Raw genomic sequence first — 57351 nt, forward strand, 5'->3', positions numbered from 1 at the left:
AAGAGATGAGGGCCTCCGTGGCATCGACTTGAGTGTGGTAACCCAATCGATACCGGAGGTCCTCACCTTTTTAGCTCACGCCACGCTCACAACCTCCGTGGGAAGAACAGCTAGGGGGCGCCCAGCCCAAGTCCGTCGTCACGTGAATGAGGAGATTTTCGGGACACGCCGGAGTTGGCGCCGGGGTGGGCGGCGCATCGCGAGAATCCCCTCAGTTAGTGACGTCGATCGCGACGGATGCCGCGGGCGAACCTCCGGAGATCGGATCGCCGGGTCTCGACCGGCTCGACCAGCGAGCCTCGACCAGCGAGCCTCGACCAGCGAGCCTCGACCAGCGAGCCTCGACCAGCGAGCCTCGACCAGCGCGGCTCGAACACCGGGGCGCCTCGACCAGCGCGGCTCGAGCACCAGCGCTGCTCGACCATCGCGGCTCGACCAGCGCCCGCCACTACAGGCGGTTCAGGAAGTCCATCTCAACCTGGGCGATGACGGCGGCGATCAGGTAGCAGACGATCGTGATCACGGCTATCCAGGAGTAGGCGACGGATGCGGCGCGTCGCACCCGCGGCCCCGCGGGAAGGTTGCCGACCGTGAGGTTGTGCAGCGTCACTGCCAGGAACATCGGGATCGTGATCGTCCAGGTCACCATGCACCACGGGCAGAGCACGTCGAGCACAAAGAAGCTCTGCGCCATCAGCCAGATCACAAAGGCGAGGGCGCCGGTGACGCCGACGTTCAGCCCGATCCAGAACCAGCGGGCGAAGCGTGCTCCGGCTAGGATCGCGGCACCCGTCGTGATGACGACCGGCCAGGCCATCAGGCCGATCACCGGGTTGGGGAACCCGAGAATGGCGCCCTGCCACGACCCCAGGTTGGTGCTGCAGCCCACCAGCACGCTGAAGTTGCAGGACAGCTGCGCCTGCGGGTCCTCGAGAATGGCGAACTTATCGATGGTCAGCAGAAAGGCCGCGGTGAGGGCGATCAAACCACCGACGATGAAGAAGATGGCGAGCCCGACGGGGCGCTTGACGGGCGGGGTGAAGGACACCCCCGGATTATGTCATGTGCCTCGCGCGTGTTCCTGAGAATGCATGCGATAATCGAAACAGTTGCTTGAGCCGCGCTTAAGTTGACGCCAAAGAAGTCTTAATGGGCCGTAAATGCCCAGATTCATTGGTCCCACGACCAAAGGTATTAGCAGCCAGAGCCAAGAGCCGGTTGCGAACGATGAGGATTCCCGAGGGTTTCGCGCAAGCGTGATCCTCGCACGAGAGAGTAGCCGGATGGGTGGCGCGGTCGCCCAAACCGGTCAAGGAGCGCACCAGTGATGGTGGAAGACAACGAAAACATCAAGAAACGCAAGGGATTGTTCGGCGCCCGCCGCACCTCCCGCAGGGCTGCCACCCCGGTGACTGTTCCGGAGAACGTGCCTGTCGCCTCGGCGACGAGCGAGCCCGTTGCAGCACCGCTGACAACCCCCGTCCACACCGACGATGCCGTGACCGAGCAGGCAGCCGCCGCTCTGTTCGGTGGAACCCCCGACTCAGAACAGGACGCTGCCGTGGAACCGACGCCGCCGCCCACCCCGACCGCCGAAGTGGTTCGCCGCCCGTCCACCTCGTTGGTGTTCCAGGCTCCGGTCATCGTGCCGCTGCCGGCGCGTGCCGGAGTGCGGCGCGACACCGTGCGCCAGGACACTCGTCAGGACACCCGTCAGGACACCCGTCAGGACCAGCGCCAGGACCAACGCCAGGACAACCGGCCCGACCAGCGCCAGGACCACGCCGACGAGGGCGACGAGTCGTCGACCGTTCGCCGTCGCGCCCGCCGCCGCACCGGCGACGAAAGCCGATCCGGATCCGACGACCCGGCGAACACAGTCGTTCGCGTTCGTCCGCCCCGCGAACCCGAACTCATCACCGAACCCCAGCGCATCAAGGGATCGACCCGCCTCGAGGCCAAGAAGCAGCGCCGCCGTGACGGCCGCGATGCCGGTCGTCGCCGCCCGGTGATCACCGAGGCCGAGTTCCTCGCCCGGCGCGAATCCGTCGACCGGGTCATGGTCGTGCGGGCCAAGCACAACAAGATCCAGATCGGTGTGCTGGAAGACGGCGTGCTGGTCGAGCACTACGTCGCCAAGAACCAGGATGCCTCGCTGATCGGCAACGTCTACCTCGGCAAGGTGCAGAACGTACTGCCGAGCATGGAAGCCGCCTTCGTCGACATCGGACGCGGCCGCAACGCTGTGCTCTACTCCGGTGAAGTCGACTGGGAGGCCGCCGCCGGGAACTCCGGCAACAGCAGCCAGACCCGTCGCATCGAGCTCGCACTCAAGCCGGGCGACAAGGTGCTCGTGCAGGTCACCAAGGACCCGATCGGCCACAAGGGCGCGCGCCTCACCAGTCAGGTGTCCCTGCCGGGGCGCTACCTCGTGTACGTGCCGAACGGCTCGATGAACGGGATCAGCCGCAAGCTGCCCGACACCGAGCGGGCCCGCCTGAAGAAGATCCTCAAGGAGGTTCTGCCCGAGAACGTGGGCGTCATCGTGCGCACCGCGGCCGAGGGGGCCACCGATGAGCAGCTGACACTCGACGTCAACCGGCTCACCGCGCAGTGGGCATCCATCGCCAAGCAGGTCGACACGGTGCAGGCTCCAGCCCTGCTGCACAGCGAACCGGACCTCCTGATCAAGATCGTGCGGGATGTCTTCAACGAGGACTTCCAGAAGATGGTCATCTCGGGCGAGGAATCCCGTGAGGTCATCGAGGCCTACCTGCGTCAGGTCGCACCGGACCTGGTGGAGCGCGTGGAGCGCTACCAGGGCGAGGTCGACGCCTTCGACGAGTACCGCATCTCAGAGCAGATCGAAAAGGCCCTCGACCGCAAGGTCTGGCTGCCGTCCGGCGGTTCCCTCGTGATCGACCGCACCGAGGCCATGACCGTCGTCGACGTCAACACCGGCAAGTTCGTCGGCTCGGGTGGAAACCTCGAAGAGACCGTCACGAAGAACAACCTCGAGGCGGCCGAAGAAATCGTGCGCCAGCTCCGCCTGCGCGACATCGGCGGCATCATCGTCGTCGACTTCATCGACATGGTCCTCGAAACCAATCGTGACCTCGTGCTGCGCCGCATGCTCGAATGCCTGAGCCGGGACCGCACCAAGCACCAGGTCGCCGAGGTCACCTCGCTCGGACTCGTGCAGATGACCCGTAAGAAGCTGGGCCTGGGCCTGCTGGAATCGTTCAGCGAAAACTGTGAAGCCTGTGCCGGTCGCGGCATCGTCATCCACCACGACCCGGTGCTCAAGCACCGCCAGACGGCTCAGCCGGCCATGGAGCGTCGCCCGCGCAACAAGACAGGCAACAATTCCGGCGGGGACAACGGGCACCGCGGCGGCAACTCCGGCAACTCCGGCAGCTCCGGCAGCTCCGGCACAGCGAGTGCGCCGCAGGTCGACGCCGGCAGGTCCACCCACGGCGCCAACGGCACCCACGGCATCACCGAGGACGCCAAGCACGCTCTCGCGCTGATCGCCGCGCGCACCATCCCGCGCGCCCTCACCGGCTCGATCCCGATCATCACCCTGCCCGAGGCGCAGCCGGATTCGGCTGCCGTGGCGACGACGGCCGCCCCGGCGGCATCCGTTGAGGCGTCGTCCGCCCCGACCAACCCGATCGAGGCGGCCGTGAACGATGCGGCAGCGGCCGAGACGTCGTCCCCGCCGGCACGCCGCAGCCGTAGGGCCTCCTCCACGCCCCGCCAGCGGGTCGCAGAGCCCGTTGTCACGGAGACGCCGCAGGCCCCGGTGGTGCCGGTGCAGCAGACTCCGGTCGAGGTGCCGGCCACGTCCAAGGTGGTCCGGCCCGACGACGACGAGTCCGTCGCCATCCTGGACATCCCGGTCAAGAAGTCCTCGCGGAGCCGCCGCACGGTCAGCAAGCAGGTCACCGACCAGCTGCTGGACTCGGTGCTGGACGCCCTGCCCGAGCCCAAGCAGCCCGGACAGGGTCGTTCGCGCAGCCGTCGGGTGACGACGGCAGGCGGATCCACCGGATCGGCCCAGCCGATCGTGACGGCGTCGCCGGATTCCCAGCAGTAACGAGAGTCCCCGCAGGGACGAATCGAGTCGACCGGGCGACCGGCAGTGCATGGCCCACGGGTCAGGGCGCCGCCGGTCGCCCCATCTCGTCAGGCCCTCCGGGAAGCCCCGAGGTGCGGCCTCCGCGAGCAGTCCGGGACGCCCCCGGGGCCGCTCAGGACTCCGGGGGAAGGCGGTGAATCGGGCGGTCCCGCCCGCTCACGCGCAGGCCGCTGGCACGCAGCCGCAGCACCAGTTCCCGATTGCCCACCGGATGCGCCCCCGCGGCCACCAGCGCGTCGTGGCGGTGAGCCGGCACGTCGTAGTGGTCCAGGTCGAAGCCACGGCGGGGGATGCCGTTCCGGGCGGCGAACGCGTGCAATTCGGCCAGGGACGAATCACTGACAAGATGGGACCAGACGGTGCCATGCGCGGGCCACATGGGCGAGTCGATCAGCACGGTCATCACCCGAGTCTATGATCCGGCCTCGGTTTGACCGTTGCGGCAGGATCGGCTAACGTTGGCTCTTGGTGTGCGATGGGCCTTTGCCCCCGCGATCACCGAAGTTTTCTGAAAGCGACCGGCCGACTTGGCCTGTTCAAAGCAGTAACTTTCCATCACGGGGCCTCACGGCTCCCCAGAGATAGGTACGTAACGTGGTTTACGCAGTTGTGCGCGCCGGTGGGCGGCAGGAAAAGGTAGAGGTCGGAACCATTGTCACGATGGACCGAATCAAAGCCAACAAGGACGGCAACGTCGAGCTGGCCGCTGTGCTTCTCGTCGACGGCGACACGATCACCTCTGACTCGCAGTCACTGGCAAAGATCACGGTTACCGCCGAGGTCTTGAACGACCTCCGTGGTCCGAAGATCGTCATCCAGAAGTTCAAGAACAAGACCGGGTACAAGAAGCGTCAGGGGCACCGTCAGGAGCTCACTCGCGTTCAGGTTACCGGCATCGCCTAGGCCCTGAGGAGCAGAACAGATGGCACATAAAAAAGGCGCGAGTTCCACTCGCAACGGTCGCGACTCCAACGCCCAGCGCCTCGGCGTGAAGCGCTTCGGCGGTCAGGTTGTCAGCGCGGGCGAGATCATCGTCCGTCAGCGTGGCACCCACTTCCACCCCGGCGTGAACGTCGGCCGTGGTGGCGACGACACGCTCTTCGCTCTCGAGCCCGGCTCGGTTGAGTTCGGCGCCAAGGGCGGCCGCAAGGTCGTCAACATCGTGGTGGCTGCCGCTTAGGCATTCCACTTCGGTAAGCGTGAGGGCGGGCTTCGGCTCGCCCTTTGCGTGTTTTACGGCACACCCGGCACCGAGAGATCAACGGAGCCACTGATTGCGGCACCACTGAGTTTTTCGCCACCTGAAAGGGGCACCCCCATGGCCACGTTTGTCGACCACGTCACTCTCCACCTGCGAGCAGGCAACGGAGGGAACGGCTGTGTCTCCGTCAAGCGTGAGAAGTTCAAGCCTCTCGCCGGCCCCGACGGCGGAAACGGCGGAAGCGGCGGCGACATCGTGCTCGTCGCCGACCCCAACGTGACGACCCTCCTCGGCTACCACCGGTCCCCGCACCGCAGCTCCGCGAACGGTGGCCCCGGCATGGGTGACCACCGCGCCGGCTTCGGCAGCGAGTTGATGGAGCTGTCAGTGCCGCTGGGCACCGTGGTGAAAGACGCTGAGGGCAACGAACTCGCCGACATGACCGAACCGGGCTTCCGCATCGTCGTCGCGCCCGGCGGACAGGGCGGACTCGGCAACGCAGCTCTGGCCTCCCTCAAGCGCAAAGCCCCCGGCTTCGCGCTCCTCGGCACCTACGGCTGGGAAGGCGACATCCAGCTCGAACTCAAGACCGTGGCGGATGTCGCGCTCGTGGGTTACCCCTCGGCCGGCAAGTCCAGTCTGATCGCGGCCATCTCGGCGGCTCGCCCCAAGATCGCGGACTACCCGTTCACGACCCTGCACCCCAACCTCGGCGTCGTGGACGCAGGCGAGGTGCGCTACACCGTCGCCGATGTGCCCGGCCTGATCGAGGGCGCCAGCGAGGGCAAGGGCCTCGGCCTTGAGTTCCTTCGACACGTGGAGCGCTGCACGGCGCTGCTGCACATCCTCGACTGCGCCACGCTCGACCCCGACCGCGACCCGCTCAGCGACCTCGACGTCATCCTCGGCGAACTGGCCGCCTACCCGGTACCCGACGGCCAGAAGCCGCTCCTCGAGCGCCCCCAGCTGATCGCCCTGAACAAGATCGACGTTCCCGAGGGCCGCGAGCTCGCGGAGTTCGTGAAGCCTGACCTCGAGGCGCGCGGCTACCGCGTGTTCGAGATCTCGACCGTCAGCCACGAGGGTCTCAAGCAGCTCAACTACGCGCTGGCCGAGACCGTCGAGGCCGGCCGGGTCGAGGCTGCCGCGGCGCAGGCCGTCAAACCGCGCATCGTGATCCGCCCGAAGCCCGTCGACGACAGCGGCTTCGTCGTCAAGGTCGAGGGTGGCTCGTTCGGCAACATCTACCGCATTATCGGCTCCAAGCCCGAGCGCTGGGTGCAGCAGACTGACTTCAAGAACGACGAGGCCGTCGGCTTCCTGGCGGATCGCCTCGCCAAGCTCGGAATCGAGAACGAGCTGTTCAAGGCCGGAGCCATCGCCGGCTCGACGGTCATCATCGGGCCGGGCAACGGCGTGGTCTTCGACTGGGAGCCGACCCTCACCTCGACGGCCGAACTGATCACGGCCCCGCGTGGAACCGACACCCGTCTCGACGACTCCAAGCGTCGCACCAGCAACGAACGCCGCGAGGAGTACTTCGGCCGGATGGACGCCAAGGCAGCCGCCCGCGCCGAGCTGATCCGGGAGCGCGAGGCCGGCATGTGGTCGACCGGCGAGGAAGAGTACAACGGCGACACCCTGACCGGCGACGGCTCAGTCCCGGTGTCGCCCCGCAAGGAGAACGGGGCCGAATGAGCAACCGCGCGCGCGCCCAGGTCGCCTCCGCGCGGCGCATCGTCGTGAAGGTCGGTTCCTCGTCGATCAGCGGCGACAACTCCGAGCAGATCGCGCCACTGATCGAGGCCCTGGCCGAGGCGCACGGCCGCGGCGTCGAGGTTGTTCTGGTCTCCAGCGGCGCGGTAGCGAGCGGCATGGACTACCTCAATCTCGACGAGCGGCCGGCCGACCTGGCAACCCAGCAGGCGGCCGCCTCCGTAGGCCAGAACGTGCTCACGGCCCGCTACCAGGAGACGCTGGACCGGTTCGGCATCGCCGCCGGACAGGTGTTGCTGACGGAGGGGGACCTCCTCAACGAGCCGCATCGCAGCAACACCCGGCGCGCGGTGAACCGGCTGCTCGAACTGCGCATCATGCCTGTCGTCAACGAGAACGACACGGTCGCCACCTACGGGCTGCGCTTCGGCGACAACGACCGGCTGGCCGCCATGCTCTCGGTGCTCATTCGCGCCGACCTCCTGCTCCTGCTCAGCGACGTGGACGCGCTCTACACCAAGCCCCCGCACATGCCCGGCGCCGAACCGATCGACTTCATCGGGTTCGACCAGGGACTGGGCGGTATGGAATTCGGGACGAACAAGGGTGCCGGCAACGTGGGAACCGGCGGGGCGAACACCAAGGTGAAGGCGGCCCGACTGGCCGCTTCCGCCGGAACGGCCGTTCTTGTCACCGAGACGAGCCTGGCCGCCGACGCCCTCCGCGGCGGCTCGTGCGGCACCTGGTTCGAACCGATGCCCACCGCGCCCGGCCGAGCGCTTCTGTGAACGCACTCGGCCGGCACGAGGTCGCGTCGGCCGCGCGCATCGTCGTGAAGGTCGGTTCGTCGTCGATCAGCGGCGCGAACGTCGCACAGATCACTCCGCTCGTCGATGCTTTGGCCGACGCGCACGGGCGCGGCGCGGAGATCGTCCTCGTCTCCTCGGGGGCCATCGCCACGGGCATGCCCTACCTGCAGCTCGACGAGCGGCCGACCGACCTGGCCACCCAGCAGGCTGCGGCATCCGTGGGCCAGAACCTCCTCATCTTCCGCTACCAGGACAGCCTCGACCGGTACGACATCGTCGCCGGCCAGGTGCTCCTCACTGCCGGCGATCTGGAGAACCCCTCGCACCGTGGCAATGCCCACCGGGCGATGGACCGCCTGCTCGGCCTGCGTATCCTGCCGATCGTCAACGAGAACGACACGGTGGCGACCCATGAGATCCGCTTCGGCGACAATGACCGGCTGGCCGCTCTGGTCGCCACGCTCATCGCTGCCGACCTGCTGGTGCTGCTCAGCGATGTCGACGCCCTCTACACCCGCGCGCCGCACCTGCCCGGTGCGGAGCGCATCGACACTGTTCCGTTCGGAGACCCGATGCTCGGTGTCGAACTCAGCGGCAGCCGCTCGGGCGTGGGCACCGGGGGCGCCGACACCAAGGTGTCGGCCGCACGAATCGCAGCCGAGGCCGGCACCGCAGTGCTGCTCACCTCCACCGGTCTGGTGGCCGAGGCGCTTCGCGGCGACCCGGTCGGAACCTGGTTCGCACCCGCGCTGCCGTAAACTACCGGCATGCCGCAGACCGAGTCACCCCAGATCACCCCGATCCTCGAAGCCGCCCGTGCCGCCGCCCGCACCCTGGCCACGACGCCGACCGGGCTGAAGAACAAGGCATTGCACGGAATCGCCGCCGCCCTGCGGGGGAGCGCGTACGAGATTCTGGCCGCCAACGCCCAGGATCTCGCCGCCGGCACAGAGAACGGCCTCTCCGCGGGCCTGCTCGACCGGCTCACCCTCGACGCCGCGCGCATCGACGCCCTCGCCGACGCCGTGCTCGAGATCAGCCTGCTCACCGATCCCGCCGGTGAGGTGGTGCGTGGGTCCAGTCTGCCGAACGGCGTGCGGATCAGCCAGGTGCGCGTGCCTTTCGGCGTCGTCGGCGTCATTTACGAGGCGCGCCCGAACGTCACCGTCGACATCGCAGCCATCGCTCTGAAGAGCGGCAACGCCGTCGTCCTGCGGGGCGGATCCGCTGCCGAGAACACCAACCGGGTGCTGGTCGGACTGCTCCAGGCCGCACTCTCGCAGGTGGGCCTGCCGGCAGCGTGCGTGCAGACCATCGATCCGTTCGGCCGCGCCGGCGCCACCGAGCTGATGCAGGCCCGTGGCCACGTCGACGTGCTGATCCCGCGCGGGAGTGCCGGCCTGATTCAGGCCGTCGTCACCCAGTCGACCGTGCCCGTGATCGAGACCGGGGCCGGTGTCGTGCACATCTTCCTCGACGAGTCGGCGAACCTGGAATGGGCCGTCGACATCGTGCACAACTCAAAGGTGCAGCGTCCCAGTGTCTGCAACGCCCTCGAGACCCTGCTCGTGCATGAGGCCGCGGCCGCCCGGCTCCTGCCGGCCGTGCTGGCGAAGCTGACAGAGTCCGGGGTCACCCTGCACGGAGACGAGCGCGTGCGGAAGATCTACCCCGCGGCTGTGCCGGCCACGGAGGAGGACTGGTCCACCGAGTACATGGGCCTGGAATTGGCCGTCGCGGTCGTCGACTCCCTCGATGACGCCATCGCGCACATCCGCCACTACTCGACCGGGCACACCGAGTCGATCATCACCAACGACATCGTCAATGCCGACCGGTTCCTCGGAGAAGTGGATTCCGCGGCGGTCATGGTCAACGCCTCGACTCGGTTCACCGACGGCGGAGAGTTCGGTTTCGGAGCCGAAGTGGGCATCTCCACCCAGAAATTGCACGCGCGCGGGCCGATGGGTCTGCCCGAACTCACCAGCACCAAGTGGATCGTGCGCGGCTCCGGCCAGGTGCGCGCATAGGCCCCCGCTAGACTGTTGGCCGCGGCGCATCCTCTTGCCTTGTGTGTCCCTGAATGGAGAACCCCATGTCGTTCCTGACCGTTGTGCTGGCTGAGACCGGGCACGTCGCTTTGCCGATGCCCATCTTCCTCTACGGTGTGATCGGGCTCGTGGTCTTCGCCGCGCTCGGCTTCGTCGTCTGGTCCTACCGGGATGTCGCCAACCGGCATCAGGCCAAGGCGAAGGCCTACGCCGACGCCCACGGCGGCGCGCGCAGCGACCACTAGACGTAAAGCTTCGAGTATCGATACCCCCGGGGCACGCCCACCGCGCATCGGCGTGATGGGCGGCACGTTCGACCCCATCCACCACGGGCACCTCGTGGCCGCCAGCGAGGTGGCGCAGAGCTTCGACCTCGACGAGGTCGTCTTCGTGCCCACCGGGCAGCCGTGGCAGAAGGCGGATGTGACCGAAAGCGAGCACCGGTACCTCATGACGGTCATCGCCACCGCATCCAATCCCCGGTTTACCGTGAGCCGGGTCGACATTGACCGCACCGGGCCCACGTACACGATCGACACCCTGCGTGACCTGCACGCCGAACGCCCCGAAGCGGAGCTTTTCTTCATTACGGGCGCCGATGCCATGGGACAGATCCTGGGCTGGAAAGACGTCCAGGAACTCTGGGACCTGGCCCATTTCGTGGCTGTGAGTCGTCCGGGACACGAGCTCACTATTTCGGGATTGCCCAACCAGGACGTAAGCTTACTGGAGGTTCCGGCTCTGGCCATCTCGTCCACGGACTGCCGGGAACGTGTGAATCGGGGATTCCCGGTCTGGTATCTGGTCCCCGATGGGGTTGTCCAGTACATCTCAAAGCACCATCTGTATCGGAGTGTGGCATGACGTTGGGTAATGACCCGCAGCCACTGACGCGTCGGCAAGCGCGCGAGTTGGCAAGTCGGAACGAGCAGTTCACCGTTGAATCGGCTCTTCCCTCGGCGCCGGCTCCCCTCGAACCCGCGCCCCTCGAACCCGCGCCCCTCGAATCCGCCCAGTCGACGGATGTCCCCTCGGCCCGGCCGTCCGCGTTCGCACCCCGCGTGGTTGACGTCCCGCCGCGCACTGTCCAGACGCAGGACCACAGCACCCTCACCCGACGTGAGTTGCGCGCACTCCAGGCCGCTCGGGTCGATGATTCCGGCGCACACCAGCTGAAACACGACGTCCATACCGAGAGCGTCGTCAGCCCGGCCCCGGCCACGATCTCCACCGTGTCCGCTCCCGAGGCGACGTCGTACCCGTTCGCCATTGATGCGTTGCACGTTCCGGTCGCCCCTGCCAAGGTGGCGCCGCCCGTCGAGTTCCTGGTTGAGGCTTCCCCACGCACCAAGGTCAAGTCCCGTCCCGGCGTGCTGCACCCGCCCGTCGGGCACTGGTCGCTGGCCCGCGACGAGGTCGACGACCACGTTCCCGGTGTGACGCAGCTTGAGCCGTTCGATCAGATCGTGGCGCGCGGCATCAGCGCCGGCGGCATCCCCACCACGACCAACGCCCTGATCTTGCCATCGATCCCGCACCAGGGATCCACGTCGGGTCCGCTCTCGAGTACCGGCGAGATCATGGTCACCGGGTCGATCGACCTGCCCCGCAGCCTCGGTTCCACCGGATCTCTCCCGAACGTCTTCGACTCGTCCGACATGGACCAGATGCTCGACCAGCTCGACGAGGGTGGACACCACAGCGACGTCGCCCCCGTCAGTGCGAGCCGAGCCGTCAGCACGCACGCGTCGACCCGCGGCGTCATGGCTCCGCCGAAAAAGCCGGGCCTGACCGTTCCGGCCGTCCTGACTGTCACTGCCGGCGTCCTTGCCTTCGGCGTGTTGGCCCTGATCGTGGCCGGCTACGTCCTCAATATTTTCTAATGCCATCCGTTTCGCTCTTACTAACTCAGGGATTCATTCGATGACCGCTTCTGCCCATGCTCTCGAGCTCCTCCAGGTGGCCGCCGCCGCCGCAGACTCGAAAGCGGGGGAGGACCTTGTCGCAATCGACGTGTCCAATCCCCTTCCTCTCACCGATATCTTCCTGATCGTCACAGGGCGTTCCGAGCGCAACGTGGTGGCCATCGCCGGTGAGATCGAAGACAAGATGACTGAGGCCGGGCATAAGCCGCTTCGTCGCGAAGGACGTGCCGAGGGTCGCTGGGTCCTCGTCGACTTCGGCGACCTCGTCGTGCACATCTTCCACGAGGAAGAGCGCGTGTACTACTCGCTCGAGCGGCTCTGGAAAGACTGCCCGATCATCCCCATCGAGCTGCCAGCTCACAACGCTGCCGAATAGCGGTGGTACGCAGCAGGCGAATCGTGTAGTAGCCTAGAGAAGTTGTTTCGGGGAAGTTCCGAAACACAATCTGGGTCCGTGGCGCAGCTGGTAGCGCACCTGCATGGCATGCAGGGGGTCAGGGGTTCGAATCCCCTCGGATCCACCAATCAGTGTGAAACAGTGTCACAGAGAACAGGCCCCGACTTCGGTCGGGGCCTGTTCTGTGTGACGCAGGTCTGCTTTTTCCGGTCTCCGGTGATTACGAACGCTGCTCTTCGCTCTCGACCAGGGCGAAGCGGGGAACGTCCGCGCCGTCGATGGTGATGGACTCCAGAAACATGGCCAGTGGGCGCACCCACAGCCCTCGTTCCCCGTACAGGGCGGTGTAGACCACCAAGTCTTCATCGGTCTCGGAGTGCCGGGCCACTCCCAGAACCTCGTAGGGGTTGCCTTTGTAATGTCTGTATCTGCCGATCGCAATGTCATTCATGGTGCGCCGACTCTAGGCTCCTTCGACCGGCATTCCTAAACCGCCGTCTCCCCGGCGGGGCGGGTCTCTCGATCTGCCTCCACCGCTGGTGGGGCGAACTCAGCCGCCGGCTGAACCACGAGTCCCAGCCGACGGAACAGGAGTACGAGACCGAACTGACCGGGTCCTAGCGTCCGCTGGCGGCGCTGCGAGACCGGGACTGCCCGATACTGGAGGGGTGCCAGAGACTTCGACCCCCGTAGAGCGCCCGCCCCGACCCCGGCCGTGCCCCTGCCTGAGCGGCAACCCGTATTCCGAGTGCTGCGGCCGGTTCCACCGCGGGGAGGCGCTGGCGCCCACCGCTGAGGCTCTGATGCGCTCCCGGTACGCGGCCTTCGCGGTGGGGGAGCCGGACTACCTGCTCGCGACGTGGCATCCGCGCACCCGTCCGGAGGCGCTGGAACTCGACGCCGACGCGCGCTGGCTCCGCCTCGAGATCGTGCGCACCGCGCAGGGCGGTCCGTTCGACACCGAGGGGGTGGTGGAGTTCATCGCGTACAACAGGTCCGGCGGCGCCACCTCGCAACAGCACGAGGTCAGCCGGTTCGTCCGCCTGGACCGGTGCTGGCTCTACCTCGACGCGGTATAGCCTCGTCGACGTGCCGACGCAGGCTAGCCGAGACGCTCCAGGTGGGCCTTCAGCCGGGCCGCAAACTCGGGGCGGGCACCCTCGGACCGCACGGTCTGCAGCACGTGCTCCCGCACGCCCAGGGCGGTCAGCGTGGCGCCGAGCCCCGCCACGTCGCCCGGGGACATGACCATCGGGTCGACGGTTGTGCGTACCTGCAGGTCCACCTGTGCGTCGAGCGCCACCCGCAGGCAGGCGAATGCCTTCTCGGCCGCCGATGGCACCCCGGTCACCGCCCCGTACAGCTTCTCCGGTGCCTTGATGTCCAAGCCCACCCAGTCGCAGAGCGGCAGCACCTCGCGGAACCGGGTCGGGTACGGTCCCGCGGTGTGCAGGCCCACACCGAAGCCGAGGGTTCTGACCTCCCGCATGGCGCTGGCCAGACCGGCCTGACGGGTGGGCTCCCCACCCGAGAAGACCACTCCGTCCAGTAGGCCGTGCCGCTTGGCCAGCAGCTCGCGCACCTCCTGCCAACGGATGCTTCCCGGCGCGCGCGGGTCCAGCAGGTCCGGGTTGTGGCAGTACGTGCACGCCAGGGGGCAGCCCTGGAGGAACACGGTCGCCACGAGCTTGCCGGGCCAGTCGCAGGTGGACAGGGCCACGAGTCCCGCGATCTGCAGGTCGTCCGCGCTCGCCGGGGTGCTCACCGGGACATCGCCGCTTCGACGAAGTGCGTGCGCTCGGCGTGCTCGCCCTTCTTGCCGATGTTGAACGAGCTGACCGGACGGAAGTAGCCCATCACCCGGGTCCAGACCTCGCAGACGCCGCCGCAGACCGTGCAACTCGGGTGCTCGCCGGCCAGGTAGCCGTGGTCGGGGCAGATCGAGAACGTCGGCGTGACCGTGATGTAGGGCAGCCGGTGCGTCGACAGGGAGCGCTTGACGAGCTCGCGGCAGGCCGCGGCCGTGGAGAGCTTCTCCGACATGTACAGGTGCAGCACGGTGCCGCCGGTGTACTTGATCTGCAACTCGTCCTGGCGGTCGAGGGCCTCGAACGGGTCGTCGGTGAAGCCCACCGGCAGCTGGGACGAGTTGGTGTAGTACGGGTTCGCGTCGGTGCCGGCCTGCAGGATGTCCGGGAATCGCTTCCGGTCTTCCTTCGCGAACCGGTAGGTGGTTCCCTCGGCCGGGGTGGCCTCCAGGTTGTACATGTTGCCGGTGGCCTCCTGGAACTCGACCATGCGCGTGCGCACGTGGTCGAGTAGCCGCACGGCGATGGCGTGGCCCTCGTCGGAGGTGATGTCGTGCAGGTCCTCGGTCAGGTTGCGCACCATTTCGTTGATGCCGTTGACCCCGATGGTGGAGAAGTGGTTGCGGAGACCGGCGCCGAGGTAACGCTTCGTGTACGGGAACAGACCATCGACGATCAGCTGGTCGATCACGGTGCGCTTCTGCTCCAGGGAGTCCTTCGCCAGGTCGAGCAGGCGGTCGAGATCGGCGAGCAGCCCGGCCTCGTTGCCGCGGTGGGTGTAGCCGAGGCGGGCGCAGTTGACGGTCACGACGCCGAGCGAGCCGGTCTGCTCGGCGGACCCGAACAGGCCGTTGCCGCGCTTCTGCAGCTCGCGCAGGTCGAGCTGCAGGCGGCAGCACATCGAGCGGATCTGGTTGGGCTTGAGTTCCGAGTTGATGAAGTTCTGAAAGTAGGGTGTGCCGTACTTGGCGGTCATCTCGAAGAGACGGTCGGCGTTCTCCGACTCCCAGTCAAAGTCCTCGGTGATGTTGTAGGTCGGGATGGGAAAGGTGAACACCCGGCCGCTGGCGTCGCCCGCGGTCATCACGTCGATGTACGCCCGGTTGATCACGGCCATCTCCTCTGCCAGGTCGCCGTAGGCGAAGTCCTGCTCCACCCCACCGATCACGGGCACCTGCTCGCGCAGGTCCTCTGGGCAGACCCAGTCGAAGGTGAGGTTGGTGAACGGCGTCTGGGTGCCCCAGCGGGAGGGCACGTTGAGGTTGTAGATGAGTTCCTGGATGCCCTGGCGCACCTCGGCATAGCTCAGCTTGTCGAGGCGCACGAACGGCGCCATGTAGGTGTCGAAGGAGCTGAATGCCTGCGCGCCGGCCCACTCGTTCTGCATGGTGCCGAGGAAGTTGACGATCTGGCCGATCGCCGAGGAGAAGTGCTTCGGGGGAGTGGACTCGACCTTGTCCGGAACACCGTTCAGACCCTCTTCGAGGAGCACCCGCAGCGACCAGCCGGCGCAATAGCCGGCCAGCATGTCGAGGTCGTGGATGTGTAGTTCGCCCTCACGGTGCGCCTTGCCGATCTCGGCGCTGTAGACGTTCGCGAGCCAGTAATTCGCGACGACCTTCCCTGCCGTGTTCAGAATCAGCCCGCCGAGGGAGTAGCCCTGGTTCGCGTTCGCGTTGACGCGCCAGTCGGAGCGGTCGAGGTACTCATTAATGGACGTGCTCACATCCACGGTGGTGCGCGTGACGTCGCGGTCCCGGGCGTGCTGGTCGCGGTAGGCGATGTAGGCCCGGGCCGTCGCCGCATACTTCTTCGCGAGCAGGGTCTGCTCCACGAGATCCTGCACCTGTTCCACGGTCGGGTATTCCCGGCCGAGCTCGGCTAGCGCCGCGATCACCGTGTCGGTTACCAGGCCTGCGTCGTCGCCGGTCATCTCACCCGCGGCGGCGGCGCCGGAGACGGCGGCCCGGATCCGCTCTGCGTCGAAGGGAGCAGTGGCGCCGGTGCGCTTGATGATGCCGAGCGGTGCGTGGTGTTGCGGTGTCATGCGTGTTCGTCCTTGGTGGCTTCCGCGGCAGACTCAAGGATTCGAGTCTGTCCGTTCGAGCCCACCCTACGCCTCGACTCCACCACATCTTGTGGTCGACATGCCGACCATGCCTAGATGTAGTGGTAATTAGCTAAGCGAACGGCAGGAACAGGGCGGCCAGGAGCGCGATGTAGACGACCACGAAGACCGCCGGGGTCACGAAGCGCACGACGTTGATCCAGGGCGCGGAGGCGACGACGCCGCGGCCGAGGGCGCTGCTGGCGGGCAGCGCGCGCAGATCCGCGACGATGAAGAGGCCCTCGTTCGCCGACGCGATCTGAGCGAGCGCACCGAGAATGCCCGAGGCTAGCAGGATGCCCGCGGCCGCGATGCGCACACTCAGCGCTGACTCCGCCAGACCGACGGACAGGAAGGCCACGAGGGCCGTGAGCAGGAAAGTCGGTGCGAGCTGGGACACGATGATGTGCCAGCGGGCCTTGGTCCAGAGCGCAATCAATTCGTGTTCGGTCATGGGGGATCTCCTGTCGCCGGGGCGACCGGTGATGGCGCCTGACCCCATTCTGCCCCCCTCGCGACGGCGCGCCCGCGGCGCCCCCCCACCTCCGTCGTCGCGCACCGTGTAACAGCCGGCGTAGGTTCTACAGTGCGCCCGCGTCCACCACCTGCGCCGCGAACCTTCGCACGGGCCCGGAATATTCAGGGGCGGGCCGCGGTTTCGTCTTTGAATGCATTTGCATAGACTTTGTGGCGAATGTACGGACCTTCGCGAGGAGCACGCACCAGATGACAGAAAAGTTCGAACTCGGGCTGGACACCTTCGGCGATGTCACCTTCGACGCCTCTGGGGCCCGGTTGTCCCAGGCGGCGACGCTGCGCAACGTGGTGGCCGAGGGGGTGCTGGCCGATCAGGTGGGCCTCGACTTCTTCGGGATCGGTGAGCACCACCGGGAAGATTTCGCCGTCTCCGCCCCCGAGGTGGTGCTCGCCGCGATCGCCGGGCAGACCACCGGCATCCGTCTTGGGTCCGCCGTCACCGTCCTCAGCTCGGACGACCCGGTGCGCGTCTTCCAGCGCTTCTCCACCCTCGATGCGGTCTCGAACGGACGCGCAGAGGTTATCCTGGGCCGCGGCTCCTTCACTGAGTCGTTCCCGCTGTTCGGCCTGGAGTTGGACCAGTACGAGCTGCTGTTCGAGGAAAAGCTCAACCTATTCACCGAGCTGCTCACGGAGGAGCCCGTCACCTGGTCGGGCGAGACCCGGGGTGGTCTGCGAAACCAGAGGGTGTTCCCGCCGACGGACTCCGGAGCCCTCACCACCTGGATCGGCGTGGGCGGAAGCCCGCAGTCCGTCGTGCGTGCGGCGCACTACGGCCTGCCGCTGATGCTGGCCATCATCGGCGGCTCGCCCCTGGCCTTCGTGCCTCTGGTCGAGCTCTACCACCGTGCCCTGGCTCAGTTCGAGAAGCCGACCCGGCCGATCGGCGAACACTCGCCGGGCTATGTCGCCGCGACGGATGTCCAGGCGCGCGAGGAAATGTGGCCGCACTACGCCGCCATGCAGAACCGGATCGGCCGAGAGCGCGGTTGGGGTCCGGTCACCCGGGAACGCTTCGAACACGACGCCGGCCCGGACGGCGCCCTCTTCGTGGGCTCACCTCAGACCGTGGCCACCAAAATCGCCGCCACCGCGATCGGTCTGGGGCTCTCCCGCTTCGACCTCAAGTACAGCCTCGGCACGCTCTCCCACGAGAAGCTGATGACCAGCATCGAGCTCTACGGCACCGAGGTGGCGCCGCTCGTGCGCGAGCTGGTGGCCGCCGATCGCGCCGCCGACCTCGTGAAGTGACCCGACCTCCTGACATGACCCCGGCGCTCGCTGACGACTCTGACCCGGCCGCGGAGGGCCGCCGTGAGAACCGGGGACGGAGCGAAGATCACGACCGCATTCACCGCGGCACGATACCCCGATCGGGCGCCCGTGACACCCGATCGGGCGTCAGGGGGGCCCGGCAGACTGTAGCGTACTTGTGGGCATACCGGCGCGGTCGGTGTGCCGACAAGACCAGACCCACAGCACGAGGAGCACTCTTTGGAAACCTGGCCCGGTACTGCGTACCCGCTCGGCGCAACGTATGACGGCAGCGGCACGAACTTTGCCCTGTTCAGCGAAGCCGCCCACCGCGTTGAACTTTGCCTCTTCGACGAACAGGGCGTTGAGACCCGCATCGAAGTGGTCGAGTCCAGCGCGTTCATCTGGCACTGCTACCTGCCGCTGATCCAGCCGGGACAGCGCTACGGCTATCGCGTGCACGGCGACTACAACCCCGCCGCGGGCAGCAGGGCTAACCCCAACAAGCTCCTGCTCGACCCCTATGCCAAGGCCACCTGCGGCACCATCGACTGGGACCAGTCCCTGTTCTCCTACAACTTCGGCGACCCGGATTCGCGCAACGACGAGGACTCCGCCCCGCACATGATGCTCGGCGTCGTCGTCAACCCGTTCTTCGACTGGGTGGGCGACCGACCCCTGCGCACGCCCTACAGCGCCTCCCTGATCTACGAGGCCCACGTAAAGGGCCTCACCAAGCTGCAGGACGCGGTGCCGGAGGGCCAGCGCGGCACGTATGCCGGCGTGGCGCATCCGTCGGTCATCGACCACCTGCAGAAACTCGGCGTGACCGCGATCGAACTGATGCCGGTGCACCAGTTCGTCAACGACGGCACCCTCGAGGAAAAGGGCCTGAACAACTACTGGGGCTACAACACCATCGGGTTCTTCGCCCCGCACAACGCGTATTCCTCGACCGGCGACCTGGGCAACCAGGTGCAGGAATTCAAGGGGATGGTGCGTTCTCTGCACGACGCGGGCATCGAGGTCATCCTCGACGTGGTCTACAACCACACCGCGGAGGGTAACCACCTCGGTCCGACGATCTCGTTCAAGGGCATCGACAATGAGGCGTACTACCGCCTTATGGACGACGACAAGCGCTACTACATGGACTACACGGGCACCGGCAACACCCTGAACGTGCGCCACCCGCACTCGCTGCAGCTGATCATGGACTCGCTGCGCTACTGGGTTCTCGAAATGCACGTGGACGGTTTCCGATTCGACCTGGCCTCGGCCCTGGCCCGCGACCTCTACGACGTCGACAAGCTCTCCACCTTTTTCGAACTCGTGCAGCAGGACCCGGTGGTCTCCCAGGTGAAGCTCATCGCCGAGCCGTGGGACGTCGGCCCCGGCGGTTACCAGGTCGGCAACTTCCCGGCCCAGTGGACGGAATGGAACGGGAAGTACCGCGACACCGTGCGTGACTTCTGGCGCGGAGAACCGTCGACGCTGGGCGAGTTCGCCTCGCGCATCACCGGCTCCGCGGACCTCTACGAGCACTCCGGCCGCCGCCCGGTCGCGTCGATCAACTTCGTCACCGCGCACGACGGGTTCACCCTCTCCGACCTGGTCTCCTACAACGAGAAGCACAACGACGCCAACGGTGAGAACGGCCAGGACGGCGAATCGCACAACCGGTCCTGGAACTCCGGGGTCGAGGGGCCGACGGATGACCCGGAGGTCCTGGAACTGCGGGCCCGCCAGCAGCGCAACTACGTGGCCACCCTGCTCCTGTCGCAGGGCGTGCCGATGATCCTCCACGGTGACGAGCTCGGCCGCACGCAGAAGGGCAACAACAACACCTATGCCCAGGACAACGACCTGAGCTGGATCCACTGGTCGGACGCGGACAACCCGCTGATCGAGTTCACGGCCGCCGTATCCCGGTTGCGCCGTGAACACCCGACCTTCCGCCGCAGCAGCTTCTTCAACGGCCACCCCGGCCACCGCACCGTGGGCGACCCGATGAGCGATCTCGTCTGGCTGACCCCCGACGGGAAGGAGATGCAGTCCCAGGACTGGGACGAGCACCTCACCCGCACGGTCGCCATGTTCCTCAGCGGCGACGGCATCCGTGAGCGCGACGCGCGCGGTCAGCCGGTGACCGACGTCAACTTCCTGGTCTGCTTCAACGCGGACGCCGAGGATGTCGAGTTCACCCTGCCCTCGGCCGAATACGCCCCGGCGTGGGAGATCGTCGTCGACACGGCTGGGGAGGGCGCCGACGCGATTCCGCGGCCCGCCGGGTCGTTGCACACGGTCACGTCGCGGTCGCTCGTGGTGCTGCGGGCGTACCATTCCCCGGAAACCGCGCCGGACCACTCCGTCGCGGCTTCCCTATCCGGACTGATGACGGGGTCCATCTCCGTGGTCGACCCGGCGCACCTGGTCCAGCCGTGAGGATTCCGCTCAGCACCTATCGCCTTCAGATCACGGCCGCCTTCGACCTGGCCGCCGCCGAGGGAGTGCTCGACTATGTGAACGAGCTGGGCGCGGACTGGCTCTACCTGTCCCCGCTCCTCGCCGCGGAGGAGGGCTCCGACCACGGCTACGACGTGGTCGACCACTCCCGGATCGACCCGGTTCGTGGCGGTGCCGAGGCGCTCACCCGACTGGCGGCGGCCGCGACGGATGCCGGGCGCGGCATCCTGGTGGACATCGTGCCCAATCACATGGGCGTCGCGACCCCGCACCGGAACCACTGGTGGTGGAACCTGCTCCAAAACGGCCCCGCGTCGCGCTACGTGGAGGCCTTCGACGTGGACTGGGCCGCGAACGGCGACCGGATCCTGCTGCCCGTGCTCGGCGACGACGCGGACGGCCGGAGCGAGCTCGACCGCCTCGAGGTGGTCGGCGACGAGCTGCACTACTACGACAACCGGTTCCCGCTGGCTCCCGGCACCGCCGATGACGGCGCGGACGGCAGGGCTGTGCACTCCCGCCAGCACTACGAACTCGTCAACTGGCGCCGCGCGGACGCGCAGCTGAACTACCGGCGCTTCTTCTCCGTGAACACCCTGGCCGGGCTCAGGGTGGAGGTGCCGTGGGTCTTCGACGAATCCCATCGGGAGATCGTGCGCTGGGTGCAGGACGGCCTCGTTCAGGGGCTGCGGGTCGACCACCCCGACGGCCTCGCCGATCCGGGCGGCTACCTCGACCGGTTGCGGGATGCCACCGACGGGGCCTACGTGCTCGTCGAGAAGATCCTCGAGGGTGACGAGCAGCTGCCGACCGGTTGGGCCACCGCCGGCACGACCGGCTACGACGCCCTCGCCGACTTCGACCGGCTGCTCGTCGACCCGGCCGGACAGCGCGCGCTCGACGCGCTCGAGGCCCGGCTTCAGGCCGAGGCCGCCGCGCCGACCGGTGATGCGCCGCCGGCGAACTGGGCCGACCTGGTGCACGCACGGAAGCGCGTCATCGCCGACCACACCCTCCAGGCGGAGGTCGTACGGCTGGCCCGACTCGTGCCCGCCACCACCGCGGCCGTCGATCCTGCCACCGTCGACGCCTTGGCCGAGCTCCTGGCCTGCTTCCCGGTCTACCGCTCCTATCTCCCGGTGGGCATCGACGAGCTGAGCCACGCCGCCGCCGAAGCTGCCCGCCACCGGCCCGACCTCGTGAGCGCGATCTCGGGTCTCCTTCCGCTTCTTGGCGACCCCGGGCATCCGCTGGCCGTGCGCTTCCAGCAGACCTCGGGCATGGTGATGGCCAAGGGCGTCGAAGACACCGCCTACTACCGCTTCAGCCGGCTCACCTCGCTCAACGAGGTCGGCGCCGACCCGGGGGAGTTCGCGGTCGATGCGGACGAGTTCCACCGGCGCCAGCAGATCCGCCTGGCCACATTCCCGGCCTCGATGACGACCCTCTCCACCCACGACACCAAACGCAGCGAGGATGTCCGCGCCCGCATCTCGGTCCTGGCCGAGATTCCCGTGGAATGGGAGAACACCCTGCGCACCCTGCGCGCGGCCGCCCCCCTCGGTGACGCCCCCTTCGAGAACCTGCTCTGGCAGGCCATCGTCGGATCCTGGCCGGCCACACCGGAACGCCTCATCGCCTACGCGGAGAAGGCGGCACGGGAGGCCGGAACCTCGACCACCTGGACCAGCCGGAACGCGGAGTTCGAGGCGGCGATGCGGGGCCTCGTGACCGCCTCCTTCGACGACCCCGCGGTCACGCAGACGCTTTCCGCGTTCGTCGACCGGGTGCGCGCCGCCGGCTGGAGCAACGCTCTCTCCAACAAGCTCGTTCAGCTGACGGCCCCGGGCGTGCCCGACGTATATCAGGGCACCGAGCTGTGGGACACGTCCCTCGTCGACCCCGACAACCGCCGCCCGGTCGACTACGACCTGCGGCGCGGCTACCTGACCCGGGTGAACGACGGCTGGTTGCCGCCCGTCGACGAGACCGGCGCCGCGAAACTGCTGGTCACCACGCGTGCCCTCCGGCTGCGCCGCGACCATCCCGAACGTTTCTTCCGGCACAGCCCGGTCGCCGCGTTCGGCACCGCCGCCGCCCACGTGATCGCCTTCGACCGCGGCGGCGCGGTCACCGTCGCCACCCGGCTGCCGCTCGGGCTCGCGGCCGGGGGCGGCTGGGACGACACGACCGTGGTCCTGTCCGGCCGCCCGGTCGTCGACTTGCTGACCGGTGAACGCCACCCCGGCGGAACCGTCAGCGTGGCCGCCCTGCTGCGACGATACCCGGTGGCCCTGCTGGTGCCCGCCGACGGCCAGGACAGCGCCGACACCGCCGACGGCCAGGACAGCGCCGAGCCCGCCCGCACGAACGACCTGGAAAGCGCCGACCATGCCCACTGAATTCGAAGTTTGGGCTCCCCACGCCTCGGCCGTGGCGGTCGAACTCGCCGACCAGACGCTGGCGATGACCGCGCGGGGCGACGGATGGTGGCACGCACCCCGCCCGCCGGCCGAGCCGGCCGCGCGCGGCGTCGACTACGGGTTCCTGATCGACGGCCAGGGACCCTTCCCTGACCCCTGCTCCCGGCACCAGCCGAATGGCGTGCACGCGAAGAGCCGCACGTTCGATCCCGGCGCTCACGTCTGGCAGGACGGCGACTGGACCGGCCGCCAGCTGGCCGGCAGCACCATCTACGAGCTGCACCTGGGCACCTTCACCTCGGAGGGCACCCTCGACGCCGCGGCGGGCCGGCTGGCGCACCTGGCCTCGATCGGTGTCGACTTCGTGGAGCTGCTCCCGGTCAACGCCTTCAACGGCACCCACAACTGGGGCTACGACGGCGTGCTCTGGTACGCCGTGCACGAGGGCTACGGCGGACCGGCCGCCTACCAGCGGTTCGTGGACGCCTGCCACCAGGCCGGCATCGGCGTCATCCAGGACGTGGTCTACAACCACCTCGGCCCGAGCGGCAACTACCTGCCGCAGTTCGGCCCCTATCTGAACGAGGCAGGCGACACCGGCTGGGGTTCCTCGCTCAACCTCGACGGCCCCGACTCCGACCCGGTGCGCCGCTACATCATCGACAACGCCCTGATGTGGCTGGGCGACTACCACGTCGACGGGCTCCGCCTGGATGCGGTGCACGCCCTGCGGGACGATCACGCGCTGCACCTGCTCGAGGAGCTCGCCACCGAGGTCGATGTGCTGATCGCCACCACCGGGCGTCCGCTCAGCCTGATCGCCGAGTCCGACCTCAACGACCCCCGGCTGATCACGCCGCGGGACACCGGCGGCTACGGGCTCACCGGCCAGTGGAGCGACGACTTCCACCACGCCGTGCACGTGGCGGTGACCGGCGAGACCACCGGCTACTACGCCGACTTCGAGCTGCTCGGCGCCCTCGCGAAGGTACTCACCCATGGGTTCTTCCACGACGGCACGTTCTCCAGCTTCCGCGGGCGCACCCACGGGCGCCCGATCGACACGGCGCGGATGCCGGCCTGGCGCCTCGTCGTCGCCAACCAGAACCACGACCAGATCGGCAACCGGGCCACGGGCGACCGCCTCAGCGCGACCCTCGACACCGGGCAGCTGGCGATCGCAGCCACGCTGACCCTGCTCGGACCGTTCACGCCCATGCTGTTCATGGGCGAGGAGTGGGGAGCGAGCACGCCCTGGCAGTTCTTCACGTCGCATCCGGAACCCGAACTCGGCGAGGCCGTGCGCACCGGCCGGATCGGCGAGTTCGCGCGCATGGGCTGGGACCCGGCCCTAGTGCCCGACCCGCAGGACCCGGCCACGTTCGAGCGGTCGGTGCTGGACTGGGACGAGCTGTCCGAACCCGCCCACGCGCGCCTGCTCGGTTTCTACCAGGCCCTGGGCCGGCTGCGCCGGTCCTGTCCGGATATCACCGACCCGCGCTTCGGCCGGGTCGCGGTCGACGTCGACGAGAACGAGCGGTGGTTGAGGCTTCGCCGCGGCGACACCGAGATCCTGGTCAACCTGGGCACGGAGCCCCGTGAGGTGCCGACGGATGCCCCGGCGCTGCTGGCATCCTTCGCCGCCACCGGTGACGCGGTCCAGGGCCGTACCCCGACCGCCGTGCTCCTCGCGCCGCACTCTGTGGCCGTCTTCGGCGCCCCCGAGTAGCCCGCCGCCCCGGCTCGCGCCTCTCGGCGCGGCCCGGGTCGCGGCGCACCCGACGCAAGCAGGCGCAGGTTCTACCTTCGCCTGCTTCCGGAGGGTGCGGCTCACCTGGGGCTAGACGGCGCCCGACTCTGCCAGACGGGGAGCGGTGGCATCCGGATCGTCGGTGTCGGGCCGGGTCACCTCTTCCAGCAGCTCGAGTACGTGGCGGTACTCCTTGCCCGTGGCCCGGGTCAGCCCGAGCTCGCAGGTGCGGTTGCACGACACGAACGCCGTGGCGTCCATCGTCGCGACGTCGGCTGCCTGCGCCCGGGTGGCCGATTCGGTCAGCTCGGGATGCAGCATGCCGCGGTCCCCGGCAAAGCCGCAGCAGCCCCAGTTGTCCGGCACCTGCACCGTCTCGGCGACGCCGCCCGCAAGGGTCTGCAGGGAGTCGTTGATGCCCATCCGGGTGGACGAGCACGTGGGGTGCAGCGCGAGCTTGTCGATCTTCTGGTACTCGGGCAGTGACGGCAGGATGCGTTCGGCGGCGAACTGCACGGCGTCCACCACCCGCAGGCGCGGCTCGTCGTGGTCACCCTCGATCGTCGTGCGCAGGCCCTCGGTGCAGGAGGAGGCGTCGCAGATGATCGCGAGCTCCCCATTCCGGGTCGCCGTGCGCAGCGCCGCGAGGGTCTTGGCCCGCATGGTCGCCTCGCCGGTCTTCAGACCCTTCGACGACCACGGCGTGCCGCAGCAGAGCCCGTCGATGCCCTCCGGCACCACCAGGGTGATGCCGGCCCGGTCGCAGAGCTGCTCGAAGCTGACCTGCACCCCCGGCGTGCCGGCGGTCGCCGGACCGAACATGGTCTGCACGCAGGCCGGGAAGTAAACGGCTTCCGGCGCCAGGGCCGGCGTCGGGCGGGAGCGTCCGCCGCCGCCGCCGGGCAGCTCACTCGAATAGAGCGGCAGGGTGTCGGTGCCGAGAACGGCCCGGCCGAGCTTGTTGGGCACCATCAGCACCGGGGTCGGGATCTTGCGCACCACGGTCAGAGCCAGTCCGGCGCCGCGGGTGACCGCACCCCAATTCTTGGCCGCGGTGTTCCAGACGCCGTTGATCAGCGGTCCGGCCTCACCGCGCCGGATCTGCTTCATCATGGTGCCGGTGTTGATGTTGACCGGGCACGCGGTCTGGCACATGCCGTCGACCGCGCAGGTCTCCACGCCGTCGTAGACGTAGTCCTTCTCCAATTCCGTTGCCAGGGCCAGGTTGCCGCCCCGGCGGGCCTGTTCGATTGCGCGCAGGGTGACGATCCGCTGGCGAGGTGTCAGGGTCAGGTCCCGGCTGGGGCAGACGGGCTCGCAGTAGCCGCACGAGACGCAGCTGTCGACGACCTCCGCCACCGGCGGCACCAGCTTGATGTCGCGCAGGTGCACCTCCGGGTCGTCGTTCATCAGCACGCCGGGGTTGAGCATCCCGGCGGGGTCGAAGAGCACCTTGAGCTGCCGCATGACGTCGTAGAGCTCGTCGCCGTACTGGCGCCGCACATACGGTGCCATCACCCGCCCGGTGCCGTGCTCGGCCTTCAGCGAGCCGCCCTCACCGAGCACCAGGTCCACCATGTCCTCGGTGAAGGCGCTGTAGCGCTCCAGCTCGGTCTTGCCGGTGAAACCGTCGGTGAGCATGAAGTGGATGTTGCCGTCCTTGGCGTGACCGAAGATCACGCTGTTGCGGTAGCTGTACTTGTCGAACAGGCGGATCAGCTCCACGCAGGTGCGACCCAGCGCGGCCACCGGCACGACGACATCCTCGAGCAGGGCCGTGGTGCCCTGCGGGCGGGCGCCGGCGACGGATGCGTAGAGCCCCTTCCGCAGGTGCCACAGCTGGGCCCGGGTCGCGGAGTCCGCGCTGAACTCGACCGGGGCGCTGAGCCCGAGCCCCGGCAGGATGCCCAGGCCCGCGTGTTGCAGCTCCTGTAGTCGCTCGGGGTTGTCGGTCTGGTACTCCATCAGGAGTGCCGCGTGGTCCCGCACCGCGAGGTCGCGCACGACCGGGGGAACGTTGTCCAGGCCCTGACCCACCTTGAGCGACAGGGCGTCCATCAGCTCGAGGGTGGCCGCCCCGGTTCCCACCAGGGCAGGCAGGGCCGCGTTGGCGGTCTCCAGGTCGGGGAAGACCAGCAGGCCGGTGACGGTGTGGGTCGGTCGGGGCACGGTGCGAAAGACCGCCTCCGCGACGAAGCCGAGGGTGCCCTCGCTGCCCACGATCAAGTGCGCCAGGATGTCCACGGGTCGGTCGAAGTCCAGTAGGGAGTTCAGGCCGTAACCCATGGTGTTCTTCATCGAGAACTGGTGCCGGATGGTGGCCACGGAGGAGGGGTTCCGCTGAACCCGCTTGGCGAGGCGTAGCAGACCCTCGTGCAGCTCGGGTTCGAGGGTGCGGAGGCGGGCGTCGGCATCCGTCGCCCCGGTGTCGACGACGGTGCCGCTGGGCAGCACCACCGTGACCGATTCCAGGGTCTGGTAGGCGTTGTCGACGGTGCCGCAGGCCATCCCGGAGGAGTTGTTGGCCACGACTCCACCGATGGTGCAGGCGGATTCGCTCGCCGGGTCCGGGCCGAACTTGCGGCCGTACTTCGCCAGGCGGGCATTCAGTGCGCGCACGGTGACGCCGGGCTGAACCCGCACCCGGGCGCCGCCCTCGAGCACCTCGATCTGCTTGAAGTTGCGCCGCACGTCGACCAGCACGCCGTCGGTGAGTGCCTGGCCGCTCAGGCTGGTGCCGCCGGAGCGGAACGTGAGCGGAACGCCCTGAGCCCGGCTGGCGCGCAGCAGCTTGCCGACCTCGTCGGCGTTTCCGGCCACGACCAGGGCCTGGGGGACGAGCAGGAAGTGCGAGGCGTCGTGGGCGTTGGCGTGCAGGTCGATGGCCCGGGTCTTGACCTGGGCCGGGTCGGACACCGCGGCGCGGAGGGCACCCAGCATCCCGGCGGATGCAGGTACCGATTCGGGACCCGAGAGGGTCGCCGAGGGGGTGTCCACCGTGCCGCGGCGGGCCATTACGGCACCATCCAGCCGAGGACCGGGGTGGACTGCAGCACGATCAGGAGGGTGATCAGCACGAGGAGCCCGAGGCTCCAGCCGACCAGCTTGCGGAAGAGCAGGCTCTCCGCTCCCACCAATCCGACCGCGGCGGCGGCCACAGCCAGGTTCTGCAGCGAGAGCATCTTGCCGAGCACTCCGGCCGACGAGTTGGCGGCGGCCATCAGCACCGGCGACAGGCCGGTCGCGTTGGCGGCGGTGACCTGCAACTGTCCGAAGAGTGCGTTGGACGAGGTGTCGGAACCCGTCAGGGCCACGCCGATCCAGCCGATTAGAGGGGAGATCACGGCAAAGAACACACCCGCGGTGGCGAGCCAGGCGCCGAGGGAGGCGGTCTGGCCAGACAGGTTCATGACGAACGAGAGGGCCAGCACGGCGGTGACGGTGACGATGGTCCAGCGCAGCTGCACGAGGGTGTCACCGTAGATCTTGAGGCCCTGGCGGAACGAGACCTTGTAGAGGGCCATGGTGATCAAGCCGGAGAAGAGCAGCAGGGTGCCGGTGGCCTTGATGTGGTCGAGCTTGAAGGTGGTCGCCGGGACTGGGTTGCCGGCCGCGTCGACCACGTCCAGTCCGGGCCAGGGGAAGGTGACGCTGCCCACGACGCCGAGCCAGGCCTTGACGGCCGGGATCTGCGCGATCGAGAAGATGCCCATGATGATCAGGTATGGGGCGACGGCCTTCCAGACCTGGCGGGGCTCCGGGCGGGTGTTGTCGGTCAAGTCGGGGCTGTCGGCGGAGCGTCGGGCCGACTTGAGCGCGGTGGTGGGGGTGCTGCGCATGGCGGATTCGGGAACCGCGGCACCCACGGTCGTGCTCACCAGGTTCTCGGCACCGGACAGTTCGACGTCGTCGTTCAGGCCCATGGATTCGGACGGCTGCCAGAAGCGCAGCATGATCAGGACGGCAGCAACGGTGGCGACGGCGGCCACGACATCCGTCAGTTCGACGGCGAAGTAGTTGGCCGTGACGAACTGGGCCAGCCCGAAGACGAGACCGGCGACCACGGCCACCGGCCAGGTCTGCTTGATGCCGCGCTTGCCGTCGACGATGAAGACGAGGATCAGCGGCACGATCACGGCGATGAACGGCGTCTGGCGACCGGCCATGGAGGCGAGGTCCTGGATCGGCAGGCCGGTCACGCCGTTGAGGGCGATGATCGGGGCGGCCATGGCGCCGAAGGCCACCGGAGCCGTGTTGGCCAGCAGCGAGACCATGGCGGACTTGAGCGGCTTCATTCCCGCGGCCATCAGCATGGCGGCGGAGATGGCGACCGGGGCGCCGAATCCGGCGAGCGACTCGAGCAGCGCGCCGAAGCAGAACGCGATCAGGATGGCGAGAATACGCAGGTCGTTGGAAATGGAACGGATGGTGCGGCCCAGCACCTCGAACCAGGGGGTGGCCACGGTGAGCTTGTAGATCCACAACGCGTTGACCAGGATCCAGAGGATCGGGAAGAGGCCGTAGAAAATGCCGGCCGCCGTTGCGCTCAGCGCCTGGCCGACGGGCATCTGCCAACCGACAACGGCGAGCACGACGGAGAGGAGCAGACTGGCGAGGGCCGCCTTGTGCGCCTTGACCCGGAACACGCCGAGTGGGACGAAGAGGAGAATGAGTGGCAAAGCGGCACAAATGGCCGACAGGACGAGGGATCCAAGAATCGGATCGAGTATCTGTTGAAAGATGGGGTCTCCACACTGAGGTCATGGTCACGCCGTCGTGACACCTCCACGATTGTCTAGCAAGTATGCAAGTAAGTCAACAATATTTGTGATTTTGTCTGTCAAGATGAGAACACTCGTTTAGGAAAGGCAGGCTCCCGTGGCAGCGCGCGTAACGGCAACGTCGATCGTGGATGCCATTTCAAACGATCTGAGAACCCGGATCCTCGAGGGTGAATTAACCTCCGATCTGGCCCTGACCGAGACCGAGATGGCCGCGAGCTACGACGTAGCCCGCCCCACGGCGAAGGCGGCGATCGAGAAGCTGGTGTCCGAGGGGCTGCTCGTGCGCGGGGCGCACAAGAGTGCCCGTGTCGCCGAGCTCGGCCCGGACTCTGTGCGCGACATCTACCGGGCCCGCGCCTACCTCGAGAGCGAGGTGCTGCGCCGCCTGGCCGTGACTCGCACCGTCCCGGAGGGGGCCGTGCAGGCGAACCGTGACATCGCGGCCGTGGCCGGCGGCTCCGCGCTCGACGTGGTGGAGCCCGATATGCGCTTCCACACCAGTCTGATCGACGCGGTCGGCAACGAGCGACTCAGCAAGATGTACCGTTCGCTGGTCAGTGAGGTACGTCTGTGCATGGTCCGGGTGCAGTCCCTCAATCTGCTCGACACGGCGCTGATCCAGGCCGAACACCAGCGCATCCTGGAGCTCATCGCCGAGGGTGACGGCCCCGGGGCCGCCCAGCTGCTCGATGAGCACCTCTCCCGTGCCCGCGAGCGCCTCGCGGCCGCCATCGGCGGTGAAGCCGGCCCGGAGGCCCACCACCCGTCGTCCCTGCACCCGTCCTCCCTGCACTCGTCCTGAGTGCCTGCGGCACACAATGGGATATTTTCTCGCACCATCGACCAGCGCGGCCCTGTCGCGCCTGGCCGCCCTGGACGCCGCCCCCGGTTCGGCGCCGCTCGAGCGGCTGCGGGCCATCCGCTCCCTGCTCCTCGAACTTGACGCCGACCCGGCCACCCTCGTGGGGGTGCGCGACGCTCTCCGCGGGGGCGCGGACTGGGACGAGATCGCCGATGCCGCGGGGCTGAAGCCGGCCGCCGCGAAGTGGCGTTGGAACGGCACCGACGCCGAGATCGCCGCCCGCCAGGCGGCCGGACGCAAGCGGGCCGCGCGCCCCAGCGCCGTGCCCACGGATCTGCCCGGGCTGTCCGTGTCCGAGGCCGCAGCGCAGTTGGGCGTCACTGCCCAGGCGATCTACCTGAAGCTGAGCCGCGGCAAGCTCGCCGGCCGGACCGTCGAACTCGCCGACGGCCGCAGCTACAAGCGGGTCTTCCTCAACGACGACCCGAATGCCCGCGGGGACGCCCGCCGTGACCCTGCCCGCCTTGACCCTGCCCAGTCGGTAGAAGACAATGACCCAACCGCCTCTTCCCCCGATGCACCCTGACGACGGAGCCCGAACAATGACTGATTTCTCCTCGACCGGCACGTCCACCCGGGCGCTGCCCCTGAACGATCAGACCGAGACGCTCGAGCCCGTCGAAGACCCGCAGCCGGCCGCGGCCCAGCCGGCTCCCGCTCCAGCGTCGACACCACGATTCACGACCACGCCCGGCCAGCGCACCGCACTCGTCGTCCTGGTCGGCATCGCCGCGCTCGCGGTGGCCTTCATCGTGATGCTGCTGGTCGGGGTGTCGAGCGAGAGCATCAACGCCCTGGCCGTCTTCGCCACGCCCATCGCCTCGATGGTGGCCGCCTACTACGGCATCACCCTGAGCATTCAGCAGGTGCGCAGCGAACGCGCCGAAAAGGAGAAGGCCATCGCCCGAGCGGATGCCGCAGACGCCGCCAGCCGCGAAACCGAGGTTTGGGCCGCCCAGATGGAGTCCGGCCTGCGCGTCGCGATGGCCCAGCTCACCGCCGCCCGCATCGGCACCGAGTCGGTGACGAAGGCCGCCGGAACCCCCGACGGATTCTTCTAACCGCGGTTCGATCATCTGACACAACAGGAATGAGGGGTATCGCATTGGGCGCACCCCGTGTTCCTGTCGTTTCGCTGCCCCGTCTCGGCTAGCCGGCCTTTTCCTCGGCGGTGCCGTTCCGCACGCGCACGATGGTGTCCCAGCAGGCGACGGTGGCCAGCACGAACGCTCCCGCCGCTCCCACGGCGAGCGGTGGCAGGGCGGAGGCGAGAGGCAGCGCCAGCAACAGCACCGCGATACCGCTCAGGTGGGAGACCAGAACTTCCCCGGCGACGAGGAACCGGAACAGCGCCAGCCCTAGCAGGTACAGCAGCGGCCCGCCGGTGATCGCGACGGCCGTCGAGAACGTGACCGGGCCATCCGGATGCGCCAGGATCTCTTTGTCGCCGACCGAGGTCAGCACCACGCCCGCGATGATCAGGGCGTGCACATAGGTATAGGCGAGGCGGGCGAGACGGCCGGGGTTGGCTGCCTCGGTGAGTGCCTTGCTGCCGGCGTGCTCCCCGTGGTCGAAATACAGCCACCACATGGCCGCTCCGCTCACGAAGGCCAACAGGAGGCCGAGCACGCCCGGCACCGAGACGTCCTGGTCGACGAAGGCGAAGCCGGTCACCAGGAAGGATTCTCCGAGCGCGATGATGACGAACAGGGCGCTGCGCTCCGCGATGTGCGGGCCGGACAGCTCGCCATTGCCGGGGGTGGCCCGGCCGAGGCCCGGAACCGGGAAACCGAGCGAGGCTGACACGAATTCGATCCCCAACGCTGACGCCCAGAGCAGCAGCCGGTAGTCGGCCGGGAGCAGACCGCCGAGAATCCAGAACAGCCCGGCCACGGCCAGCCAGACGAAGATTCGCACGAAGGCGCGGAAGAGGGCAGGGTCGTGGCGCGCGAGCGCGAGGGCCATGAAGGCCGTGCGGCCGAGCTGCAGGGTGACATAGGCCACGGCGAAGATGAGTCCCCGGTCGCCGAACGATTCGAAGATCGAGACGCTGACCACGAGCCCGATGAGGGAGAGGCCGATCACGACCCCGCGCACGGGCAGGCGCGCCGGGTCGAGCACGTTGGTCACCCAGGTGGTGTGCACCCAGATCCACCACAGGACGAGCACCAGGACGACGGACTCCGCGGCGCCCTGCCAGGACTGGTTCTCATAGAGATGGTTCGACAGTTGGGTCAGCGCGAAAACGAAGATCAGGTCGAAGAACAACTCGATGAAGGTGACCCGGTCTGCCTGGTCCGACCGGTCCGGGCGTAACAGATTGCGGCGGAGACCGAGGCGGCCGGCGGGGCGGCGACCGGTGCCGGGGGCGGATGGGACGGTGCTGGGCGTTGCGTTCACCCATCCAGTGTGCCTCAGTCGAGCCGATGTGGGGGAGGGCGGCGTGGCGGCTTCCTCCTCTTGCCCTGCAAGGACTTTCTATGACATTCTTTACAAAACGAACGGTCAGTTAGTAACACGGCGATCAAAGGTGATGAAGCCATGCCCGAAGCATTCCTCGTTGATGGTGTTCGAACTCCCATCGGCCGATACGGCGGGGTGCTGGCCGGCATCCGTCCCGACGACCTGGCCGCCGTCGTGCTGGCCGCAGTCGTGTCCCGGTCCGGACTGGATCCCACCCTGGTCGACGAGGTCATCCTGGGAGCCGCGAACCAGGCCGGCGAGGACAACCGCAACGTCGCCCGCATGGCCGTGCTCCTGGCAGGTCTCCCCGACAGCGTGCCGGGGATCACGGTCAACCGGCTCTGCGCCTCCGGGTTGTCCGCCGTGCACCTGGCCGCCAACATGATCAAGGCCGGCGAAGCGGACATCGTGATCGCGGGCGGTGTCGAGTCGATGACCCGCGCACCCTGGGTTCTCGCCAAGCCGGAGAAGGCGTTCGCCAAGCCGGGTGAGATCGTCGACACCTCGATCGGCTGGCGCTTCACCAATCCGCGCCTGACAGCGCGCGACAAGGCCACTTTTTCCATGTCCGAGACGGCCGAGGAAGTCGCGGCCCTGGACGGCATCAGCCGCACGGATGCCGACACGTTCGCCTTGCGCTCGCACCGGTTGGCGCTCGAGGCGCAGCGTGACGGTATCTTCACGCCCGAGATCGTGGGTGTCCCAACCCGGGCCGGCCTGGCCGAGATCGACGAGGGGCCCCGGGCCGACACCACGCTCGAACGCCTCGCCGGGCTGCGCTCGGTCGTGCGGCCGGGCGGCATCGTCACGGCCGGCAACGCCAGCTCCCTCAACGACGGCGCGTCCGCCATCGTCGTGGCGAGCGAGGCTGCCATCGAACGTCTGGGGCTGTCGCCCCGCGCCCGGGTAGTGGGCGGAGCCAGCGCCGGCGTCGCCCCGGAGACCATGGGGCTCGGCCCCGTCCCGGCCACGCAAAAGCTATTGCACCGCCTGGGCCTGACCATCGGGGATGTCGACGCCGTCGAACTGAACGAGGCGTTCGCGACCCAGTCGTTGGCCTGCATCCGCCGCCTCGGCCTCGACCCGGAGATCGTCAACCGGCACGGCGGCGCCATCGCCCTCGGACATCCCCTCGGATCGTCCGGTTCCCGTATCCTGATCACCCTGCTGGGACGCATGGAGCGCGAAGGTGCCCGCCGCGGCGTGGCCACCATGTGCGTGGGCGTCGGGCAGGGCTCCTCCCTACTCGTGGAGCGAGTCTAGATGTCGCGTGAGTTCTCGACCCTGCTCGTCGAGTACCGGCCGGACCGCGTGCACGTGCAGCTCAACCGTCCGGATGTGCGCAACGCGATCGACCAGACCATGATCGACGAGCTGCACCTGGTCTGCGGCGAACTCGAACGCGGGCCGCGCATCCTGATCCTCTCCGGCACGAACGGCGTCTTCGCCTCCGGGGCCGACATCGCGCAGCTGCGGGACCGCCGGGCCGAGGACGCCCTGAAGGGCATCAACTCCGGCCTGTTCGGCCGGATCGCCAGGCTGCCGCTGCCGGTGATCGCCGCCATCGACGGTTGGGCGCTCGGCGGAGGTGCCGAACTGGCCTACGCCGCCGACTTCCGGCTCGCCTCGACGACGGCTCGGCTCGGCAACCCGGAGACCGCCCTCGGCATCATCCCGGCGGCCGGTGCGCTCTGGCGGCTGGCCGCACTGGTCGGCGAACCCGTGGCCAAGGAGATCATCCTGGCCGGTCGTATCCTGACCGCCGCCGAGGCGCTGGCCGTGCACCTGGTCACCGAGGTGCACGAACCGGGCGCCCTGCTGGCGGCCGCACACGCGCTGGCCGACCGGATCGCCAGACAGGACCCCCTGGCCACCCAGCTGGCCAAAGAGGTCTTCCATGTCCCGGCGGCCGCGCATCCGTTGGCCGACAACGAAGCCCAGGCCCGGCTCTTCGAGTCCGAGGAGAAATTCGCCCGCATGACCGCATTCCTGGAGAGGAAGAAGCGATGACGCTCAGCACCGAGGCCACCGAGGCCACCGAGGTCACCGAGGCCACTCAGGCCACCGAGGCGACCCAGCCCGTCTCCGAGCAGGTGCCCGCCCAGGTCGGCGTGCTCGGCGGCGGCCGCATGGGCGCCGGCATCGCCCACGCATTCCTGATGGCTGGCGCCCACGTCACCGTCGTCGAGCAGGGAGACGCCGCGGCAGCCGCCGCTCGCGACCGGGTTCTGGCGGCCGTCGACAAGTCCCTCGGTCGCGGCAGCGTGACCGCGAGCCGTGCCGAGCTCAGCGACCGGCTGACCGTGGCAACGGATGCCGCCGCGTTCGCCGGCTCCGGCCTCGTCGTCGAGGCCGTTCCCGAGAACGTGGCGCTGAAGACGCAGGCGCTCCGCTTGGTGGAGGCGCACCTCGCCCCTACAGCCTGGCTGGCGTCCAACACCTCTTCGCTGTCGATCACCGATCTGGCCGAGGCGCTGGACCGCCCGGGCCGGTTCATCGGACTGCACTTCTTCAACCCGGTGCCGGTCTCGACCCTGATCGAGGTCGTCACCGGGGAGCGCACCGACCCTGAACTCGCCCGGCTCGCCCGGTCGTGGGTGTCGGCGCTCGGGAAGACGCCCATCCTGGTGCGGGACTCGCCCGGGTTCGCCAGTTCCCGCCTCGGCGTCGCGATCGCGCTCGAGGCGATCCGCATGGTCGAGGAGGGCGTCGCCAGTCCCGAGGACATCGACACGGCCATGGTGCTCGGCTACAAGCATCCGGTCGGGCCTCTCCGCACCACCGACATCGTCGGTCTCGACGTTCGCCTCGGCATAGCCGAGCACCTGCACGACACCCTCGGCGACCGGTTCACCCCGCCGCAACTGCTGCGCGACCTCGTCGCGCGCGGTGACCTCGGACGCAAGAGCGGCCGCGGCTTCTTCGATTGGAAGGACGCATCATGACACTCCTCAGCAATGGCACCAGCACTGACACGAGCTCTGACACGGTCGTTCCCAGCTACGTCCTCGACTCCTGGTGGACCCCGGGTGCCGACGCGCGCACCCAGCGCGTCCTCGACGCGAGCACCGGCGTCGAGGTCGCCCGGGTCAGCAGCGACGGACTCGACCTGGCCGCCGTGGTCGAACACGCCCGCACGATCGGTCAGGCTTCGCTGGGCGAACTGACCTTCCATCAGCGCGCCATCCTGCTGAAGCAGCTGGGACAGTACTTGGGCGGGGTCAAAGAGGAGCTCTATGAGCTCTCCGCCCGCACCGGCGCCACCCGCTACGACTCGATGGTCGACATCGACGGCGGCATCGGCGTTCTGTTCACGCTGTCCTCCAAAGGCCGGCGCGAGATGCCCAACAGCCAGGTCTACATCGACGGCGACGTCGAGGCGCTGTCCCGGGACGGCTCCTTCAGCGGTCAGCACATCTACACCCGCATCCCCGGCGTCGCCTGCCAGATCAACGCCTTCAACTTCCCGGTCTGGGGCATGCTCGAGAAGCTGGCCCCGGCGTTCATCGCCGGCGTGCCGACGATCGTGAAGCCCGCGACCCCCACCGGCTACCTGACCGAGGCGGTCGTGCGCCACATTCTGGCGTCCGGCATCCTGCCCGCCGGGTCCCTGCAGCTGATCTCCGGCAGCGCCCGCGACCTGATCGACCACCTCGACTACCGGGACCTGGTGGCGTTCACCGGGTCGGCCGGCACCGCCCGCTCCCTCAAGGCCCACCCGAACGTGGTCGAGGGCGGCGTGCGCTTCACCAGCGAGACCGACTCGCTCAACGCCGCGATTCTGGGCCCAGACGCTTCGGCCGGTACGGCCGAGTTCGACGCCTACGTCGCCTCCGTGGTGGCCGAGATGACCAGCAAGGCCGGCCAGAAGTGCACGAGCATCCGCCGGCTGATCGTGCCGGCGGGTCGTCGCGACCAGGTGGTCGCGGCCGTGTCCGAACGGATGGTCCGCCGCGTCACCATCGGCGACCCACGCGCCGAGGGGGTCACCATGGGGCCCCTCGCCAGCACCGGGCAGCGCGACGAGGTGCTCGCCAGCGTCGCCCGGCTGGTCGACGGCGGCGGACGCATCGTGATGGGCTCGGTCGACGCCCCGGCCGGAACCGACCCGGAAGGCGCCTTCGTGGCCCCCATCCTGCTGGCCTTCCACGACCCGGAGAGCCCGGCCGTGCACGAGATCGAAGCCTTCGGCCCAGTGGCCTCCATCATCGAATACACCGATCTGGACCACGCCGTCGCGCTGGCCGCGCGCGGCGGCGGCTCACTGGTGACGACGGTGGCCACCCACCACCCGGATGTCGCGCGCACGCTTGTGCTTGGGATCGCCGCGCACCACGGCCGGGTGCTGATGCTCGACCGGGTCGACGCGCGCAGCAGCACGGGCCACGGCTCTCCCGTTCCGCACCTCGTGCACGGCGGACCCGGGCGGGCCGGCGGTAGCGAGGAACTCGGCGGCATCCGTTCGGTGCTGCACCACATGCAGCGCACGGCGATCCAGGGCTCGCCCGACATGCTGACCGCCATCACGGGGGAGTGGCACACCGGCGCCGCGGTGCGCACGGGCATCCACCCGTTCCGTAAGTCCCTGGCCGAGTTACGGGTGGGCGACCAGACGCAGGGCGGGCCGCGCGTGGTCACCCTGGCTGACATCACGGCGTTCGCCGAGGCCACCGGTGACAAGTTCTACGCGCACACCGACGCCGAGGCGGCCGCGGCGAACCCGTTCTTCCCCGGGATCGTCGCGCACGGCTACCTGCTGGTGTCCTGGGCGGCCGGGCTGTTCGTGGACGCGGCTCCCGGGCCGGTGCTCGCGAACTCTGGACTGGAAAAGCTGCGGTTCGTCACCCCGGTGTCGCCCGGTGACAGCATCCGGGTCACCCTGACGGCCAAGCGGATCACCCCGCGGGAGACCGACGAGTACGGCGAGGTCTGCTGGGACGCCGTGCTGCACAACCAGAACGATGAGATCGTCGCCACCTACGACGTTCTCACCCTGGTCGCCAAGGAGTAACCCCCGCGCGCCCGAGCCGAGTTCGCTCGTTCTGGGCGTCGTCGTCGCACCAACTCGACGGAAATTCTCGGGAAGAAGCCGGTTTTTGAGCCATTCTGGTCCATCTCCCTCTGCGTCAAGCTGGTTCGCCCTGCGGGGCGCGTAGCGGGTGCCGGACCGCACAAGCGCGGCTGTGGTTCCGGCGCGTGTGGTGGCTAACTCAGGAGATCCGTCCGGCCGCACCGGGTATCCGCGCCGGTTCCGCACTGGTCCGTGACGGCCGGACAGCCCGGGCGACGGATGTCCTGAGTTGGCCACACGCACGGCCTCGGTCCACGCCGTATCCCTGTCCCACACCGAACTGGACAGTCGGTCGCTGATGCTCGTGCGCATCGCGGCACTCGCCGGTCGAGGCCCCGATGATGTCCTATCTGGTGCACATCGGGCCGGCCGAGGAAGCAGGTCTGACCGTCGACGACGTCGAGGACGTGCTCGTCGCCGTGGCCCCGATCATCGGCACTCCGCGCACCGCGGCCGCCGTGGGGAAGATCGCCGAGGCCCTCGGTCTGGCGATCCAGTTGACCTCGGAAGACACCGAATAGACCAGAGCGACTAGCCATAGCGGTGGTCACGCGGTAAAGGTAGCTACAGGAACACCGGTCCAGGGTGTCCGGCCCGTCTCACCCTCGGGGAGCGGGCCGGATGCTGATAGCCACCGAAATGAGAGAGTCCCCATGACGAAATCGGCCAGCCAACAGCACCTTCGCGCCCTGATCGGCCTCCTCGCCGCGGCCGCTCTTCTCACTGGGTGCGCCCAGTCGGAGCCGTCGGCGTCACCCATGCCATCCGCCACGTCGTCGGAGGCTGCCACCGGCTCGCCGGCCACCGGCACGCCGCCCACTGAGGAGCAGACCGCCTGGGCCGGTGACGTCTGCTCGTCAACGTCCACCCTGAAGACAGACGTGCAGGGCCTGGTGTCGACAGTCGCCGCGGGCGGCGATGATGTCTCGGCCCGGCTGAACACCCAGATGGAGACGATCAAGGATTCGGCGGCCGCCCTCGCGGCCACGATCAAGGCCGTGCCGAGGGGCAGTGAAGATGATCCCGAGGTGTCCGCCGTCAGGCAATCATCGGATAACCTCGGCTCGGCGATCTCCGACCTCGAGGCGAGCGTCGCCTCGGTGGAAGGCGCCACCGGCACGGGCCTGGTTGTGGCCCTCGGGTCGGTCGCCGGCGATGCCGGCGCGTCCCTGACGGCGCTCGCTTCCACGGTGACGGCGATCGGTGCGGCCGCCGCTGACGGCACGAGCACGGTCGGTCAGGCCTTCGACGCCGCACCGGAGTGCAGTTCCCTCACCCGGTAGGCCTCCGTTCCGCGACCTGTCAGCGCCCGTGCGGTGGTCGAGCGTGTCACGACCCGGCGCTGCGCCCGTCCGGTGGACGAGCCTGTCCAGACCCGGTGACCCCGGCATGACAGCATGAGTGCATGACAACGGGAACAGATCCAGCGCTGGTGCCGGAACTTCTGGTGCGGAATCTCGCCGACAGCATCGCGTTTTGGTGCGACCTGTGTGGATTCACGATTCGCTACGACCGTCCGGATGACGGCTTCGCGTACATCACACGGGGATCCGCGCACGTGATGCTGGAACAGGCGGGCACCGGTAGGAACTGGATCACGGCGCCACTCGAGACCCCATACGGCCGCGGAGTGAACTTCCAGGTGGCCGTGTCCGACGTCGATTCGATCCTGTCGGCATTGCGAGCGGCCGGCGACTCTCTGTTCATGCAGCCCGAGTCGAAGTGGTACCGCGTCGACGACGAGGAAGTCGGTGTGCGTCAGTTCCTGGTCACCGATCCGGACGGCTACCTGATTCGGTTTCAAAGCCCGCTCGGGCGACGACCTCTCGCCGGGGAACCGCCCGTTCGTTGACCACGGGAACGTCGATTCCGTCGAAGGGCTCACCGATCACCGGCTGTTCCAAGGCCTGTTGGGTTCTGGCGCTCAGAACGGATGTCCAGTGCAGGTCCGCGGGCTCGTCAGCCGCCGTTACGGCACGTGCAACGATCGGACTCCGCCACTCCGTAAAGCGCGTTCACGATGTGCTGGCCACAACCGTCCCAAGTTGCCATCGTGCAGTGTGAACACGTGATCAGCACAGGGTGATCCTCTTTGCTGATCTATCTAATCGATGAGAACATACCCCCTGGAGTATAAGTGCACGCAGAAAAAAGGTGGGCAGAGAATCTCTGCCCACCTTTTGACTTGGGTGTCCTACTTGGCGGTGACCGTGATCAGAGGGCTTCCGACCTCTACCTGGCCAGACGCCGCCTGGTCGACCGATCCGAACTTCTTGGGGTTCGTCACGAGCACCGGGGTGACCAGCGAGTAGCCGGCATCCTCGATCACCTTGCGGTCGAAGGTCACCAGGGGAGTGCCTGCCTCCACCCGGTCGCCCGCGGCCACCTTGACCTCGAAGCCCTTGCCCGCGAGGTTCACGGTGTCGATGCCCACGTGAATGAGCATTTCAACACCGTTGTCGAGGCGCAGACCGAAGGCGTGGCCGGTCGCCTGAGCGACTAGCACCTTGCCGGCTCCAGGTGCGTACACGGTGTCCTCGGTCGGATCGATTCCGACGCCGAGCCCGACAATTCCCTTGCTGAACACGGGGTCCGGCACGTCGGCGAGCGGAACGACGATGCCGGCGACGGGTGAGCCGATCGTGGCCAGAACCGTCGCGGTTGCGGTCGACGTTGCGGTCGCGACTGCGGTCGCTGTTCCCGTGCCCGTGCCCGTGCTTGACGCACCGGCAACGCCCGGCGCCGCGATGTCAGAGGCAGGTGCTGCCTCGTCGCTCACAGCGGTTTCGGCGGAGAGAGCCGCGGCGAATTCCGCCTTCTGCTCGGGCGTCTTGTAGCCGGAGAGGATCACGAGGATCATCGCGGTGAAGAACGACGCGGCGACAGCGCCCGCGTACAGCGGGATGTTGTCGAACGCGGGGATGGTCAACAGCGAGGTGAAGACGAAGGCGCTGGTCTTCACGCCGCCGCCGAGGCCGATGATGACGCCACCGACGAGGCAGCCCACGAGCATCCGTGGGTAGATGCGCTTGAACCGCAGGTGGATGCCGTACAGCGACGGTTCAGAGATACCACCCAGGAGGCCGGCCGCGAGTGCACCCGTCGCCGTCTGCTTCATCAGGCGGTCCTTTTCGCGGATCGACAGGAACAGCACGCCGGCGGTCGCGCCGAAGCACGCGAAGTTCCAGGCGCCCATGGGGCCCTGGATGAAGTCATAGCCGAGGGACTGGATGTTGAGCAGCATGATCGCGTTCAGCGGCCAGTGCAGGCCGAGAGGAACCATGAACGGGTAGGCGAGCGGGATGACGACCGCGAAGATGAACGGCGAGAAGTCGTTGATCGACTTCAGGAAGTTACCAAGACCGGCACCGCCGTACACGCCCATCGGACCGATCAGGAAGGCGGTCAGCGGGATCATGATGAGCATGCTGAGGAACGGCACGAAGATCAGCTGAACGCTGGACGGAATGATCTTCTTCAGGTACTTCGTCAGCAGGCCGAGGACGACCGCCATGAGCAGCGGCGGGAACACCTGGGAGCTGTAGTCGGTGACGGTCAGCGGCAGCCCGAAGATCTGCACGACTGCTGCCTTGCCGCCGAAGACGGTCTCTGCTCCGTCGGTGAGTCCCAGCGCGTTGAAGCCGGGGAGCATGACGACGGCCATGATGCCGAAGCCGACCCAGGGGTCAGCGCCGAGCCGCTTGGAGGCGTTGTAGGCGACCATCAAAGGCAGGAAGACGAAAACGCCCTGCCACATCAGGTTGATGAATGCCCAGGACGGGTCGAGGGTGACGCCCGGTGCGTTCCATGAGGGGATGACCCCAAGGGTCGCCATCAGGGCCATGAACGTGATGAACAAGGATGCTCCGAGGAGCGCCCCAAGGATCGGGCGGAAGGAGTCGGACAGCACCTCGAAGAACGTGTCCAGCCCGGAGAACTTCCCGCGCGGGCCCTTCGAACGTTCCGCGGCCTTGACCTCGTCGATGCTGTCACCGGTGTGGTGGTCGCCCGCGTGCTTCTTCATCGCGGGCAGCGCCATAATGTCGTTGTAGACGGTCTCTACCGCTCCGCCAATGACGATCTGGTACCGATCGCCGGACTGCGGAACGGCGCCGAGAACCAAAGGCAACGCCTCGACGGCTGCCTGGTCGATCCCCGATGCATCCTTTAACGTGAAGCGCAGCCGGGTGGCACAGTGGGTGAGGCCGACGACGTTTTCGGCCCCTCCGATACTTTCAATAATGTCTGCAGCGGGTTTCGATGCCACCTTGGACTCCTTCTGGTGTTGATGCGGAACGTGATATTTCCGCTTGTTACAGCGCAGCGCGAAACGCGTTGGCCGGCCGATGAACGTACTTGTCTAAACGTATCGTTAGCAATGATAACGGTTTATCGGCCCACTCCCGAGCACCGGGTCCTCGCCGGTGTCAGTGGACCGGATTGTGTCGCAGCCGGATCAGCCGCCGATGGCGCACCTAGATTGGTCACATGTCCAAACCGATTGACGAGCTATGGCCACCCTTCGGGCTGAAAATCACCTGCGGGCCCCTGACGCTGTCTCCTGTCAGCGACGCCGACCTACCTGGGCTCGCCGCGCTCGCCCTGGCCGGTATCCATGCGCCGACGGAGATGCCGTTCTACTTCCCGTGGACCGTCGGTTCCCCTGACGAGGTGCGGTTGAGGCTCATGCAGTACCACTGGGCCCAGCGAGCTGAGATGTCGCCGACGGCTTGGACGCTCGAAACCACGGTTCGCGTCGACGGTGAAATCGTCGGTTGCCAGAGCATCTCAACCAGGGACTACCTCGTCACGAGGACCGGGGAGACGGGCTCGTGGCTCGGCATGACGCACCACGGCCGAGGGATCGGTACCGTCATGCGACAGGCTCTCTGCGCCTTCATGTTCGATCACCTGGACGCCGCCGAGGTCACCTCAGCGGCATTCGTTGACAATCCTGCCTCGCTCGCCGTGTCCAGAAAAGTCGGGTATCGGGAGAACGGGGTCGGTCGGCTGAAGAGGCGCGATGGCGAGATGGCCTTGAATCAGAGACTGGTTCTGACTGCCGGCACCCTGATCCGCGCTGAGCCCGTGGAAGTCGAAGGCGCACTCCGGCTCCGCACGTTCCTCGGCCTGACGGGGCGCGATCACTGATCAGCGCCTTTCCCTCCACAACGTGGGTCTGATCGTGTTATCCACAGGGTGTTCCGGGGTGAGCGGATGCCGCCTCGAATGTCGGTGGGTGTCCGTAGCGTGTGCGTCATGAAGCCCTCATTCATTGAAGAGCACGAGGCACTCGGGGAGTATTTCGAGGCGATCGCGGACGCCGAACGGGCCGTCGCTGCGGCGTTCGCGAGGCGGGCGGAGTTGGTCGAGGCGGCGAGGCCCGCGTTCGAGGCGGAGGTGCTGCGGGCGGCGGGCACCCTGACGGCGTCGAAGTTGAAGTGGAGGATCCGATCAACTGCACGTTATGGAGGTAGAGGCGACGGAGGTCGAATTCGATCACCGGCCCGGCCACAGCACCCGCATTCACCCAGCGACCATCGTCCCGAAGCAGCGGCATCATGGCCGAGAGTCCCGGTCCGCCGGCGATGTCGGCAACCACATCCAGTCCTGAGGGAGCGGCGGCGGCAATCTCGGTCAACAGGTCGGGGGAGTCCCGGCTGAAGATCTGGGCTGCCCCGTTCACGAGCACAGCATCTCCTTTAGACCCGCTCGTGATCGCCAGCACGCGTGCGCCTCGAGCGGCCGCCAGCTGAACGAGGGCGAGACCGACACCCCCGGCTGCCCCCGTCACGAGCACGGTCTCGCCGGCCTGCACGTGCGCCCGTTCCAGCATTCCGATCGCGGTGCCGAACGCCACTGGCAGGCACGCCAGCTGCTCGTCTGACAGCGGGGAGTCCTGCACGTCATGGGCATGCGAGGCATCCACGGCGACGTACTCTGCGAACCCACCATCGGCCTCGCTGCCCAGGTACCCCACCGGCGAAGCGTTCTCGTCATCGCAGCCGTAGAGAGCCGGATCCAGGAGCACCCGGCGACCCAACAGTTCTTCGGTCACGCCCGGACCTACTTCGACGACAACGCCGGTGATATCCCCACCCTGGATGCGAGGAAAATCAAAGGAGCCCAGCCAGCCAGCCAGCCGGCCTTCGCCGCGGGATCTTCAGGGAGCCCGTATGCTCCCTGGCGCGTCCGAATATCCGTGTTGTTGACCGCGGCCGCCGTGACTTTGACCAGTACCTGGTGGTCCCGAGGTTGAGGCCGCGGCCAATCGTGGTGCAGTTCCAGCACTTCGGGGCCACCGAATTTGGTCAGTACGGCTGCCGTCATCACGTTCTTCATCGTTCAAGAGTGCCAGTGTCTACAGGCTTTAGCGAAGCGCGCGCACGCGGAGACGACGGTTGAAACGAGGCACTTCGGATTGTCTCGATTTGCAGTGTTGGGCTCGGCGAGCGCGCTGGGTGTTGATCGGCGGTTGCGCTTGCTTGACGCACGGTGGCAGAGCAGATCCCGGCCTTCGCACAATTCCCGCCGCACCAGAAGCCGGCCGCTGTCAATTTGGATGCGGTCATGCGCCAGCTGGATGACGCTACCAATGGCGCGCTGCACTAGACGTGGGGCAGGAGACGTCGCCGCTGTCGGATGGCATGGTGTTCGTGCCCGGTGGGACTTTCCGCATGGACTCGGACGATCATTACGCGGAGGAGGCGCCCGCGCACCTGGTGACGGCCAGCGCCGTGTGGATCGACCGTCGCCAGGTCACGAACGCCGATCGTGCTGCGTTCGTGACCGCGACCGGGTACACGACCGTGGCGGAACGAGAACTGGGCCCGGCGGACTTCCCGGGCGCACCGATCGAGAATCTCGCACGGGGCTCGTTGGTGTTCGCCGGCACGCGTGGTCCCGTCGACCTGCGCGACCTCATGCAGTGGTGGACCTGGACGTCGGGGCGAGCTGGCGCTCCTCGATCAGTGACGAGGAACACTCCAGTGCTCTTTGCGGGCGTCGTCGATCGCGAACCACGCGGCATCCTCTGTCTCGGTTCTGACCAGTCGGCACAGACATCTGGACCGCCTCACGTCGACCTCGGAGTCAACGCGGCTGCCCGGTCTCGCTACTGCGTCAGTCCTCCAAAGCTTCGCCCCGCATCTCGGGGAGCCCGAGAGCGCCGATAGCCGCGACGACGAAGAACAGTGCAAAGACCGTGAACAGGAGTGCCGTCCCACCCATCTCGCGCAGAACCGGTACGGCCAGCGGAGCAACGATCGCGGCGATCCGCCCGATTCCGGCGGCCCAGCCGGCCCCGGTGGCACGGATGCGCGTGGGGTACAGCTCCGGGGTCACCGCGTAGAGCGCCCCCCAGGCGCCGAGGTTGAAGAAGGAGAGCAGCATGCCGGCAACGATCACCTGGGTGGTATTGCCGGCGAGCCCGAAAAAAGCCGCCGAGAGTGCCGAGCCGACAAGGAACACCGCGAGGGTCCTGCGCCGCCCCCAGCGCTCGATGAGGTACGCCGAAGCGGCATAGCCGGGTAGTTGCGCCACGGTGATGATCAGCGTGTAGGCAAAGGAGCGAACAAGCGAGTACCCCGACGCGACCAGGATGGTCGGAAGCCAGATGAAGGCGCCGTAGTAGGAGAAGTTCACGCAGAACCAGACCAGCCACAACGCACCCGTTCGGCGCCGCAGGCCCTGCGACCACAGCGCGGAGACGCGTGTCCGGGCACCGGAAAGCGCCGTCCTCTGAACGGTCGGTGCGGGCAGCGCAGGACCACTGGGTGCAGCGGTGACTCCGGCGGATTCTTCGAATCGTCTCACGGTCGACTCCGCCTCGGAGAGGCGGCCACGCGACTCGAGGAAGCGAACCGATTCCGGCAGCCGGAGTCGGACGACCACCGCGTAGACGGCCGGAGCGGCTCCGATGGCCAGTGCCCAGCGCCATCCGTCGTCCGACGCCGGGACGACCAGATATCCGATGACTGCGGAAACGGTCCAGCCGATGGCCCAGAACGACTCAAGGATGACGATGATGCGGCCACGAATTCGTGGCGGCGCGAACTCGCTCACGAGCGTCGAGGCGACCGGAAGTTCACCGCCGAGACCGAGCCCCACGAGGAATCGCCACGCGATGAGAACGGCGACGGTCTCGGACAACGCCGACGCTCCCGTCGCGAGTCCGTAGACGAGGAGGGTGAGTGCGAAAACCTGGCGCCGGCCGATGCAATCGGCCAACAGGCCACCCAGAACTGCCCCGATGGCCATGCCGACGAACCCAGCGGAGGCAATCCAGGAGAGTTCGACGTCGGTGGCCTGCCATTGAACGGCCAATTGTGCGAGGACGAAGGAAATCAGTCCGACATCCATCGCATCCAGAGCCCAGCCCAGCCCGGAACCCACGAGCACCTTGCGGTGCTCCCGGGTGAACGGGAGCGCATCCAATCGTTCGGATCGACTGGAACGTGCGCGAACTTCAGCCATCAGGTTCCTAATTCAGCGATTGAGACAGTGCGGTGAACTGAGGGTGAAGCGTCCGCCGGATAGATGAACACTATTGCACGCGGCCATCCCGGCGTGTACTCGTCATGGAGCTGTGGTGCCGGGTGAGAGACTGGCCAGACACAGTCGGCCGAGCGGGCGTCCCCGCGCCTGCCCAAGGAGTTCAACGATGAACACGCCCATCACAGCATCCGTCTTTGCGCCCGGCCCCGGCCGGTCCGCCCGCGTCGAGCGAGCGGGTCTCGATCTCGCCGCCTCGTTCGCCGCCTTCGTTGAGAACGAAGCGTTGCAGGGCACCGGCATTGCCGCGGACGCCTTCTGGCTGGGGCTGAGCACGCTGGTCAGTGACCTCACCCCCAGGAACACTGAGCTGCTCGGCCTCCGGGATGACCTGCAGGCCCAGATCGATGCCTTTCACCTGGATCGTCCCGGCCAGCCGGACCCGGTTGAGTACCGCGCGTTCCTGACCGAGATCGGGTATCTCAGGCCCGAACCCGGAGACTTCACGATCACCACCTCGAACGTCGATTCGGAGATCGCGTCGCAGGCTGGACCGCAGCTCGTCGTTCCGCTGCTCAACGCGCGGTTCGCTGTCAATGCGGCGAACGCCCGCTGGGGCTCGCTCTACGATGCGCTCTACGGCACCGATGCGATAGCGGATGACGACGGCGCGGCCCGCTCGGGCTCCTTCAACCCGGTGCGGGGCGCACGGGTGATCGCGCGCGGACGAGCCCTGCTCGACCAGGCCATCCCGCTTGAGAGGGGTTCGCACGCCGATGCCGTCGCCTACCGCGTCGAAAACGGTGCGCTGGTCGTGGTTCTGGGGGACGGAACATCCGCTGCTCTCGCTGAGCCCTCGGCGCTGGCCGGCTATGTGGGAGAGCCCTCGGAGCCGTCGTCGGTGCTCTTCCTCCACCACGGACTGCACCTCGACGTGATCATTGACCGGGCCGCACCCATCGGGGCCACGGACAGTGCGGGCATCCAGGACATCGTGCTCGAGTCCGCGGTGACAACGATCATGGACCTCGAAGACTCGGTTGCCGCAGTCGACGCCGACGACAAGGTGCTCGGCTACCGCAACTGGCGCGAGCTCATGCGCAGCACGCTGAGTGAGACCGTCAGGAAGGGCGCCGGCGCCTTCACGCGCACCATGAACCGCGACCGCGGCTACACGGCACCGGGCGGCGGCGCTTTGACGCTGCACGGCCGGAGCCTGCTGCTGGTTCGCAACGTCGGGCACCTGATGCAGACCGACACAGTTCGGGACGCGTCCGGTGCCGAGGTGTTCGAAGGGATTCTCGACGCGGTGATGACCGTGCTCGGTTCCTTCCCCGACCTTGTCGGCGAGGCCCGCGGTGGCAACTCACGCACCGGCTCGGTGTACATCGTCAAGCCGAAGATGCATGGCCCCGACGAGGTGGCCTTCGCAGTCGACCTGTTCGCCCGGGTGGAGCAGTTCCTCGGCCTGCCCCCACTCACCGTGAAGATGGGGATCATGGACGAAGAACGGCGCACGACGCTGAATCTCCGGGCCTGCATCGCCGTTGCCGCGGAGCGCATCGCGTTCATCAATACGGGGTTCCTCGATCGCACGGGCGACGAGATCCACACCTCCATGCACGCCGGGCCGGTGGACACCAAGAGCGCGATCCGTTCCATGCCCTTCATGGCGGCCTACGAGAATGCGAACGTCGACGCCGGCCTCGCGACGGGTTTCCCAGGCCGTGCCCAGATCGGCAAGGGCATGTGGGCCATGCCCGATCTCATGCATGACATGCTCGAGCAGAAGATCGCGCATCCCCGTTCCGGGGCGACCACCGCCTGGGTCCCGTCGCCCACAGCGGCGACGCTGCACGCCATCCACTATCACGAGGTCGACGTGGCTGCCCGTCAGCGAGAACTGACCGGGCGCACTCGCCAGGTGCTGGACCCGATTCTCGTCCTTCCACTCGCCGAGCGAGACCTCAGCGACGAGGAGCGCCTGACCGAGCTGAACAACAACGTTCAGTCGATCCTCGGCTATGTCGTTCGATGGGTCGATCAGGGAGTTGGGTGTTCCAAGGTTCCGGACATCCATGGCGTTGCACTCATGGAGGACCGGGCGACGCTGCGAATCTCCAGTCAGCTTCTCGCGAACTGGCTTACCCACGGTGTGATCAGCAGGACGGATGTCGACGCGAGCCTCGGGCGTCTGGCTGCGGTCGTCGATGCGCAGAATGCCGACGACCCGACCTACGAGGCACTGATCGGGTCGACCGGTCCCGGTCTCGCGTTCATGGCTGCACGCCGACTCATCCTTGAGGGTGCATCCTCACCCAACGGATACACCGAACCGATCCTGCACCAGGTGCGGAGGGCGAAGAAGCTTCAGGTGTCGGTGGATCGTTGAGAGCCGACCAGTGCTGGGATCTCATATCATCGGGAGAGCGTTCTATATGATGTGCGCATGACGGCGCCACAGATATATGTCACGTTCCCCGGCACAGCGCGTGAAGCACTCGGCTTCTATGCGGATGTTTTCGGTGGAGAGCTCCTCCTGCACACCTACGAGGATTTCGGTCGCAGCGACGGACCGCCACATGCCATAGCTCACGGGCTGCTCGAGGGCGTCGTCGTCCTGATGGGATCTGATGCGGCAGTAGGCGAGGGCAGCGTCCAGCTCGAAGGCGTGAGGCTTGCGTTGCTGGGCATCGCGGAACCCGACGTTCTCCGTGAGTGGTTCGACAAACTCTCTGTCGGCGGAACGGTCATTGACGACCTTTCATTAAAGCCTTGGGGGGCTTCGGATGGCCAGGTCATCGATCGTCATGGACTCCAGTGGCTGATCGGTTACGAGAATGGGCCGGAGTGACACACGGCCCCAGCGACGCAGCGACCTCCTCACCCACTGACGCCGCGGCGAGCCGGGCGTTGGCAAAACGCTGTGGAGAGTACGGCTGAAGACGACCTTCGGGAGAGCGTTCCAGGCGTCCGCGAACGCGGCACCGAGCTCGTCGTCGCGCATCGCCACCGAGCGATGAATTGTCCTCTCGGGCGATTCGCCCGAGCTCGCCGACTCGTGGCGCGCGCAATCGGTGCGGCCTACACTGCCCAGTGGTGAACCGAAGGCGAGGCTGGGTATGAAGAAGTGGTCAGTCGTCACGATTCTCGGCTGCGCCCAGTTCGTGATGGTCCTCGATGGCACAGTTATGAACGTGTCGATTTCTACCGTCGTCTCTGACCTCGACACCACGGTCGCCGCCATGCAGGCAGCCATCACCTTCTACACGTTGACGATGGCCGCGCTGATGCTGCTTGGCGCCAAGCTCGGAGATGTGTGGGGCCGCCGACGCGCCTTCGTGATCGGTTCCTGCGTCTACGCGTTCGGGTCGCTGATCACCTCGCTGAGCCCGAACATCCAGATGCTGTTCCTCGGCTGGTCGATCATCGAGGGGCTCGGCGCGGTGCTCGTCATCCCGGCCATCGCGGCGCTTATCGCCGACAACTACGAAGGCAGCGACCGCATCACCGCATTCGCCGTGATCGGGGCGATCTCAGGGGCAGCGGTTGCCGCGGGCCCCCTCATCGGCGGCTTCGTCACAACATACTTCAGCTGGCGCTATGTCTTCGTTGCCGAGGTGCTGATCATGGTCGGTGTCGTGATGCTCTCCCGTTACGTGACCGACACGACAGCGCGGCAGCACCTGCGCATGGACGTGCTGAGTGTGTTGCTTTCTGCGTCCGGCCTGGTGTGCGTGGTGTTCGGGATGCTGCAGAGCAAGACGTGGGGATGGATATCTCCCCTGCAGGTGCCCGAAATCGGCGGCGTGCCCATCGCTCCACTTGGCATCTCCCTCACAGCCTGGTTGATCTTGGTCGGAGGCGTCCTTCTCTACGCCTTTGTGCGTCGCCAGCAGCATCTCGCGGCAATGGGAAGGCCGCCGCTTCTGAACGTGGCGTTGTTCCGGATCGCGCAGCTGCGCAGCGGGCTGAGCGTGCTCGGTGCACAGTATGCGTTCACGGCAGGCCTGTTTTTCATGGTGCCCGTGTACCTGCAGATGACACTCGGCCTCGACGCCCTGCAGACAGGGCTCAAGGTTTTCCCGCTCTCTATCTCCCTTATCCTGTTCTCCATCGTCGGCACCCGGCTGTCGCGATTGTGGTCACCGCGCCGTACTGTTCGGTTGGGCCAAGTCATCCTCGTGCTCAGTTCCCTCCTTCTGCTCGGGTCGGTGTCGCTGGACCTCAGGAGCGTTGCCTTCGCCCTCGGAATGTTCAGCGCAGGGGCGGCCCTGGGCCTGCTCGCGTCGCAACTGGGCAACGTCAACATGTCGAGCGTTACGGAGAAAGAGACGAGCGAGGTCGGCGGGCTGCAGGGTGTGTTCCAGAATCTGGGGTCCTCACTGGGGACGGCCCTGATCGGGTCAGTGCTCATCGCGGCACTGTCGACGTCATTTGCGTCGGGAGTGGCAAGCAGTGGCCTCTCACCCAAGGTTCAATCGGCGGTGAACGAGGCGACGCAGGGAGGAGTGGCCATCGTGCCAGCCGCGAGCGTCGAGGGCATCGCCACAGAGACGGGTCTGACGACCGCTGAAGCGCAAACGCTCAGCCGCATCTACACCGAATCGCAGGTCGCCTCACTCCGCAGGGCCTTCTTCGCTCTGACCGTGATCTCCCTGCTCTCCCTGGTGTTCTCGCGCGGGATTCCGACGGAGGTCTCTGGGCGTCGTCGAAGCACGAGTGCGGCGACGCTACCGTGAGCGGGGCAGGTTCCCCATTCGGAGGTTTGGGCGGCGACCACGAAAACGTCGATCCCCAACCGCTCTCGCCGTCCTTCTTGATGGAGGTCGTGCCCCGCTGTGCAGCTACCGAATTGCCGTGCGCCTGACGCCGGGTGGTCGATGTTAGCCGAGAGCCCAGAAGGGCACGGTCCCGACGAAGAGACCAAGCGTCATAAGCGCGATCGCCGCTGCCGGTGACGCAGGGACGGCACCGGTTCCGAAACGGTTCGTGACGCGGGCCAGAAGCGCACGGGTTCGTTGGCGAGAGAGCAGTCCGACGACCAGAAGCACCAGGCAGGGTAAGCAATAGATGACGGTATACCCGGCGAGCACCAGGAGCGCTACACCGGTGCTGGCTTGGGCGTCGATGAGCCTTTCGATAGCGATGAAGTAAGGGAATGCGTTGGGCAGATCGGCGGCGGTGAGGAGTGCACCGAAAGGGAATGCAGTCCACGGGGTGAACCAGGCGGGCAGTTCGATGGGTTTGCGGGGTCGGGTTCGGAAGCGTCGAACGCCCGCGATAACCAGCGCGGCTCCCGCTGCGCCGAAGGCGACATAGCGCAGCGCGAGCACGATGCCGCCGACCGCGCCTGCGGCTGCGCTAGCACCGAGAAACAGTGCTGCGCCTGCCAGGAACACGGTTGTGGCCGCGCCGAAGATAGTCACCAGTGCCGTCAGTCCGGGCCTGCTGGGTGCAGCGAGCAGGATCAGTGTGACGGCGACGATGGTTGCCGGGTTGAAAGCGTCGAGGGCCGCTAGGCCGGCAATGGCGCCCAGTAGTGCTCCACTCATTGTCGTGACGCGCCTCCGGGTCGAGGAATCAGGGCGTCGATGAGGGTGTCGAGTTGTGCGGGGGTGGGGGCAGGCTCTATGCCGGCGATCACGTTGGCGGCGAGCCCGTCCCCGACGAGGCGGATCACCCTCGCGCGCGTTGCGTCACCCGTTTCCCTCTGAATCATCGCCTCCCACCGAGAGACGGCTTCCTGCGCGGCGGCGGCGACGTCATCACCCGGAGACTCGACCGCCCGGTGCGCGACGGCCAAAGCGCGAAACAGAGCCACGTCCTCACCGGTCGGCACGGAAAGCCTGAGCCAGGCTTCCGCCGCCCGGCCGTCCATCGACGCCGTAATCATCGCCGCGTCGAGCTCCTCCAACGCCTCGATGGCCAAGCCCTGAACAAGAGCCGCGCGCGAAGGAAAATGGTGGATCAGTCCGCCCTTTGACACCCCCGCGGCACTCGCGGTGCTGTTCAGCGACGGTACGACACCACGCTCGAGAGTGAGGTTTCGGGCGGCTGTGAGAATGAGTGATCGACGATCCATGCAATCATCCTATCCGAGAACCGACCGGTCGGTCTGGCTGGCGAGCGGCCGCGGCCCTTCTCGGGGTTGCGCCGCGAGGTAGACCGTGGGTCCGAGGGCCACGAGGCGGCTGGCGGCCTCGAATCCGACACCTGCGCCCTCGCCGAGCGTAAGACGATCGCGTCGGCTCTCGTCGGCAAGATCACCCTTGATTGCGACGTGCCCACCGTGCCCGGGAGCGACCTGCGCCTCGTCATCACACCGCAGAGCCGGGCTCAGCGGATGCCGGTACGCTCGACGTGCTCCGCGTCGCCGGACTGCAGACGTTCGCAACGGCGGCGCAGGCTCGCTAGTCATCGACCACCACTATCGGCCGTGATGACGTGCTCACCGGGAACGGGTCCGTGCGCAATTCAGGAGGCGGTGAAGGTCTCCCCGTTCCTCGGAAGCCAGTTGCCACCATCGACCTGAGGGCGCTCAAAGACGATTGGCCTGCCGCGCGCCGTCGGCCAGATAGTTGAGTCAGTGACTTGCACGTGTACGTGAGGCTGCGTGCTATTGCCCGAATTGCCGCATGCTCCAATAGGCTCGCCGACCTTGACCACTGATCCAATCTCCACCCTCACCGATCCGCGCTGGAGATGGGCGATGAGCACGAAAGGCCCGGTCGGCTCCAGCGCGATGACCACGTGATTCCCCGCAATCGAGCGCACGCCCTCTCGAACCCGGCGAGCTTGGGACAGCGCGTACGGAATCAGCGCCACTTGCGAGCGGCGGGCTTCGTGATCACGCTCGCCGTCGATCGTGGCAACGACAATGCCCGATACCGGTGCCAGGATCGGTGCGCCGAATCCGACAAAGACCCCCGGGGATTCCGTTGCCAACACCGAGCGCCAACCGCGTTTCGCTGAATGACCGAGTTCGTCTACGGCGAGGAAGTCGATCGCGAATGTCGTGCCGTACAGATGAGTTCCATGGCTGGGAACACGGTTAGCCGGGCTGTTCTCTGCTGTCCACCGACCACGGAATGGCAAGCGAAGCACAAGTGAAGCGGTGTTCAACGGACAAGACCCTCCGACCACGTCAGCAGTCGGACGGACCGCCCGAGCGACACGCCCATTGTAACGATAGGCATGAGTCCACTGAGCCCGACCGGACCGGACCGGACCGGGCTGAGGCTGGGACCTGGCCGATAATGCGGGCTCCGTCCGTGAAGACAGCGAAGACGGGGCGGTCGTCTTTGACGCCCTCACGGTGAAGGCCGTCCAAGCCGGGGATTCGGCGCGCCTGATTATCAAGATCGGCGGGGAGACACAGGCTGCCATCGCGCTCTCGTGGAGATCTAAAAGGCAGGAGTAATCGGTGGAGGTGGCCTGCCGCATGGTGATCTGCATACGAAATGCTTGCACAGCGGCGCGATCCGCCGCGGTAGGCACACAAGGACGCACGAGGAGCTCATTCAATCCCGCTCGACGTCAGCGAAAGCGCTCCCCGTCGAACTGTTGAGTGCCGCCTTCCATGGTCCATGCTGCGGCAAACGGCAGCAGGGTCTCAATGGTGGCGACGCGAACGCCCTCGGCGGTTGGAAGAAGCACCCTGATGCCTGGGTAGTAATCGAAAAGGACCTGTCTGTCACGCCCGCATGGGCCGACAACACCGCGTCCGTGATTGCCAACAGCGACGATTGTCGTGATTTCTCGCCCGCCCTGTGCACGCGCCGCGCCAAGTGCAACCAGCTCGGCGCACGGACCGCCGGTGAAGTGAAACAGATTCACCCCAGCGAACATACGGCCGTCGGCGTCTCGAACTGCCGCGCCCATAGTCTGTGCACCATCTTCGTCGGCCCCGGCATCCGTGTTCGCGTCGATGACCTCCCTTGCGAGCTCAACGAGCTCAAGGTCTTGGGCCGTCGGCACTGTGAGTTCAGCGTTTGGGAGCATGAGGGTAATCCTACGGATCGAACCGGATCCAACTCTTGGCCTGCCTGCCCGCAAGCCGGAGGATCGGCGAAGCAAACGGATCGGGGCGGGCCGCAGGCCGCCGCGAAGAGTGCTTGCCAGCCGGATTCCCAGGGCGTGAGGGCTGACCGAACCAGCTCGCTGCGTCAGCCCGGGGCGAGGGCATCGAGCTCGGCTGTGAGGGCGCGGCGGAGGGTCGGGAGGTCGGGGCAGGCCTCCGGATCGGCGGTAATCGTGACGCGGAGGGTGCCCGCGTAGGAGAGCACGGCGAACGAGATCGTGACATTGCCGGTCGGGACGGTGAGGGGCACGAGGTCGGTGACGGGGCACCCGAAGAGCGTGATCGGAGTCTGCGGGCCGCGCAGGTTGGTCGCGAACGTGTGAATGAGACGCTGCCAGTCGATGAACCACTGGAACAGGCCGAGCTGGGCGAGCAACCGGAAGAACGGGCCGAGCAGCGCTGTCGAGGCACCGGGCGGGGACGTCTTGACGGTGCGGGTGACCCCCGCGACCACGGCGAGTCGGTCGAACGGGTCGCCTGAGCCGGGCAGGGCGAGTGGGACCGCGCCGCTCTGGTTTCCCAGGTCCCCCGCGTTTGTGCGGGTTCGAGCGGAGAACGGGACGGAAATGACGATGGTGCCGGGACCGCGGTCGGGGTCGCCGGTACCGCCGGTGCCAAATTCGCCGGGAGGTGCGGGCTGTCCGGGGACCTCACCGCGAGAGATAAGTAGGCGATTTAGAGCGCCGGCGATGGCCGTGAGCACTACATCGTTTACGGTGGCGTCGTGGGCGCGGGCCGCTGCGTGTACCCGGGCGAGGTCCAGGCGGATGCTCGCAAACCGACGCCGGGTGCCTGTGTGCCGGTTGAGCGAGCTCGGCTTCACGTGCACGCGCACTGCGGTGCGGAGCACGGCGGCTGCCCCGGCGAGGCGACGCAGGTCGGTGGGTAGTCGACGCAGCGAACGGATGCGTTCGGCACGGGCATCGGCTACGAGGGCGGCTGAAGAGGGCGCCGGCCGAGGGAAGATCGGGCGAGCGGACCCGCCGCCACTCCCTCCGCCGGGCCTCTCACGGGGTGCTGTTGAACCGGCTGGGTCCGGCCCGTCGACGAGGTTTGCGAGCACGGCGAGTCCACCGATCCCGTCGGCGAGCACATGGTGGAACACAATGATGAGAGCCGACACCGAGGCGGCATCCCCAGCACCAGAACTGGAAGTATCCCTGACCTCCTCCCCGGCATGGGCCTTCGCCTCGGTCACGAGCGTCGCTGACCAGAGCGGCCGGTCGAAGGGCAGTCGCGTGCCGATTATCCTCGCGGCGACCTCGAGGACCGCAGGCTCTCCTCCCGGGGAGGGGCATGGTTCCGCCTTGACGTAGGTCGTCGCGAACACCGAGCGTGTAGTCCAGTTCACCGAAACTGCGTTCAGCGACACCGCCTTGGGTAGCACGGTGACGTTCGGATCGTTCAATGAGTTTGCGTCCCCAGCGGTCGGGAGCGCAGTCCGTGAACACCCCGAATAGGCGACGCCCGTCCGCAGTGTTGAAGGACCCGGATGAGAGCGGCAGTCCCGGATCGAGGGAGTACGCGTCTGGTCTGGCCAGATAATCGATGTCGTAGGTGAACGTGGCGCTCTCTGAGTTGCGTCGACGATGCGCGTAGACCGTGCCTGCGCGGACGTCGACATCGCTTATTTGCACCCAGACTTCAGCGTCAGACATCGGCCTGTTTCTTCGGCAGGCTCTGACGCACACGCTGCGGGAGAACTTCCTCCGAGCGCCGCCGGCCGATGTCGCTGCGATAAGGGTCGGCGCTTTCAACGACGGTGTCCATGATTCCCAGTGCCCGGAAGACACGCAGCGCGGTCTCGAGGCTGACGCCTCCCTGCCCCGATTCAAGCTTGTGGAGGGTGGCCCGGCTCATACCGGCACGGTCCGCGACCTGCGCAGCAGTCAACCCGAGAAGTTTGCGCCATGTCTGAACGTCTGTACCAAGTTCACGCAGAGCACGCCGGACCGGGATGGGTGTTGTTCGTTTCTCGACCACTAGATCTCCTCCCTTAAGCTCATTATTATATACACTAAACCCAATAAAGCATTTGATACTACACATTATTTCGGTTTGCTGTTCTTCTGCGGGTCGCGATGCATTGGCCGATGTGTGCAGTGTGAACGGCTGTGGCGGGCAGACTCCAGCCCCCTCTCCGGGCGGCGAGGTTCACGCATGCCCGAAAGCCGCAGGAATGTCGAGTGCGACCCAAACTCACGAGGCTCGCCCGCTGACCCGTGGGTGGTGATGCGTTCGTACTTCTTATTGAGAATCATTATGATTAAGGAATGATGCCGCCGACCGCTACGACCCGATGACCCGCCCCCTACTCGCCCCGCAGGCGGTACCTGTCACGGTTCTGCGCCGAAAAGGCGGACTGTGGTCGCAGGGCCTCTGTGTGATGCTCGGCGGGTTGCTCATTTTGACCGTTCTTGTCTCGAGCAGCGCTGGACCGGTGCAGGTGTCGGCGGCAGACTCTCTGCGCATTATCGTCGGGCACCTGGTGCCCGGGATGCCGTGGATGGTCGACGGGTCCGTCACGGTGTTGCAGGACCAGGCGGTGTGGCAATTCCGGTTGCCTCGAGTTCTGATTCTCTCCGGAGTGGCTCTGGGCTCGCTGTTCAGCGCGGTCACGAGTTACCTCACCATCACGACCGATGCCCAAAACGTGTTCAGTGTGTTGTTCTTCTTACTTGGCAGCGTCTCGGCAGTGACCATGAATCAGCTCGCCGCCCCGGCGGTGGTGCTGGTCGCCGTACTCCTACTTGCCCTCCTGCAGGGCCGCGCGCTCAACGCTTTGCTGATGGGCGATGAAGCCGCGACCTCGCTCGGTGTCTCTGTGCAGCGTCTGCGCGGAGGGTTGCTGGTGGCCACGGCACTTCTGACCGGGACCATCCTGTCCGTTGCCGGCGGCATCGGTTTCGTCGGTCTCGTCATCCCTCACGTCTGCCGGATTCTCGTGGGCAGCGACCACCGTCGGATGCTGCCGGCCGCGGTACTCGCCGGCGGCTGCGATAGATCAGGC

At 67.2% G+C, this 57351-nt stretch carries 51 protein-coding genes, 1 tRNA gene and 2 pseudogenes (1 of these 54 only partly in view); 33 read left to right on the plus strand and 21 right to left on the minus strand.

Annotation, left to right across the window (positions count from 1 at the left end; all coding sequences use genetic code 11):
• Nucleotides 1-448: 448 nt before the first annotated feature.
• Nucleotides 449-1048 carry a vitamin K epoxide reductase family protein gene (locus tag E3O67_RS06280; protein WP_241979282.1) on the minus strand — a complete coding sequence of 200 codons (600 nt, stop codon included), beginning with the start codon at nucleotides 1046-1048 and terminating at the stop codon, nucleotides 449-451.
• A gap of 279 nt (nucleotides 1049-1327) precedes the next feature.
• Here E3O67_RS06280 and E3O67_RS06285 point away from each other — a divergent pair, with 279 nt between their 5' ends.
• On the plus strand, nucleotides 1328-4099 hold the full coding sequence (locus tag E3O67_RS06285; protein ID WP_135102263.1) for an Rne/Rng family ribonuclease: 2772 nt from the start codon (nucleotides 1328-1330) through the stop codon (nucleotides 4097-4099).
• Between the two features lie 154 nt (nucleotides 4100-4253).
• Here E3O67_RS06285 and E3O67_RS06290 read toward each other — a convergent pair whose 3' ends face one another.
• Nucleotides 4254-4544: a DUF4031 domain-containing protein gene (locus E3O67_RS06290; RefSeq protein ID WP_135102264.1), complete on the minus strand. Its 291-nt coding sequence runs from the start codon at nucleotides 4542-4544 to the stop codon at nucleotides 4254-4256.
• A 191-nt stretch (nucleotides 4545-4735) separates the two neighbouring features.
• Here E3O67_RS06290 and rplU point away from each other — a divergent pair, with 191 nt between their 5' ends.
• From rplU to E3O67_RS06345, 11 genes are all read left to right on the plus strand, one after another.
• The gene (rplU, locus tag E3O67_RS06295; RefSeq protein WP_104103412.1) at nucleotides 4736-5044 is read left to right on the plus strand and encodes a 50S ribosomal protein L21; all 309 of its coding nucleotides are present in this window, start codon (nucleotides 4736-4738) and stop codon (nucleotides 5042-5044) included.
• Nucleotides 5045-5063: 19 nt separating this feature from the next.
• Nucleotides 5064-5321, plus strand: a complete 258-nt coding sequence (gene rpmA, locus E3O67_RS06300) for a 50S ribosomal protein L27 (RefSeq protein WP_104169636.1) — start codon at nucleotides 5064-5066, stop codon at nucleotides 5319-5321.
• A 138-nt stretch (nucleotides 5322-5459) separates the two neighbouring features.
• Nucleotides 5460-7040, plus strand: coding sequence for a GTPase ObgE (obgE, locus tag E3O67_RS06305; RefSeq protein WP_134430551.1), 1581 nt, complete (start codon nucleotides 5460-5462; stop codon nucleotides 7038-7040).
• Nucleotides 7037-7846 carry a glutamate 5-kinase gene (proB, locus tag E3O67_RS06310; protein ID WP_135102265.1) on the plus strand — a complete coding sequence of 270 codons (810 nt, stop codon included), beginning with the start codon at nucleotides 7037-7039 and terminating at the stop codon, nucleotides 7844-7846. The genes obgE and proB (E3O67_RS06310) overlap by 4 nt, the downstream gene beginning before the upstream one ends.
• The gene (proB, locus tag E3O67_RS06315) at nucleotides 7843-8625 is read left to right on the plus strand and encodes a glutamate 5-kinase (protein ID WP_134430545.1); all 783 of its coding nucleotides are present in this window, start codon (nucleotides 7843-7845) and stop codon (nucleotides 8623-8625) included. The genes proB (E3O67_RS06310) and proB (E3O67_RS06315) overlap by 4 nt, the downstream gene beginning before the upstream one ends.
• A 9-nt stretch (nucleotides 8626-8634) precedes the next feature.
• Entirely contained in the window at nucleotides 8635-9897 is a 1263-nt protein-coding gene (locus E3O67_RS06320) for a glutamate-5-semialdehyde dehydrogenase (RefSeq protein ID WP_135102266.1), read from the plus strand.
• A gap of 65 nt (nucleotides 9898-9962) precedes the next feature.
• Entirely contained in the window at nucleotides 9963-10163 is a 201-nt protein-coding gene (locus E3O67_RS06325) for a hypothetical protein (protein ID WP_134430539.1), read from the plus strand.
• A 16-nt stretch (nucleotides 10164-10179) separates the two neighbouring features.
• Nucleotides 10180-10782 carry a nicotinate-nucleotide adenylyltransferase gene (gene nadD / locus E3O67_RS06330; RefSeq protein WP_255575626.1) on the plus strand — a complete coding sequence of 201 codons (603 nt, stop codon included), beginning with the start codon at nucleotides 10180-10182 and terminating at the stop codon, nucleotides 10780-10782.
• Nucleotides 10779-11801: a hypothetical protein gene (locus E3O67_RS06335; RefSeq protein WP_135102267.1), complete on the plus strand. Its 1023-nt coding sequence runs from the start codon at nucleotides 10779-10781 to the stop codon at nucleotides 11799-11801. The genes nadD and E3O67_RS06335 overlap by 4 nt, the downstream gene beginning before the upstream one ends.
• Nucleotides 11802-11841: 40 nt before the next feature.
• Nucleotides 11842-12219 carry a ribosome silencing factor gene (rsfS, locus tag E3O67_RS06340; protein ID WP_134430530.1) on the plus strand — a complete coding sequence of 126 codons (378 nt, stop codon included), beginning with the start codon at nucleotides 11842-11844 and terminating at the stop codon, nucleotides 12217-12219.
• Nucleotides 12220-12291: 72 nt separating this feature from the next.
• Nucleotides 12292-12367: transfer RNA gene (locus E3O67_RS06345), tRNA-Ala, on the plus strand.
• 93 nt (nucleotides 12368-12460) lie between these two features.
• On the opposite strand, the gene E3O67_RS06350 is transcribed toward E3O67_RS06345, so the two are convergent.
• On the minus strand, nucleotides 12461-12691 hold the full coding sequence (locus E3O67_RS06350) for a DUF1653 domain-containing protein (protein WP_134430527.1): 231 nt from the start codon (nucleotides 12689-12691) through the stop codon (nucleotides 12461-12463).
• A gap of 217 nt (nucleotides 12692-12908) precedes the next feature.
• On the opposite strand from E3O67_RS06350, the gene E3O67_RS06355 reads away from it, so the two are divergent.
• On the plus strand, nucleotides 12909-13319 hold the full coding sequence (locus E3O67_RS06355; protein WP_135102268.1) for a YchJ family protein: 411 nt from the start codon (nucleotides 12909-12911) through the stop codon (nucleotides 13317-13319).
• A 23-nt stretch (nucleotides 13320-13342) separates the two neighbouring features.
• Here E3O67_RS06355 and E3O67_RS06360 read toward each other — a convergent pair whose 3' ends face one another.
• From E3O67_RS06360 to E3O67_RS06370, 3 genes are all read right to left on the minus strand, one after another.
• Nucleotides 13343-14005: an anaerobic ribonucleoside-triphosphate reductase activating protein gene (locus E3O67_RS06360; RefSeq protein ID WP_135102269.1), complete on the minus strand. Its 663-nt coding sequence runs from the start codon at nucleotides 14003-14005 to the stop codon at nucleotides 13343-13345.
• Nucleotides 14002-16095 (minus strand): ribonucleoside triphosphate reductase, encoded by a 2094-nt coding sequence (locus tag E3O67_RS06365; RefSeq protein ID WP_135102270.1) that lies wholly within the window; start codon nucleotides 16093-16095, stop codon nucleotides 14002-14004. The genes E3O67_RS06360 and E3O67_RS06365 overlap by 4 nt, the downstream gene beginning before the upstream one ends.
• A 133-nt stretch (nucleotides 16096-16228) precedes the next feature.
• The gene (locus E3O67_RS06370) at nucleotides 16229-16609 is read right to left on the minus strand and encodes a hypothetical protein (protein ID WP_135102271.1); all 381 of its coding nucleotides are present in this window, start codon (nucleotides 16607-16609) and stop codon (nucleotides 16229-16231) included.
• A 272-nt stretch (nucleotides 16610-16881) separates the two neighbouring features.
• On the opposite strand from E3O67_RS06370, the gene E3O67_RS06375 reads away from it, so the two are divergent.
• The 4 genes from E3O67_RS06375 to treZ all read left to right on the plus strand — a co-directional run bounded on the left by E3O67_RS06375 (nucleotide 16882) and on the right by treZ (nucleotide 24564).
• Nucleotides 16882-17943, plus strand: a complete 1062-nt coding sequence (locus E3O67_RS06375) for an LLM class flavin-dependent oxidoreductase (protein ID WP_135102272.1) — start codon at nucleotides 16882-16884, stop codon at nucleotides 17941-17943.
• Between the two features lie 243 nt (nucleotides 17944-18186).
• Nucleotides 18187-20391: a glycogen debranching protein GlgX gene (glgX, locus tag E3O67_RS06380; RefSeq protein ID WP_134430512.1), complete on the plus strand. Its 2205-nt coding sequence runs from the start codon at nucleotides 18187-18189 to the stop codon at nucleotides 20389-20391.
• Nucleotides 20388-22814 (plus strand): malto-oligosyltrehalose synthase, encoded by a 2427-nt coding sequence (gene treY / locus E3O67_RS06385; RefSeq protein WP_134430509.1) that lies wholly within the window; start codon nucleotides 20388-20390, stop codon nucleotides 22812-22814. Before glgX ends, treY begins: the two co-directional genes overlap by 4 nt.
• Nucleotides 22804-24564, plus strand: a complete 1761-nt coding sequence (gene treZ, locus E3O67_RS06390) for a malto-oligosyltrehalose trehalohydrolase (protein WP_135102273.1) — start codon at nucleotides 22804-22806, stop codon at nucleotides 24562-24564. The genes treY and treZ overlap by 11 nt, the downstream gene beginning before the upstream one ends.
• Nucleotides 24565-24675: 111 nt before the next feature.
• Here the strand turns inward: treZ and E3O67_RS06395 are convergent, their stop codons facing one another.
• Together E3O67_RS06395 and E3O67_RS06400 are read right to left on the minus strand one after the other, a co-directional pair.
• Entirely contained in the window at nucleotides 24676-27525 is a 2850-nt protein-coding gene (locus tag E3O67_RS06395; protein ID WP_135102287.1) for an FAD-binding and (Fe-S)-binding domain-containing protein, read from the minus strand.
• 74 nt (nucleotides 27526-27599) lie between these two features.
• On the minus strand, nucleotides 27600-29327 hold the full coding sequence (locus E3O67_RS06400) for an L-lactate permease (RefSeq protein WP_135102274.1): 1728 nt from the start codon (nucleotides 29325-29327) through the stop codon (nucleotides 27600-27602).
• Nucleotides 29328-29463: 136 nt separating this feature from the next.
• Between E3O67_RS06400 and E3O67_RS06405 the strand changes: the two genes are divergently transcribed.
• From E3O67_RS06405 to E3O67_RS06415, 3 genes are read left to right on the plus strand one after another with little or no spacing between them, the layout of a single operon-like run.
• Nucleotides 29464-30171 (plus strand): GntR family transcriptional regulator, encoded by a 708-nt coding sequence (locus tag E3O67_RS06405; RefSeq protein ID WP_134430500.1) that lies wholly within the window; start codon nucleotides 29464-29466, stop codon nucleotides 30169-30171.
• A 16-nt stretch (nucleotides 30172-30187) separates the two neighbouring features.
• Nucleotides 30188-30757, plus strand: a complete 570-nt coding sequence (locus E3O67_RS06410) for a hypothetical protein (protein WP_135102275.1) — start codon at nucleotides 30188-30190, stop codon at nucleotides 30755-30757.
• Nucleotides 30758-30773: 16 nt separating this feature from the next.
• The gene (locus E3O67_RS06415; RefSeq protein WP_134430495.1) at nucleotides 30774-31292 is read left to right on the plus strand and encodes a hypothetical protein; all 519 of its coding nucleotides are present in this window, start codon (nucleotides 30774-30776) and stop codon (nucleotides 31290-31292) included.
• 88 nt (nucleotides 31293-31380) lie between these two features.
• On the opposite strand, the gene E3O67_RS06420 is transcribed toward E3O67_RS06415, so the two are convergent.
• The gene (locus tag E3O67_RS06420; protein WP_167726516.1) at nucleotides 31381-32631 is read right to left on the minus strand and encodes a low temperature requirement protein A; all 1251 of its coding nucleotides are present in this window, start codon (nucleotides 32629-32631) and stop codon (nucleotides 31381-31383) included.
• 141 nt (nucleotides 32632-32772) lie between these two features.
• On the opposite strand from E3O67_RS06420, the gene E3O67_RS06425 reads away from it, so the two are divergent.
• The 7 genes from E3O67_RS06425 (at nucleotide 32773) to E3O67_RS06455 (ending at nucleotide 39617) form a co-directional block, all read left to right on the plus strand.
• Nucleotides 32773-33957, plus strand: a complete 1185-nt coding sequence (locus tag E3O67_RS06425; RefSeq protein WP_134430489.1) for an acetyl-CoA C-acyltransferase — start codon at nucleotides 32773-32775, stop codon at nucleotides 33955-33957.
• Nucleotides 33958-34704 (plus strand): enoyl-CoA hydratase/isomerase family protein, encoded by a 747-nt coding sequence (locus E3O67_RS06430; RefSeq protein ID WP_134430486.1) that lies wholly within the window; start codon nucleotides 33958-33960, stop codon nucleotides 34702-34704.
• Between the two features lie 119 nt (nucleotides 34705-34823).
• Nucleotides 34824-35639, plus strand: a complete 816-nt coding sequence (locus tag E3O67_RS06435; RefSeq protein ID WP_241982038.1) for a 3-hydroxyacyl-CoA dehydrogenase family protein — start codon at nucleotides 34824-34826, stop codon at nucleotides 35637-35639.
• Nucleotides 35636-37705, plus strand: a complete 2070-nt coding sequence (paaZ, locus tag E3O67_RS06440; protein WP_135102278.1) for a phenylacetic acid degradation bifunctional protein PaaZ — start codon at nucleotides 35636-35638, stop codon at nucleotides 37703-37705. Before E3O67_RS06435 ends, paaZ begins: the two co-directional genes overlap by 4 nt.
• Before the next feature lie 398 nt (nucleotides 37706-38103).
• On the plus strand, nucleotides 38104-38286 hold the full coding sequence (locus tag E3O67_RS06445; RefSeq protein WP_198417190.1) for a hypothetical protein: 183 nt from the start codon (nucleotides 38104-38106) through the stop codon (nucleotides 38284-38286).
• A 132-nt stretch (nucleotides 38287-38418) separates the two neighbouring features.
• Nucleotides 38419-39048, plus strand: coding sequence for a hypothetical protein (locus E3O67_RS06450; RefSeq protein WP_135102279.1), 630 nt, complete (start codon nucleotides 38419-38421; stop codon nucleotides 39046-39048).
• Between the two features lie 122 nt (nucleotides 39049-39170).
• Nucleotides 39171-39617, plus strand: a complete 447-nt coding sequence (locus E3O67_RS06455) for a VOC family protein (protein ID WP_135102280.1) — start codon at nucleotides 39171-39173, stop codon at nucleotides 39615-39617.
• 342 nt (nucleotides 39618-39959) lie between these two features.
• On the opposite strand, the gene E3O67_RS06460 is transcribed toward E3O67_RS06455, so the two are convergent.
• The gene (locus tag E3O67_RS06460; RefSeq protein WP_135102281.1) at nucleotides 39960-42032 is read right to left on the minus strand and encodes a glucose PTS transporter subunit IIA; all 2073 of its coding nucleotides are present in this window, start codon (nucleotides 42030-42032) and stop codon (nucleotides 39960-39962) included.
• Between the two features lie 221 nt (nucleotides 42033-42253).
• Here E3O67_RS06460 and E3O67_RS06465 point away from each other — a divergent pair, with 221 nt between their 5' ends.
• Complete coding sequence (locus tag E3O67_RS06465; RefSeq protein WP_135102282.1) at nucleotides 42254-42916, plus strand: GNAT family N-acetyltransferase; 663 nt, start codon at nucleotides 42254-42256, stop codon at nucleotides 42914-42916.
• Between the two features lie 121 nt (nucleotides 42917-43037).
• Here E3O67_RS06465 and E3O67_RS06470 read toward each other — a convergent pair whose 3' ends face one another.
• Together E3O67_RS06470 and E3O67_RS17195 are read right to left on the minus strand one after the other, a co-directional pair.
• Entirely contained in the window at nucleotides 43038-43907 is an 870-nt protein-coding gene (locus E3O67_RS06470) for a zinc-binding dehydrogenase (RefSeq protein ID WP_370260267.1), read from the minus strand.
• Entirely contained in the window at nucleotides 43832-44107 is a 276-nt protein-coding gene (locus E3O67_RS17195; protein ID WP_198418959.1) for a hypothetical protein, read from the minus strand. The genes E3O67_RS06470 and E3O67_RS17195 overlap by 76 nt, the downstream gene beginning before the upstream one ends.
• A gap of 335 nt (nucleotides 44108-44442) precedes the next feature.
• Between E3O67_RS17195 and E3O67_RS06475 the strand changes: the two genes are divergently transcribed.
• Complete coding sequence (locus tag E3O67_RS06475) at nucleotides 44443-44940, plus strand: SUMF1/EgtB/PvdO family nonheme iron enzyme (RefSeq protein ID WP_241982030.1); 498 nt, start codon at nucleotides 44443-44445, stop codon at nucleotides 44938-44940.
• Here E3O67_RS06475 and E3O67_RS06480 read toward each other — a convergent pair.
• The gene (locus E3O67_RS06480; protein WP_135102284.1) at nucleotides 44888-46240 is read right to left on the minus strand and encodes an MFS transporter; all 1353 of its coding nucleotides are present in this window, start codon (nucleotides 46238-46240) and stop codon (nucleotides 44888-44890) included. The two genes, E3O67_RS06475 and E3O67_RS06480, sit on opposite strands and share 53 nt — an antisense overlap.
• 187 nt (nucleotides 46241-46427) lie before the next feature.
• On the opposite strand from E3O67_RS06480, the gene E3O67_RS06485 reads away from it, so the two are divergent.
• From E3O67_RS06485 to E3O67_RS06500, 3 genes are all read left to right on the plus strand, one after another.
• Nucleotides 46428-48650, plus strand: coding sequence for a malate synthase G (locus E3O67_RS06485; protein WP_135102285.1), 2223 nt, complete (start codon nucleotides 46428-46430; stop codon nucleotides 48648-48650).
• 57 nt (nucleotides 48651-48707) lie between these two features.
• Nucleotides 48708-49112, plus strand: a complete 405-nt coding sequence (locus tag E3O67_RS06490) for a VOC family protein (RefSeq protein ID WP_134430458.1) — start codon at nucleotides 48708-48710, stop codon at nucleotides 49110-49112.
• 268 nt (nucleotides 49113-49380) lie between these two features.
• Nucleotides 49381-51000 carry an MFS transporter gene (locus tag E3O67_RS06500; protein ID WP_134430455.1) on the plus strand — a complete coding sequence of 540 codons (1620 nt, stop codon included), beginning with the start codon at nucleotides 49381-49383 and terminating at the stop codon, nucleotides 50998-51000.
• 144 nt (nucleotides 51001-51144) lie between these two features.
• Here the strand turns inward: E3O67_RS06500 and E3O67_RS06505 are convergent, their stop codons facing one another.
• From E3O67_RS06505 to E3O67_RS06530, 8 genes and pseudogenes are all read right to left on the minus strand, one after another.
• The gene (locus E3O67_RS06505; RefSeq protein ID WP_134430452.1) at nucleotides 51145-51813 is read right to left on the minus strand and encodes a GAP family protein; all 669 of its coding nucleotides are present in this window, start codon (nucleotides 51811-51813) and stop codon (nucleotides 51145-51147) included.
• On the minus strand, nucleotides 51810-52190 hold the full coding sequence (locus tag E3O67_RS06510) for a hypothetical protein (protein ID WP_241982032.1): 381 nt from the start codon (nucleotides 52188-52190) through the stop codon (nucleotides 51810-51812). The genes E3O67_RS06505 and E3O67_RS06510 overlap by 4 nt, the downstream gene beginning before the upstream one ends.
• Before the next feature lie 15 nt (nucleotides 52191-52205).
• Nucleotides 52206-52343 (minus strand): annotated as a pseudogene (locus E3O67_RS17765) (TetR/AcrR family transcriptional regulator); the annotation flags it as partial.
• Nucleotides 52344-52735: 392 nt separating this feature from the next.
• On the minus strand, nucleotides 52736-53383 hold the full coding sequence (locus E3O67_RS06515; protein WP_241979279.1) for a M23 family metallopeptidase: 648 nt from the start codon (nucleotides 53381-53383) through the stop codon (nucleotides 52736-52738).
• A gap of 414 nt (nucleotides 53384-53797) precedes the next feature.
• Nucleotides 53798-54262 (minus strand): cytidine deaminase, encoded by a 465-nt coding sequence (locus E3O67_RS06520; RefSeq protein ID WP_174776804.1) that lies wholly within the window; start codon nucleotides 54260-54262, stop codon nucleotides 53798-53800.
• Nucleotides 54263-54426: 164 nt separating this feature from the next.
• Complete coding sequence (locus E3O67_RS06525) at nucleotides 54427-55749, minus strand: wax ester/triacylglycerol synthase domain-containing protein (protein WP_241979278.1); 1323 nt, start codon at nucleotides 55747-55749, stop codon at nucleotides 54427-54429.
• Between the two features lie 37 nt (nucleotides 55750-55786).
• A pseudogene (locus tag E3O67_RS17770) lies at nucleotides 55787-55999 on the minus strand (type II toxin-antitoxin system HipA family toxin); the annotation flags it as partial.
• On the minus strand, nucleotides 55992-56324 hold the full coding sequence (locus tag E3O67_RS06530) for a helix-turn-helix transcriptional regulator (protein ID WP_241979277.1): 333 nt from the start codon (nucleotides 56322-56324) through the stop codon (nucleotides 55992-55994). The gene E3O67_RS06530 and the pseudogene E3O67_RS17770, both read right to left, overlap by 8 nt.
• Nucleotides 56325-56640: 316 nt before the next feature.
• On the opposite strand from E3O67_RS06530, the gene E3O67_RS06535 reads away from it, so the two are divergent.
• Nucleotides 56641-57351, plus strand: the 5' portion of a protein-coding gene (locus E3O67_RS06535; protein ID WP_198417187.1) for an iron ABC transporter permease. 120 nt of this gene lie beyond the right edge of the window; the window shows 711 of its 831 coding nt (coding positions 1-711); the start codon lies at nucleotides 56641-56643; the stop codon falls past the right edge of the window.

Origin of the sequence: Cryobacterium sp. TMT3-29-2 (assembly GCF_004564305.1) — a bacterium.
GTDB classification, from domain to species: Bacteria; Actinomycetota; Actinomycetes; order Actinomycetales; family Microbacteriaceae; genus Cryobacterium; species Cryobacterium sinapicolor.

What these genes read in the sequence shown, in the direction of transcription:
- E3O67_RS06505 (WP_134430452.1), bottom strand. Translation starts at nt 51,813, where the DNA reads ATGAGTGGAGCACTACTGGGCGCCATTGCCGGCCTAGCGGCCCTCGAC.
- E3O67_RS06395 (WP_135102287.1), bottom strand. Translation starts at nt 27,525, where the DNA reads ATGCTGGGTGCCCTCCGCGCCGCGGTGTCCGACCCGGCCCAGGTCAAG.
- E3O67_RS06435 (WP_241982038.1), top strand. Translation starts at nt 34,824, where the DNA reads ATGGGCGCCGGCATCGCCCACGCATTCCTGATGGCTGGCGCCCACGTC.
- E3O67_RS06415 (WP_134430495.1), top strand. Translation starts at nt 30,774, where the DNA reads ATGACTGATTTCTCCTCGACCGGCACGTCCACCCGGGCGCTGCCCCTG.
- E3O67_RS06350 (WP_134430527.1), bottom strand. Translation starts at nt 12,691, where the DNA reads ATGAATGACATTGCGATCGGCAGATACAGACATTACAAAGGCAACCCC.
- E3O67_RS06465 (WP_135102282.1), top strand. Translation starts at nt 42,254, where the DNA reads ATGTCCAAACCGATTGACGAGCTATGGCCACCCTTCGGGCTGAAAATC.
- rpmA (WP_104169636.1), top strand. Translation starts at nt 5,064, where the DNA reads ATGGCACATAAAAAAGGCGCGAGTTCCACTCGCAACGGTCGCGACTCC.
- E3O67_RS06430 (WP_134430486.1), top strand. Translation starts at nt 33,958, where the DNA reads ATGTCGCGTGAGTTCTCGACCCTGCTCGTCGAGTACCGGCCGGACCGC.
- E3O67_RS06325 (WP_134430539.1), top strand. Translation starts at nt 9,963, where the DNA reads ATGTCGTTCCTGACCGTTGTGCTGGCTGAGACCGGGCACGTCGCTTTG.
- E3O67_RS06375 (WP_135102272.1), top strand. Translation starts at nt 16,882, where the DNA reads ATGACAGAAAAGTTCGAACTCGGGCTGGACACCTTCGGCGATGTCACC.
- E3O67_RS06455 (WP_135102280.1), top strand. Translation starts at nt 39,171, where the DNA reads ATGACAACGGGAACAGATCCAGCGCTGGTGCCGGAACTTCTGGTGCGG.
- paaZ (WP_135102278.1), top strand. Translation starts at nt 35,636, where the DNA reads ATGACACTCCTCAGCAATGGCACCAGCACTGACACGAGCTCTGACACG.
- E3O67_RS06480 (WP_135102284.1), bottom strand. Translation starts at nt 46,240, where the DNA reads ATGGCTGAAGTTCGCGCACGTTCCAGTCGATCCGAACGATTGGATGCG.
- E3O67_RS06475 (WP_241982030.1), top strand. Translation starts at nt 44,443, where the DNA reads ATGGACTCGGACGATCATTACGCGGAGGAGGCGCCCGCGCACCTGGTG.
- E3O67_RS06450 (WP_135102279.1), top strand. Translation starts at nt 38,419, where the DNA reads ATGACGAAATCGGCCAGCCAACAGCACCTTCGCGCCCTGATCGGCCTC.
- E3O67_RS06425 (WP_134430489.1), top strand. Translation starts at nt 32,773, where the DNA reads ATGCCCGAAGCATTCCTCGTTGATGGTGTTCGAACTCCCATCGGCCGA.
- E3O67_RS06520 (WP_174776804.1), bottom strand. Translation starts at nt 54,262, where the DNA reads ATGCTCCCAAACGCTGAACTCACAGTGCCGACGGCCCAAGACCTTGAG.
- E3O67_RS17195 (WP_198418959.1), bottom strand. Translation starts at nt 44,107, where the DNA reads ATGAAGAACGTGATGACGGCAGCCGTACTGACCAAATTCGGTGGCCCC.
- E3O67_RS06320 (WP_135102266.1), top strand. Translation starts at nt 8,635, where the DNA reads ATGCCGCAGACCGAGTCACCCCAGATCACCCCGATCCTCGAAGCCGCC.
- E3O67_RS06335 (WP_135102267.1), top strand. Translation starts at nt 10,779, where the DNA reads ATGACGTTGGGTAATGACCCGCAGCCACTGACGCGTCGGCAAGCGCGC.
- E3O67_RS06485 (WP_135102285.1), top strand. Translation starts at nt 46,428, where the DNA reads ATGAACACGCCCATCACAGCATCCGTCTTTGCGCCCGGCCCCGGCCGG.
- E3O67_RS06365 (WP_135102270.1), bottom strand. Translation starts at nt 16,095, where the DNA reads ATGACACCGCAACACCACGCACCGCTCGGCATCATCAAGCGCACCGGC.
- proB (WP_135102265.1), top strand. Translation starts at nt 7,037, where the DNA reads ATGAGCAACCGCGCGCGCGCCCAGGTCGCCTCCGCGCGGCGCATCGTC.
- E3O67_RS06490 (WP_134430458.1), top strand. Translation starts at nt 48,708, where the DNA reads ATGACGGCGCCACAGATATATGTCACGTTCCCCGGCACAGCGCGTGAA.
- rsfS (WP_134430530.1), top strand. Translation starts at nt 11,842, where the DNA reads ATGACCGCTTCTGCCCATGCTCTCGAGCTCCTCCAGGTGGCCGCCGCC.
- E3O67_RS06500 (WP_134430455.1), top strand. Translation starts at nt 49,381, where the DNA reads ATGAAGAAGTGGTCAGTCGTCACGATTCTCGGCTGCGCCCAGTTCGTG.
- obgE (WP_134430551.1), top strand. Translation starts at nt 5,460, where the DNA reads ATGGCCACGTTTGTCGACCACGTCACTCTCCACCTGCGAGCAGGCAAC.
- E3O67_RS06285 (WP_135102263.1), top strand. Translation starts at nt 1,328, where the DNA reads ATGGTGGAAGACAACGAAAACATCAAGAAACGCAAGGGATTGTTCGGC.
- treZ (WP_135102273.1), top strand. Translation starts at nt 22,804, where the DNA reads ATGCCCACTGAATTCGAAGTTTGGGCTCCCCACGCCTCGGCCGTGGCG.
- E3O67_RS06370 (WP_135102271.1), bottom strand. Translation starts at nt 16,609, where the DNA reads ATGACCGAACACGAATTGATTGCGCTCTGGACCAAGGCCCGCTGGCAC.
- E3O67_RS06445 (WP_198417190.1), top strand. Translation starts at nt 38,104, where the DNA reads ATGATGTCCTATCTGGTGCACATCGGGCCGGCCGAGGAAGCAGGTCTG.
- E3O67_RS06410 (WP_135102275.1), top strand. Translation starts at nt 30,188, where the DNA reads ATGGGATATTTTCTCGCACCATCGACCAGCGCGGCCCTGTCGCGCCTG.
- E3O67_RS06290 (WP_135102264.1), bottom strand. Translation starts at nt 4,544, where the DNA reads ATGACCGTGCTGATCGACTCGCCCATGTGGCCCGCGCATGGCACCGTC.